The sequence below is a fragment of the Paenibacillus sp. p3-SID867 genome (assembly GCF_025142895.1).
In the GTDB taxonomy this organism is placed as follows: Bacteria; Bacillota; Bacilli; order Paenibacillales; family Paenibacillaceae; genus Paenibacillus_AQ.
On record NZ_JAMBDM010000030.1, the window covers coordinates 1 to 55,968 of the forward strand.

Below are 55,968 nucleotides of genomic sequence, written 5' to 3' on the forward strand. Positions count from 1 at the left end.
ACCCTGTACTTTGAAAAAAGTACAGGGTTTCTCGACACTCTGACACCGCCATAAGACGGTGTCTTCTTTTACGTCCCAGAAGGGATTCGAACCCCTGACCGACGGCTTAGAAGGCCGTTGCTCTATCCAGCTGAGCTACTGGGACATAGAAATTTTTCAAGCAAAAAATATATTATCACATACGTCGGAAAAATTCAATCATTATTTTAAGTTGCAAAGATTATTGGTTCTGTAAGATTATGAGTGCAGCATATCGGGTTATATTGATAAAATATACGCTGGAATATATAAAAACAGTCGTCAACTTGTTGCCGGATGCGGCAACGCACGAGGGACGATTGCCTTTTTTTTAACTTGGCATTACATATGCTATAATCAACATACGAAAAACAGGACTAGAAAGGAGGTGTCCTTATCAAGGACTCTTTCTCCCAAGAACAAGAGGACAAGAACATCATCCTGTTTCCGAAGACGCTGGATTATTACCAGATTCAGCTTACGGTTATGCTCGAGAATGAACGTTACGGTGAAGCGATGGAGGTTCTGCGCTTTCTGCTGAAATGCGGCGGACAGAATGAACGGCATTATGAAGAGTGGAATTCGCTCCTCGACTGGCTTGAAGCTGCATTTCCGGAACAGGCTGTACCCCGTTCAGTTAACGAAGCAGAGCCCGAGGAGGATGATCCGGACGAAGCGGACATGGCGAGGCAGATGGTTAGGGACAAAGTTGCCCAGGATGCCGGATATGCCGACAAGCTGCTGGCTTCGGTCATGAACGGACCGCTGACGGAGCAAACCATTTTGGCGCTGGAACAGCTTGCTTATTTGGACCGTCCGGAGATCGACGCTATTTTGGTTGAGTGGCTGCATGATACGCCGCTTCATCCGCTGCTGCAATTTCGGGTGCTGCAAACGCTGCGGAGAAGAGGGATGGAAGGGCATGTGAGCCTTCATCGCGGGCAGGAGGCCGTCGAGATTGAGATCGATACGGTTCCCCTGGACCCGGGAGGTTTCCCGGATGCCATTACGAGAATTTTGGAGCGCGTTGCCGATCAGACTGAGGTTCATGAACCGACACTGTTTTATTTTGCACAGGAATTATGGTCTCAGTTCATCATGGCGATTTACGGCACCGAAGATTACCATTCCATGCTGGATGAAGAAGAATCCACGCTTGACATATGGGCGGCTGCTCTGCATGACATCGTGTCGGAGAGTCTAAAAGGGTTTCGTAATGAGGAGGAAATCCGCCCGCTCTACGGCATAACGGACACCATGAGGTTCCGCTATGAGGGAGCCTATCGATCTCTCAAGCAATTTGTCGCAGCTGGCGTGGAAGATTAGCCAGAGTTGGAAAACGTTTACGGTATCGTAGCATAAGGGTTCGCCCTTGAAAAAGAATTTAATGTTGTTTATACTATAGTGGTTATTCGGTACGTGATACATTATTGCGTCGACCACGTGAATTATTTTGGAGGGGAAAGCATAAATGAAAGCAACTTGGGAAAAAATAGAGAAGAACCTTGGCGTTCTTGACGTTGAGGTTGATGCGGAGCGCGTTGCATCCGCCCTCGACAAAGCTTTTAATAAAGTAGCTAAAAAAGCAAATGTACCTGGATTTCGTAAAGGTAAAGTACCTCGCTCGATCTTCGAAGCTCGCTTTGGCGTTGAGAGCTTGTACCAGGATGCAATCGACATCCTTCTTCCGGAAGTATACAGCGAAGCTGTAGAACAAGCAGATATTTTCCCTGTGGATCGTCCGGAAGTAGACATCGAGCAATTCGCTAAAGGCGAAACTTTCAAGTTTAAAGCAAGAGTAACTGTGAAACCAGAAGTTAAACTTGGCGAATACAAAGGTATCGAAGTTGCTGCAGTAGCTGCTGAAGTTTCCGACGAGGAACTGAGCGAAGAGCTTGAGCGTCTGCAACAACGTCATGCTGAGCTTACCGTTATTGACGAAGGTGCTTCCCAGTCTGGCGATATCGTTGTGATCGACTTTGATGGTTCCGTTGACGGCGTTCCTTTCGAAGGCGGACAAGCTGAGCGTTATTCCCTTGAGCTTGGAAGCAACACGTTCATTCCAGGCTTTGAAGACCAAGTGATCGGAATGGCTACTGGTGACTTCAAAGACGTGGAAGTGACATTCCCTGAAACTTACCATGCTGAAGAATTGGCTAACAAACAAGCCGTCTTCAAAGTGAAAGTTCACGAAATCAAACGCAAGCAGCTTCCTGAGCTGGATGATGAATTTGCTAAAGACGTAAGTGAATTCGATACGCTTGACGAGTACAAGGAAGATCTGAAGAAACAATTGCTGACTCGCAAAGAGCAAGAAGCACAAGGCGTTCGTGAGAACGAAGCCGTTGAAAAAGCAGCAGCTAACGCTGAAGTTGAAATTCCTGACGCTATGATTCAATCCGAAGTTCAAAACATGATGCGCGATTTCGACAACCGTCTTCGCCAGCAAGGCATGAACCTGGAAATGTTCCTTAGCTTCTCCGGCCAAACGAATGCCGATCTGGAAGGTCAAATGAAAGACGATGCTGAAAAACGCGTTCGCAACAACCTCGTGCTCGAGCAAATCGCAAAAGAAGAAAAACTCGAAGTATCTGAAGAGGAAATCAACAAAGAGCTGGAGAACATGGCTGACACGTACAAACGTCCTGCTGATGAAATCCGCAGCATCCTGGGTGCTAACGGTTCCCTTGACAGCCTTCGTGAAGAACTGCTTCTTCGCAAAACAATCGACTTCTTGTTGGAAAACAGCGTAGAAGGCGCTCCTGTTGAGAAAAAAGAAGCAACTGAAGAATAATAAATAGGCAGCTGCGATAAGCTGCCCTCACATTAGATAAGGCACGTACATTTCATGCGTGCCTTATTTTTAACTAAGAATAGCCAATTTACTACTAATTGTGACATGAATTGGTTATTAATTTCGACATACATAATGAGACAAGTTGGCAGGATATAATTCTTGGCAAGTTCATAGAATGTAAGCAGGGTTAAAAAATGACATCGTGCTTTGAACATGTTAGAATAACTTTTGTAACGCTGTAGTATATTTTTCAAGGAAAAGAGGTTGGTCGCATGAGTCTTGTACCTATGGTTGTGGAACAAACCAGTCGAGGCGAAAGATCTTACGATATCTACTCAAGATTACTGAAGGATCGCATAATATTCCTCAGCAGTGCGATCGATGACGATGTTGCCAATCTTGTCATTGCCCAGCTTCTGTTTCTAGCTGCGGAAGATCCGGAAAAAGACATCTCTTTGTACATCAATTCCCCTGGCGGTTCGGTTACAGCCGGGATGGGTATATATGATACGATGCAGTTGATCAAGCCTGATGTGTCCACGATTTGCGTTGGCATGGCTGCCAGCATGGGATCACTGTTGCTTACTGCGGGAGCGCCAGGCAAACGCTATGCTCTCGAGAACAGTGAAGTGATGATTCATCAGCCGCTCGGCGGTATTCAAGGTCAGGCATCCGATATCCAAATCCATGCAGATTGGATCATCAAGACCAGACATAAGCTGAATCAAATCTATGTGGAGCGCACGGGTCAGCCCCTTGAAAAAATCGAACGCGATACAGACCGCGACTTTTTCATGAGCGCGGAGGAAGCGAAGGCGTACGGTATTATTGATGATGTTCTGTCTTCACCGACCAAATCTTAAGGGGTGGTAATAGCATGTTTAAATTTAACGATGACAAAGGGCAGCTGAAATGCTCCTTCTGCGGTAAATCGCAGGAGCAGGTCCGCAAGCTGGTTGCGGGGCCCGGTGTTTATATATGTGACGAGTGCATTGACTTGTGTTCAGAGATCGTTGAGGAAGAACTCGGCCATGAGGAAGAAGTGGATCTGAAGGATATTCCGAAACCGCGCGACATTCGTGACATTCTGGATCAATATGTAATCGGTCAGGATCAAGCGAAGAAATCCCTTTCCGTTGCTGTTTATAACCACTATAAACGGATCAACACCCAGAGCAAGATTGAGGACGTAGAATTGCAAAAGAGTAATATTTTGCTGCTCGGACCTACAGGTTCCGGTAAAACATTGCTCGCGCAAACCATGGCCAAAATTCTCAACGTGCCGTTTGCTATTGCAGATGCAACTTCACTGACCGAAGCTGGTTATGTGGGTGAGGATGTTGAGAACATTCTGCTGAAGCTGATTCAAGCAGCGGATTATGATGTGGAAAAAGCGGAACGCGGCATTATCTATATTGATGAGATCGATAAAGTGGCTCGTAAATCGGAGAACCCGTCCATTACCCGTGACGTTTCCGGTGAAGGGGTTCAGCAGGCGCTGCTGAAAATTCTTGAGGGCACCGTTGCTTCCGTGCCTCCGCAAGGTGGACGCAAGCATCCGCATCAGGAATTCATTCAGATCGATACGACGAACATCCTGTTCATTTGCGGCGGAGCATTTGACGGATTGGAACAGTACATTAAACGCCGGATCGGTAAAAAGGTTATCGGCTTTAATGCATCCGGAGAAAACCAGAAGGATCTTAAGCCAGGTGAATACCTGACGATGGTTCTGCCGGAAGATCTGCTGAAATTCGGCTTGATTCCGGAGTTCGTTGGTCGTCTGCCAGTTGTGTCTACACTCGAACCGCTGGATGAGGCAACATTGGTACGGATTCTGTCCGAGCCGAAAAACGCGCTGACGAAGCAGTACCAAAAGCTGCTTGAATTTGACAACGTAAACCTCAAATTTGAGCCAGGCGCGCTAGAAGCGATTGCCCGCGAAGCCATTAAGCGCAATACCGGTGCACGCGGACTGCGTTCGATCATTGAAGGCATCATGCTGGACGTGATGTATGAAGTGCCGTCCAGAGATGACATTAAGGATTGCGTCATTACGGAGCAGGTCGTTCGGGATAAAGTGATTCCTGAACTGCAAGCCAAAAGTAACGATGACGACAAGAAACAAGAAGAAAGCGCATAATGTGCTTTAGCGCATTAGACGTGGAATAAATCTACGCTGATTCTCCACTTCCAGTTATACCCAGTTGGGTTTTGCTGGAGTGGAGCTTTGGCGTTATATGGGAGAGATCGTACCATGTTTTTGAGACAAGACACACGGCCCGTCAAGGTGGGGAATCTCACCATTGGGGGAAAGAACGAAGTCATTATTCAAAGCATGTGCACCACCAAAACAGCAGATGTGGAGGCGACCGTTGCTGAGATACTCCGTCTGGAAGAAGCGGGATGTCAGATCGTTCGGGTAACGGTGAACAATGAGGAAGCAGCTGCGGCCATTAAGGAAATCAAGAAACGCATTCATATTCCGCTTGTGGCGGATATTCATTTTAACTACAAGCTTGCCCTGATGGCGATCGAGAACGGTATCGATAAAGTCCGGATCAATCCGGGAAACATCGGTAAGCGTGAAAAGGTCGAAGCTGTCGTGAAAGCATGCAAAGAGAAGGGAATTCCGATTCGGATCGGGGTTAACGCCGGTTCCTTGGAGAATCATCTCCTTGAAAAATACGGGTACCCGACACCGGAAGCCATGGTGGAAAGCGCCCTGTATCATATTGGGATCCTCGAAGAACTGGATTTCCATGATATCATCGTTTCGCTTAAAGCTTCTGATGTACCGATGGCGATTGCAGCTTACACGAAGGCCGCGGAAGTAATACCATACCCGCTTCACCTGGGCATTACCGAGGCAGGCACCCTGTTCTCGGGTACCGTCAAGAGTGCCGCCGGGCTTGGCGCGCTGTTGTCTCTTGGAATCGGCAGCACGATGCGTATATCCTTGAGCGCCGATCCGGTGGAAGAGATCAAGGTGGGCCGAGAACTGCTAAAATCCTTCGGACTGATCTCGGATGCGGCAACCTTGGTATCATGCCCGACCTGCGGACGGCTGGATATCGATTTGTTCTCCATTGCCAATGAAGTGGAGGAGTACATCTCGAAGATCAAAGTGCCAATCAAGGTTTCCGTTCTGGGCTGTGCCGTAAACGGTCCCGGTGAGGCTAGGGAAGCCGACATCGGGATTGCGGGAGCACGTGGTGAAGGTCTACTCTTCCGTTACGGAGAGATGATCCGTAAGGTACCTGAAGCGACCATGGTTGAAGAGCTTAAGAAAGAAATCGATCATATCGTGAAGGTGTACGAGGAAACGGGCGAAATCCCGGGCCGCAAGCACAAATCCACGGTTTAAGCTGGATAACTAAGTTTCCGTATAGGTAGTTTCAATCTCTAATATAAAAACGGCAATCTCTGGACCACAAGAGATTGCCGTTTTGTTGTTTTCTAAGGAAGCACAGGGTCTTAGGTGATGTGTGGTTCAAATTTATATGAATGTATTTTTAAGCGATCTAATATTTTTCTAAAGGCAATTATGCTTTCAGTTGTTGTTCCAAGTATAATCGCTCCTAACCGAGCTTCTGATAAATGAAGCTCAGCTCACTCTATCCTCTCCCCACCCCCACGATGAAGAAGGATGCCATGGGTCGCACCAGCGGAGCGGACGAATCGATTCCGGAGAAGTGAAGCGGTCGGCTGAAAGTTTTCCGCAGGAAAACTCGCATCGGAAGGATAAGCTGTTGCCGAATTTCTACATTACTATTCTCATTCATGAAATTCGGAAACAACAGCGATCGGAAGGAACGATACGTACGCGGAGCGTCTCATTGGAACGTCTCACTTAAGTGTGTATCCATCTACTTTTTGATACTTTTCCGCCTCCAGCGTTTTACCATCCAAGGAATCGGCAATACTACCATGTATTAACGTTTGGATGAAGACATAATGGAGTACAGGAGGAATGACTTGTGAATTTAAGTATTGTGATTATGCTGGTGCAGCTGTTTTTTGCGGTTATCATCGGCATTTATTTTTGGAATTTATTGCGCGGGCAGAAGACAAGCAAAACAGCGGTGGATCGGGAATCGCGCAAGGAGCTCGATAAACTCCGCAAACTCCGGTCGATATCGCTGACGAAACCGCTCGCTGAGAAAACAAGGCCGCAAACGATGGATGACATCGTGGGTCAAAAGGACGGCTTGCGCGCCTTAAAGGCAGCCTTATGCAGCGCAAATCCCCAGCATGTAATTGTATATGGACCGCCGGGAGTCGGGAAGACGGCAGCCGCCCGCGTGGTGATGGAGGAAGCCAAGAAGAACCCGCAATCTCCGTTTAAATATGACGCGAAATTCACAGAGATTGATGCCACGTCGGCTCGTTTCGATGAGCGCGGGATTGCCGACCCGCTCATCGGGTCTGTTCATGATCCGATTTATCAAGGTGCCGGAGCCATGGGGGTTGCAGGCATTCCTCAGCCCAAGCCGGGAGCGGTGACCAAGGCCCATGGCGGGATCCTGTTTATTGATGAAATTGGGGAATTGCATCCGATTCAGATGAATAAGCTTTTAAAAGTGCTGGAGGACCGCAAGGTGCTGCTTGAAAGTGCATATTATAATTCTGAGGATGCCAATACACCTGCCTATATACACGATATCTTTCAAAATGGCCTTCCGGCGGACTTCCGTCTGGTGGGTGCTACGACACGTTCGCCCGAAGAGATTGCTCCTGCGCTTCGTTCACGCTGCATGGAGATTTTTTTCCGTCCGCTTTTGCCTGAAGAGATTGGGAGGATTGCAGAGGATGCCATTCAGAAAATTGGTTTGAATGCTGCGCCGGAAGCGGTTGAAGTTGTGAAGCAGTACTGCTCTAACGGGCGGGAAGCGGTCAATATGATTCAATTGGCTGCCGGTCTTGCGTTGACCGAGAAACGAGATTCGCTGCGGGCCGCGGATGTGGAATGGGTAGCCAGCAGCAGCCAGCTTCAGCCAAGGCCCGACCGGAAAATACCGGAGAAGCCTCAGATCGGCGTAGTCAACGGATTGGCTGTATATGGCCCAAATATGGGGGCACTGCTTGAAATTGAAGTATCTGCGGTACCTGTCGAGAAGGGCCGGGGTACCTACAATATCACTGGAGTTGTGGATGAAGAGGAATTTGGCGGAGGTTCACGCAAGCTGCGCCGCAAGAGTATGGCCAAAGGCTCGATCGAGAATGTCTTGACCGTGCTGGGTTCGATGGGCTTTACGCCGAAAAACTATGACCTGCATATCAATTTCCCTGGAGGAACGCCGATTGACGGCCCTTCCGCGGGTATTGCGATGGCTACTGCGATCGTATCAGCCATGAAAGGGATTGAAGTCGATAATAAAGTCGCCATGACCGGCGAAATGAGCATTCATGGAAAAGTAAAACCGATAGGCGGGGTCATCGCTAAAGTGGAGGCGGCATTCCAAGCAGGCGCGACCCGCGTGATCATCCCTAAGGACAACTGGCAGACGCTGTTCCAGGATTTGAGCGGCGGTTTGCGGGTAATTCCGGTCGAATCGGTGGATGAAGTGTTCGGCCATATTTTTGGCGGAACGTTCGCTCCGGAGGTTGTTCAGCTCCCTGCAAACGAGGTATTTCCATCCTCTTCCGCTTCATTGCTGCAGGCGACGCCTCCGCGTAACGGTAAAATAACGGACGCCGGAGGATGTTAAGCTTCGTATGGTTGGTTTTTTATACGCAGATTTGATAAAATAGGAATAGTGTCAACATTGAGAGCCATTGGAGGTGCGAAAGCGATGGGACCCAGTAGATCCAAAGGTCGTCGTTTTCCTTTACTGCCTTTGAGAGGTCTTTTGGTCTATCCAAGCATGGTGCTTCACTTGGATGTAGGCCGGGAGAAGTCGGTAAAGGCTTTAGAAAAGGCGATGGTTGAAGACAATTTGATTCTCCTATGTTCTCAATCGGAAGTGAACATTGAAGAACCGACGCAGGATGATATTTTTCGGATTGGCACAGTTGCGAATGTACGCCAGATGCTTAAGCTTCCCAACGGTACCATACGTGTGCTAGTGGAGGGTATGGAACGGGCGGAAGTTATTGAATATACGGATCAAGAGGAATACTATGAGGTCATCGCTCGGGAACTTCCCGAAGAAGAGAACCATGACCCCGAAGTTTCCGCATTAATGCGAACCGTACTGTCTCAGTTTGAGAATTATATCAATCTGTCAAAGAAGGTGACACCAGAGACGCTGGCGGCCGTTTCCGATATTGATGAGCCGGGTCGACTGGCAGACGTCATCACGAGTCATTTGTCACTGAAGATTAAGGATAAGCAAGAAATTCTCGAAACAATTGATGTTCGCAAACGGCTCGAGAAACTTCTAGATATACTGAATAACGAGCGCGAAGTGCTGGAGTTGGAGCGCAAGATCAACCAGCGGGTCAAGAAGCAAATGGAGAAGACCCAGAAGGAATACTACTTGCGCGAACAGATGAAGGCCATTCAGAAAGAGCTTGGCGACAAGGAAGGTCGTGCCGGGGAAGTAGAGGAACTCCGAAGTCAGCTTCAGGAGCTTGAATTGCCCGAGCGCGTACACGAGAAGGTAGAGAAGGAAATCGACCGACTCGAGAAAATGCCGGCGAGCTCTGCTGAGGGCGGCGTGATTCGGAACTATGTCGATTGGCTTTTGGCGTTGCCGTGGACCAACATGACCGAGGACGATTTGGACATCGTCAAAGCGGAGCAAGTGCTGGACGAAGACCATTACGGACTCGAGAAGCCGAAGGAGCGCGTGCTGGAATATCTGGCGGTGCAAAAGCTGGTGAAGAAGATGAAAGGGCCTATTCTATGTCTGGTTGGCCCTCCGGGGGTCGGCAAAACATCACTGGCCCGGTCCATCGCCCGCTCTCTGGAGCGCAAGTTCGTTCGCATTTCGTTAGGCGGGGTAAGAGACGAGGCGGAAATCCGCGGCCACCGGCGCACTTATGTAGGGGCCATGCCGGGACGTATCATTCAAGGCATGAAAACGGCGGGGTCAATGAATCCTGTATTCCTGCTGGATGAAATCGATAAGATGGCATCCGACTTCCGGGGCGACCCGTCTTCAGCCCTGCTTGAGGTACTTGATCCTGAGCAAAATAATACGTTCAGCGATCATTTCGTGGAGATTCCTTTTGATCTGTCCAACGTCATGTTTGTCACGACGGCAAACGTGCTGCACAACATTCCAAGACCGCTCCTGGACAGGATGGAAGTGCTGTACATTCCGGGATATACGGAGCTGGAGAAACTGCAGATCGCCAATCGTTATTTGCTGCCCAAGCAGAAGAGTGAGCATGGGCTGACGCCGGAGCAATTGATTCTGGACGAGGAAGCGCTCATGAAGGTGATCCGGGAGTATACCCGTGAATCCGGGGTGCGGAATCTGGAACAGCAAGTGGCTGCGCTGTGCCGCAAAGCCGCCAAACAGATCGTCACCAATCAATCGGAATCCATTGAGATTAAGGCTGACGATATTAAGGAATATCTCGGTATTCCGAAGTTTCGCTATGGCATGGCCGAGCTTGAAGATCAAGTCGGCACGGTAACAGGGCTCGCATGGACGGAAGTGGGCGGCGAGACACTGACCATTGAGGTAACCGTGGTGCCTGGGACCGGCAAGCTGACCTTGACGGGTAAGCTTGGCGACGTGATGAAGGAATCGGCTCAAGCCGCTTTCAGTTTTACCCGCTCCAAAGCGGTAGAACTGGGCATTGATCCGGATTTTCACGAGAAGCTGGATGTCCATATCCATATCCCGGAGGGAGCCATTCCGAAGGATGGCCCTTCAGCCGGCATTACGATTGCGACGGCTCTTATCTCATCTTTAACCAAACGGCATGTAGCCCGTGATGTGGCCATGACGGGGGAAATTACACTTCGGGGACGCGTTCTTCCGATTGGTGGCTTGAAAGAGAAATCCCTGGCAGCCCACCGTGCCGGCTACAAAAAAATATTACTCCCTAAGGATAACGAACGTGACTTGCGTGATATCCCTGACAGCGTGAAGAACGACGTTGAGTTCGTTCCGGTATCCCATATGGATCAGGTTCTGGAGCATGCGCTCGTTGAACAAGCGGGAGTGCACTAGAGAGGAAAGTCTAAATTATGAAAGTTACGAAAGCCGAGTTTGTCATCAGTGCTGTCGTACCTGCTCAATATCCTGAAGACGCCTTGCCGGAAATTGCTCTGGCAGGGCGTTCCAATGTGGGCAAGTCATCACTGATTAACCGTATGATATCCCGTAAGAACCTGGCCCGTACCAGTGCAACACCGGGGAAAACCCAGCAGCTCAACTATTATCGGGTAAACGACGACCTGTATCTGGTCGATTTTCCCGGCTATGGTTATGCGAAGGTATCCAAGACCCAGCGTGCGGCATTTGGCGAAATGATTGAGAGATATTTGCTCAGCCGGGAAGAACTGAAGCTTGTATTATTGATTGTGGACATGCGTCACCCGCCCTCAAAAGACGATATCAGCATGTATGAATGGCTGCAGCATTATAACCGGCCGGTATGCGTGGTCGCGACCAAGGCGGACAAGATTCCGAAAACACGCCGCCAGAAGCATGTAAAGATTGTGAAGGATACTCTTGGCTTCAAACCCTATCATTCTTTTGTCATGTTTTCATCCGAACTCGGTTTGGGTAAAGATGAGTTATGGGCCATCATGGAGTCCCACATGGGGAAAAAGGATGACGAGGAAGAGACATACTTGGATTCGGAAACGGAAGGCAATGAGCAATCCTGATCCGGTTGATTTCGTGATATTTTTTTCGAGGGTAATATAGGGAATCGGTGTATTCTTTATAGGAAAGTGAGCATCTTGCGGGAAATATCGCTCTGATTCCGGCTAATTCCGTTTTTTTATGAAATATGATGGATATTCTCGTTCGAACGGCAGGAAAGACCGCTTGGATCTGCTGTATAATGGTAGTAAGTTAAAAGAATTGAGGGAGATTTTTATGGCTCAGCGGTTAGCCACAGAATATGTTAATGCCACAATGCAAATGACGGATATTCAAATGGATCAATTTCTGCAATATACCCAAGCTTTCCGGGTTACTAACCGGGTAAAAGTCATGGATAGCGGAGAGCAGGAGTTTGTGCTCGAAGATGAAAGCGGGGAAGAAGTTCATTTGCCCTTTGAACGCAAGAATGGCTTGTACGTCTGTGAGCTGTCGTGCCGATTGGTTACTCCCCATCTGACAAATGCCGTACGCAAACTGTTTGCGGCTTTTAAGGGATCAGGTAAAGTGAATCGGATTTATCGCGGCTTTACGATGAGCTACGACTACCATGCGGGAACGGTGCACAGAATTACGCAAGTCGCCGGGAACGACAGCATTGTCATTTATGAGTACAAGAATACGGCAGGAGAACTGCAGCGACTCTTCAACAGCAATGAAGCAGAGAAAGAGATTGAATCCATCCAGCATCATATTAATGTGCTTCTGGACCAGCGGATTGCAGCAGGGAATGATAAACTTATTACGAAGACGATAGATGAGCGACTGCGACAGTTTAATCAACGCCTATTCGTGCTAGAAGCCTAAGGAGGCTGCCCTGTAACAGGGCGGCTTTTTTTTATTATTGGATCCATGACACCAAGTAGTTCAGACGAACATATATTGAGCTGTAAAATATTTATTGGTTATTTTCGAAAAAGGTGTTGCATTTAAGCGTCATAGATGTTATTTTTAATCTCGTTGAAAAGAATATAGGAACCAGGATTCACTCAGGACATGTAATGTTGCGAGAGATTATTCCCTCGGGAAGTGAATGACGTAGGTCCTAGCGGATGAAATTTTCAAACATTTTATTCCTAGGAAGGGGGAACCCGGAAGATGGAATACTCAACTTTCGGAAGACACGTTGCTGTTGATACTTGGGGAGTCGATTTTGAACTATTGAACAGTGCAGAATTTTTACAAGCTCAGATGGTGGAAGCCGCTGAAGCATGTGGAGCAACGGTATTGTCCGTCCAATCCAAGCAGTTTGAACCACAAGGTGCGACTGTGCTGGTGTTGCTGTCGGAAAGCCATCTCTCGATTCACACATACCCTGAGAGAGGTTTTGCTGCGATTGACTGTTATACCTGCGGGGAGACAGTAGATCCGCAGTTGGCTATTGACTATCTGGTATCCGCTTTGAAACCTGAAAAATGCTATGCCAAGAAACTCGTGCGCGGACTCGGCGAAATGACCGTGGAAACGCCTGAGATGAAACAGGCTGAACTCGTTTAATCCAGCCTTCTAAAAAATGCGTATACTGATAACCATGGATTTTTCCATGGTTATTTATTTTGAGAACATGAGAAGATCGGCGGAATTCCAGGCAGACGTTCTCTGAAATGAGATTTCGTAGTAAATAACACGTATATCTAAGCTGTTCTATATCCACAATAGTAAGGTGCGATCTACAGGTAGAAGTCTTCATGAATGGAATGAAGAAGTATGGGGATTTCATAAACATTTCATAAAATAGACAGGGCTGTTCAGCATACTGTGATATAATGAACAAGGTCAAGGAAGTCCGTTGTGAACGGCAAAACTACTCGGAGAAATAGGCAGGTGAACATGCAATGCACATCGTCGTTGTTGGGTTGAACTATCGCACGGCGCCTGTGGAAGTCAGAGAACGCTTTACATTCTCGGAAGAAGACATGCCCAAGGCGTTAGAGCAGCTTAATTCGACCAAGAGCGTATTGGAGGGCGTCATTGTCGCTACCTGCAACCGAACTGAGATTTATGTTGTGGTAGACCGCCTTCATATGTGCGGCTACTTTATCCGCAGTTTTATGGAACAGTGGTTCGGCATTAATCGTGAAGAATTTACACAGCACCTCTATATATATGAAGACGAACAAGCGATTTCCCATCTGTTTAAGGTTACCTGCGGTTTGGATTCCATGGTCATTGGAGAGACGCAGATCCTGGGACAGGTGCGCAATGCTTTTTTGACGTCGCAGCAGCAGAATGCCACGGGTACTTGGTTCAATATGTTGTTTAAGCAAGCCGTTACGCTCGGAAAGCGGGCTCATTCGGAGACATCGATCGGAGAGAGTGCCGTCTCTGTCAGCTATGCAGCGGTGGAACTGGGTAAACGAATTTTCGGGGCATTTAACGATAAAAAAGTGATGATACTTGGTGCAGGCAAGATGAGCGAACTTACCGTGAAGCATCTTTATGCCAACGGTGCCGCTGAAGTAATTGTGGCCAACCGTACGCTTAGCCGTGCTCAGGAACTTGCAAGCAAATTCAAAGGGACGCCATGCACCATTGCCGAAGCCAAACATTTGCTGAATGACGTGGATATCATTATTAGCTCCACGGGTTCGAATGAATATGTTCTGAATGCGGAGCGGGTAAAAGAGAGCATGAAGAAACGCCAGTCCCGCCCGTTGTTCATGATTGATATTGCTGTGCCACGGGACATTGATCCGGCGGTTGGGGAAGTTTCCAACGTGTTCCTGTACGATATTGATGATCTGGAAGGCATTGTAGAGACCAATATGGAAATGCGCCGGGCGGAAGCAGCGAAGATTGAAGTGATGATTCAAGAGGAGATGGATGCATTCCACACATGGCTGAAGACGCTCGGTGTCAGACCGGCGATTCGGGCCTTGCAGGAGAAGTCGAATGCCATTCATGAAGAAACGATGGAAAGCTTGTTTAACAAGCTTCCGGAACTGGATGAACGCCAGCGAAAAGTCATCCGTCGTTTGACCAAGAGCATCGTTAATCAGATGATGCATGATCCCATTAACCGGATTAAGGAAATGACGGGCGGCAAGCAGGGCGGTGAAGCACTGGATTATTTTTCACAAATCTTTGCGCTGGAAAGCTTGATCCATGAGAATGAGCAGGAAGCCCGCAGCCGCAACAAGAAAGCAACTGCACCCGTTAAAGCTGAACGGTCGAAGAATGCTGTAGATCAGCAGGCAGAAGAGAAACCGCTTAAGGTGTCTCTGGCCCCAGCCACCCTTTGAGGAGGGTGAGTACAACCCATGCTGTTAAACTTAATTTATATCACCGGCATTTGTATCTATGCCCTGAGCCTTCTGTTTTATATCTCGGATTGCGTTTCACGCAATTCGGTGGCGAAGCGGATAGGCACAGGGCTTCTTGTTATTACTGCGCTGTTACAATTCACCGGAATCGGCATCAGAGCGATGGAAGGCGGACATTTTCACTTTCCGGTATTTACGCTGTTTGATTTCCTGTTCCTGCTGGCGTTCTGCATATCGATCACTTCGATTGCTCTGGCGTATATGAAGCGGTCGGAATTTGCCGTCCTGCTTATGAACCTTGTCGGGTTTAGCGTCATGCTGGTCAATCGTTTATGGTTCACGACAGGAGACAATGCATTGCACAGCTGGGAGACGGAACATCGTCTCTTGCTTATTCATATTGCCCTGGCGAGTATCAGCTTCGCCGCTTTGACCGTCGGGGCCGTGTTTGCGGCGATTTATATGTTCCTGCACCGGAAACTGAAGCACAAGCAATGGAATGATACGATGCGCAGGCTGCCAAGTCTCGAGAAGCTGGATGTTTACTCCTATAAGGCGCTGATGGCCGGCACGATTATTCTGGTCATGTCGCTCATCTTGGCCGTAATGTCGGTGGCCATGGCTGGACGGTGGACCCTGTTTTTGGACATCAAAGTCATGTCTACCATGACGGCTCTTGCGATGTATTTGGTTTACTTCATCAAACGTCGCTTGTGGAGAAGGTCCGGCAGGGAAGCGGCCATATGGGCTTTAATCGGGTATGGGTTCATTATTCTGAATTTCTTTCTCAATACGTGGTCCGCTTTCCATAGTTGGTCAGGAGTGTGATGGCAAGAATGGCCTGTGATGATCATTATGTACCCGTTATGCTGAATTGCAGGGGACGTTTATGCTTGATTGTCGGCGGCGGCAAGGTGGCGGAACGTAAAGCCGTCACCCTACTGAATGCCGGGGCAGTCGTACATATTGTAAGTCCCTTATTACGAAGCGAGAAACTTCAACGTTTAGAGAGTGAGAAGACTCTTCGATGGACGAAGCGGAAGTATCAATCAGACGATCTGATAGGCGCGTTTATGGTCCATGCGGCAACGGATGACAGCAAGCTGAATCTGCAAATAGCGGAGGATGCCAATCGTCTTGGCGTACTGGTTAACGTGGCCAGCAACGGCGAGGCCGGAACGTTTATCAACCCGACGGTGCTGCGACGGGGAAGGCTTACGCTGGCTGTATCCACATCAGGAGCAGGGCCGATGGCCGCACGCGAGATACGCGACGAGCTCGAAGACCAGTTCGGGCCTGAGTATGAGGACTATTTGGATTTTTTATATAAGATGCGTTCGATGATCAGGGAAGAGGTGGAGTCGGCTGACGCACGCAGGCGGCTTTTGCACAAGGCATACCGCATGGATATGCTCGGAGAGATTCGCCGCGGAGGTTATGTGCCCTGGAGTGAGGACAAGATCAAGCAGTGGATTGCGAATAATCAGGAGGAATGAAAGATGCGTACAATCGTAGTTGGCAGTAGACAAAGTGCTCTGGCACTGACACAGACAGGACAGGTTATTGATGACTTAAAGCGTTTAGCCAAGGAGCACGGTCTGGACTATGACTTTACCGTCAAAAAAATCGTCACGAAGGGCGACCGCATACTGGATGTTACCCTCTCCAAGGTAGGCGGCAAAGGATTGTTTGTCAAAGAAATCGAGCAGGCGATGATGGACGGCGAGATTGATATGGCGGTTCACAGCATGAAGGACATGCCTTCCGTTCTGCCCGAAGGTTTGGTATCCGGCGCGGTGCCGGCAAGAAAGGATCCTCGTGATTGCCTGATCTCCAAAGAAGGAACAACGCTGGATGACCTTCCTACAGGTGCCAAGGTGGGGACAAGCAGTCTGCGCCGGTCCAGTCAGCTTAAGGCGTACCGGCCGGATCTGCAGATCGAATGGATTAGGGGGAATATCGATTCTCGCATTCGCAAAATGGAGGACGGTGAATTTCAGGCCATCATTCTGGCAACCGCCGGTCTTCAGCGTATGGGCTGGGAGGACCGGATCACGTCGTACTTGCCGATTGAAATTAGCCTGCCAGCCGTCGGTCAGGGTGCACTTGGAATTGAATGCCGCGAAAACGATGCTGATCTGCTGCATTTGCTCTCTCTTTATAATGATGAGGTTACTGCACGAACCGTTGCGGCGGAGCGCAAGTTTCTAAGCGAGCTGAATGGAGGATGCCAGGTGCCTATCGGGGCTTACGCCGTCCTGAAGAATGTGGATGCCGGAGATTCCCGCGGAGAACAAAACGTTATACAATTAACAGGAATGGTAGGCTCCCCTGACGGCGAAATCATACTGAAGGAAAGCGCCGAAGGAACCGACCCTGAATCGCTCGGAGTGGAAGTGGCTGAAAAGCTGAAAGCTAAAGGAGCGGAGAAGATACTGGCACAAGTAAGGGGCTGAGGGTATGGCAGGCAAGGTTTATCTGGTGGGAGCAGGACCGGGCGATGCACGCCTGATCACGATTAAAGGCAAGGAATGCATTGAAAAAGCGGATGTCGTGGTGTATGACCGATTGGCTAGTCCTCGGCTGCTAAGATGGATGAAACCCGGAGCGGAGAAGGTCTATGTAGGCAAGCTTCCGGATCGGCATACGATGAAACAGGAGCAGATCAATCAGCTGCTGGTTGATTATGCTCTGGAAGGTAAAATGGTTGTCCGTTTAAAGGGCGGCGATCCGACGATCTTCGGAAGAGTGGGTGAAGAAGCGGAGCTGTTATACCGTCATGGCATCATGTACGAGATTGTGCCGGGGATCACCTCGGCGATCAGTGTTCCGGCTTATGCAGGGATTCCGGTGACGCATCGTGACCATGCTTCGTCTTTATCGATAATTACCGGCCACGAAAGTCCCGAAAAGCTGGACCGAATGATTCAATGGGACAAGGTTACCAATGCAACGGGAACTTTGATTTTTATGATGGGTGTGGCGAAGATCGGTTATATCAGTCGTCAGCTGATCAAGCACGGCCGACCGCCGGAAACCCCGGTGGCACTTATCAGATGGGGAACCCGGGCAGAGCAGGATACGCTGACGGGGACACTGGCGGACATCGAGGACAGAGTCAAAGCAGCGGATTTTCAGCCTCCTGCTGTCATCGTTGTTGGACAGGTGGTGCTTCAGCGGGAGCACCTGAAGTGGGCGGAACGGCTGCCCCTCTTCGGCAAAAGAATACTGGTCACAAGGACGCGAAGCCAGGCCAGTGCATTGGTATCCCAAATCGAAGAGCTGGGCGGAGAGCCTTATGAGTTTCCCGTCATCGAAACCGTCATGCCTTCGAAGAGCGAGAGGCTTGCCGGAATTCAACAAGCACTGGACAAGCTGAGTACGTATGACTGGGTATTTTTCACCAGCGTGAACGGAGTCGAATTCTTTTTCCGCCACCTGAAGGAGAATGGTCGCGATATTCGCGCCTTAGCCTCGGCCCGCATCGTCGCGGTTGGCCCCGCGACAGCCCATGCTCTTGGAAAATACGGTGTCGTGGCTGAAGTTATCAAGGAGCGTTACCAGGCGGAAGGCCTTATCGATGCTTACGGTTCAGAGCTCCAGCCCGGTCAGCGCGTGCTGCTGCCTCGCGGCGATCTGGCACGCAAGTGGCTGCCGGAGAAGCTGACGGAAATGGGATTGCACGTGACGGAAGCCGTGATCTATGAGAACGTGCTGTGCGGCGAGGACGATGATGAGCTGCTGAAGCTGCTTGAAGATGGAGGCATTCACGCCGTTACGTTCACCAGTTCTTCTACGGTTACCAATCTGCTGAAGGTGCTGAAGGGGATGGGCGTGGAAGATCCAGTCGAACTGTTGAAAGGCTCGACGATTGCTTGCATCGGACCATTAACCGCGCAGACGGCTGAAGAAGCCGGACTGCACGTATCCCTCCTTGCTGAGGAAGCGACGGTCGACAGTCTGGTTAAGGCCTTGTGCATTTGGAACGAGAACGATCCACGCCGTGTTGCGCCATAATATCGATAATCTCTTATATACGTGAACGAAATTACATCATTTGGAGGTATACGTCATGAGTTTTCCAATCGTACGCCATCGTCGGCTGCGTCAAAATGCCGGCATTCGCAGCATGGTCCGCGAGACCGTGCTTCATACGGAGGATCTGGTTCAGCCGATCTTCGTGACCTATGGCAGTGGTGTGAAATCGGAGATTTCCTCCATGCCAGGCGTCTATCATTTTTCGCTTGATACCTTACAAGAGGAAGTAGACGAAATCGTAAGTCTAGGCATTCCTGCTGTGCTCCTGTTCGGAATTCCCGAGACGAAAGACAGCGTGGGCACATCCGGTTTTGCGGATGACGGGATAGTCCAAGAGGCTACCCGTCTCATCAAGTCGTGGCATCCCGATCTTTTGGTGATTGCTGATACGTGTCTGTGCGAATTTACCGACCACGGCCACTGCGGTATGGTGCATACCTTTGAGCGTGACGGCCACACCTGCGGCGATGTATTAAACGACGAGTCGCTGGAACTGCTCGTTCGTACAGCGGTTTCCCAGGCCAAAGCTGGAGCCGACATAATTGCACCTTCGAATATGATGGACGGTTTTGTCCAAGCCATTCGCTCTGGTCTTGATGAAGCCGGATTTTATAACGTGCCGATCATGTCTTACTCCGTTAAGTACGCTTCAGCCTTTTACGGACCCTTCCGTGAGGCTGCCGATTCCGCTCCGCAATTCGGCGACCGCAAAACATATCAGATGGATCCGGCTAATGTAAGAGAGGCGCTTCGCGAGGCGGAGACGGACGTGCTGGAAGGCGCCGATATGCTGATGGTGAAACCGGCTATGGCCTACCTTGATGTTGTCCGATTGCTGAGAGACCAGTTTGATCTGCCGATTGTTGCATACAACGTGAGTGGTGAGTATTCCATGATTAAAGCGGCTGCTCAGCAGGGATGGATCAGTGAGCAGGCGATTGTGATGGAGCTGCTGACCGGGATGAAGCGTGCCGGCGCGGACATTATCATTACGTATTTCTCGAAGGACGCAGCACGCTGGATGCGCAGCTAGTAACCATTAACGATGAAAGAGTTAGGAGTGCATACGATGAGCCAAGATTTGCGAAAAGAAGATTTGTCGCGTTCTGCTTTTGAAGAAGCGAAGTTATATATTCCCGGCGGTGTTAACAGCCCGGTACGTGCGTTTAAGTCTGTTGGACTAACTCCGATTTATATCGATCGCGGAGAAGGCAGCCGGGTATATGATATCGATGGCAACAGCTTTATCGATTATGTCGGTTCCTGGGGGCCGCTGATTATGGGTCACGCGCATCCTGAGGTTGTTGAAGCGCTTCAGGAGACAGCTGCCAAGGGGACCAGCTTCGGTGCTCCAACCCTATTAGAAACGAAGATGGCGAAGCTCGTCTGTGAACGCGTGCCGTCGATCGAGGTCGTGCGGATGGTGAATTCCGGTACGGAAGCAACCATGAGTGCTATCCGTCTAGCGCGCGGTTATACAGGACGCAGCAAAATCATTAAATTCGAGGGCTCCTATCATGGCCACGCCGACAGTCTTCTGATCAAAGCGGGATCGGGCATCGCAACGCTTGGACTTCCTGATAGCCCGGGTGTGCCTGAAAGCGTTGCTTCCAACACCATTGCGGTTCCTTATAACGATCTGGAATCGGTACAGCTTGCCTTTGAGCGGTTCGGCGAAGAGATTGCAGCCGTTATTGTTGAGCCCGTGGCAGGCAATATGGGCGTGGTCCCTCCGCAGCCGGGATTCCTGGAAGGTCTTCGCAAGGTCACTTCTGATTATGGCAGCGTGCTTATTTTTGACGAGGTGATGACGGGATTCCGCGTTGATCTGAACTGTGCGCAAGGACGTTATGGCGTTACACCGGATTTGACATGCTTGGGCAAGGTGATTGGCGGCGGTCTGCCAGTCGGTGCCTATGGAGGCAAGCGTGAGCTGATGGATCAGATTGCCCCGGCAGGACCGATCTATCAAGCAGGAACGTTAAGCGGTAATCCGCTCGCCATGGCGGCTGGTTACACGACCCTGAACCTGCTGACGCCTGCCGTCTATGAACAGCTCGAGGAGCGGGGAGCCCGCCTTCAGGCAGGATTTGAGCGTAACGCTCAGGAATTCGGTATCCCGCTTACGATTAACCGGATCGGCTCCATGGTATGTCCTTTCTTCACGAATATGCCGGTCGTCAATTTCGATACGGCCAAGACTAGTGATCTGGATCGTTTCCGCCGTTATTTTGCAGCGATGGTCCAAGAGGGAGTCAGCGTACCTCCTTCCCAGTTCGAGGGCATGTTTATCTCGGGCGCTCATACGGTAGAAGATATCGATGCTACCATTGAAGCCAACTACATCGCCTTCAAAAGCCTATGAGTTACGGGGGGAATTGGAGCAAACGCGGCGAATGGCTGGAGATAACGCCGGGCAAGGCGCTATTGAGTCTGCCGGATCGGAACGAAGCGGCTGCCAAGTGGCTTATGGAAACGGTCGGTATGCCCGAGAAGCTGTATCGTAAGCTTCGTCATGAACAGGGGATACAATGGAGAGGGGATCGGCTTCGGCTGGTCCTTTTTCCTTACCGGGATTACGGCATCGAACCGAGATGGCAGGAGCTTGATGTATTGTATGAGGATGATTTCTGCCTGGTCGCTAACAAACCGGCCGGTATGGCGGTCCATCCGGACAACGAGAGCCGCGAGACGACCCTGAATCATGTGGTTGCCGCATATTACGAAGCCGAAGGCATCCATACGGCAGTCCGGCATATTCATCGGCTGGATAAGGATACAACAGGTCCCGTGCTGTACGCCAAGAATGAATATGCGCAGCTAAAGCTTGACGAGGACATGCGGGAGAAGAAGATCGTCCGGATATACGCGGCTATCGTTCAGGGGAGGGTCTCTCAGGATCTGAAGAGAATCGATCTGCCGATAGGCAAAGACCGCTATCATTCAAGCCGTCGGAGAGTTTCATTAACCGGGCAGGCTGCAATCACGCATATTCGATCATCCGAGGTGTATCCGAAAGCCAGCCTGCTGCAAATTCGACTGGAAACCGGCCGGACGCATCAGATCCGGGTGCATCTAAGTCATATGGGACACCCGCTTCTGGGAGATTCCTTATACGGAGGATCAGGGGCGTTTCCGCGCCAAGCGCTGCATGGCGAACGTCTGCTATTTACTCATCCTTTCTCGGGCGAGGATATTGAGGTGAATGCACCCTGGCCTCTGGATATGTTGGAGTTAAGAGAACGAATCATAGAGACATCGGACCGGTAAGAAAATTTGCAAGATCCTGAATGAACCTGTAAGTTTCAAGCACAATTCGCAAAAAAGTCATGCTCTCCTATTTTCGGCATATAGATAAATTGAGTGGCAAAACTTAGGCTCATGCCGTGATAACAGATCACGGATAGTATATGCCAAAAAGGAGGACATTCCCGTGTTTGACCAGTCCTACGGATTGCGGTTCGATATTTACGAGCGTATTAATTTAACGGAAGATTTGCCGGGAATCGAAGAATTGGAAGAGGCGGAGTTGATCCCGCATATTCAGGTAATCAGTCAGCAGGACCAGGCTACGCTTCGGGGTCATCTGCTTCTTGCAGGCCTGTATAAAGGTGACACCGAAGCAGGAGAGACGGAGCCGCTCGAACACTGGATCCCGGTTGAAATCACGGTACCGATGAACCGGGTATCATCATTGGATGACATCGCGGTCGAGATCGAGAATTTTGACGTGGATTTGTTATCCAAACGCAGCTTGAACATTACAGGGGTTCTGTCGCTCAAAGGAATTCAGGCGGCGGCTCCGGGAGCCCGCGACCAAGTATGGGCCAATGAGGAATTCACAGTGGTACATGCTCCTGAAGCGACTGATTTGTATTCGAACGGGGAGCAGCAGTTCGCAGCCAACCCGTACGACCAGCTTCATGGCAGCGGAACTCATCCAGACGCTAACTCGACTTCGCCTTCTTACTTCAACGAGGCTCAGACCAGAGCTCAAGAGTCCGGGACGGATGCGCGCACACAGCAGTATCTGGCATCCTGGGCGCAGTATGAGAACCAAACACGGGATTCACAGGACTCAGCAGACAGCACCATTAGCATTTCTAAACCGTCTGAAGTCCGGGATACGGTCGAATATGCCTTACATAATGAGACGGAAGCTCAGGCAGCTGAGTCGTCGATTCCAAGTGTATGGCAATTCGAACGGGCTGCGGTCCAGCCCGAGCCGGAGCAAGAAGATTCAGCAGCCAGTTTCCCTGGTGTCATTGAGCGTAAGGGTGAAGAAGTGGATGCCGTTCCGGTACTGGAATCACCGGAAACGGAGGAAGTGCAGCCTGTTTTCGCTGAGGAAGAATTCCCTTCGGAGGATATGGATGATATAACGGAAGAGGTTTCCATTAAAGCCGAAGAGGTTCCGACCAAGCCCGAGTTAAAGGTGGCCTTCAACACGAAGAACAGCAGCACAACCAGCGCATCGGGCGTAGGCTTCTCTTCGTTGCTTCAATCGAGCAGAACGGTTCAGGATCAGGATCAAGCCGCTCGGGACGAGGAAGAAGAGACGGAGGAATTGGTTGACTCCGCAACGGCCGAGGACGTGGAGTGGAAGAGTCTGTTCCTGGGTAACCGCCATGAGGAAACGCCTTTCCGCAAGGTCCGGATGTGCATTGTGCAGCGTGAGGAGACACTCGACGTGATTGCCGAGCGTTATCAACTGACGCCGCGAGAGCTTTTGTTATATAACCGCATGTCCGAGCAGAATGTGGAAGAAGGCCAGGTATTATACATTCCCCAGTAATCAGCGGAGGAAGCGATCGCGTTAGAACAAGCAGGTCAAGGTAGGATATCCTTGGCCTGTTTTTGTGTATGGCCGGGAATAGATTAGAAGAAGAGGGGAATCGGACGAGCCGGGGCTTCTTTATTACAATGTATTAGAATTATTTTGGATCGACAGGTATGATGTCTAAATCGTTCGGAAACACTCAAAATATTGACTATATGCAACAACCACGGTATATTTGAATAGTATATGTACAGGTATTCCTAAAGCTAGAACAACGTTGAACGGGAAGAGTAGGAAGGTATGGCCTTCAGAGAGCGGAATTGCTATCAAGCGCTGTGAGATTCCGCAGGAACCAGCTTGCCGAAGTCGCCCCGGAGTTGCGGACTTGAGATAGAGTAGGGATCGATCGCTACCCTGGTTAGAGTTCGCCGGCCGCAGCCGTTATCTGCGTAAAGTGTCGTGCTTGATCGTTTGCCTTTCACGTTCTTCATGGGAGGATACGATTCATGATTGATTATAAGCACGAAACAAAGGTGGTACCGCGAGAGAACAGTCTTTCGTCCTTTGAGGACGAAAGGCTTTTTTTGTTTCACGCAAACATGGATATCCATGTCCACGCCCAGAGGCTAAAACATTACGGGTTGGCAAAACTGATTAACAGTATCGGAGGTACGAAAATATGGATCAAAAACTAAACCAATCCCAGTTAGACATGCCGACGACGTATGATCCGAAGGCAGCCGAACAAAAATGGTATCCGTACTGGAAGGAAGGCGGCTTCTTTGAAGCTGGCAAACGACCGGACGCGGAGCCGTATACGATTGTTATTCCTCCACCAAACGTTACGGGAATGCTTCACATCGGCCATGCCCTTGATTTTACGCTGCAGGATATCCTGATTCGCGTAAAGCGGATGCAGGGTTTTGATGCGTTGTGGTTGCCGGGCTCTGACCATGCAGGCATCGCCACGCAAACCAAGGTTGAGCAGAAGCTTCGCGAAGAAGGCGTTACCCGCTACGATCTGGGACGTGAAAAATTTCTGGAGAAAGTGTGGGAATGGAAGGATCTGTATGCGAATACGATCCGTGACCAATGGTCCAAGATCGGCCTGTCTCTCGATTACTCCAGAGAGCGTTTCACGCTCGATGAGGGGTTGTCAGAAGCGGTTCGGGAAGTATTCGTCAAGCTCTATGATAAGGGGCTTATATATCGCGGCAAACGCATTATCAACTGGGACCCGGCTGCTCGCACGGCTTTGTCCGATATCGAAGTGGAGTACAAAGAGGTCAACGGCCATTTGTACCACTTGCAATACCCGCTGAAAGACGGCAGCGGCTCCATTACCGTAGCAACCACCCGTCCGGAGACCATGCTGGGTGATACGGCGGTAGCCGTTCATCCGGAAGATGAGCGCTATAAAGACATGATCGGCAAGACATTGGTCCTGCCTATTGTCGGCCGAGAAATTCCGGTTATTGCCGATGAGTACGTGGAGAAGGATTTCGGCAGCGGAGCGGTTAAAATTACGCCGGCCCATGATCCGAATGACTTCGAAATGGGTCTGAGACATGATCTGCCACAAATCACCGTGATGGATGAATCCGGGACGATGAATGAATTTGCCGGCAAGTACCAGGGGCTTGACCGAGCAGAATGCCGCAAGCAGATCGTAAGCGACATGAAGGAATCGGGCGTGCTGCTTCGTATCGAAGATCATGTTCATCAGGTTGGCCATAGCGAAAGATCCGGCGCCGTTGTCGAGCCGTATCTGTCGACGCAGTGGTTCGTTAAGATGCAGCCGCTTGCGGAAGCAGCCGTTACTGCGCAGAAATCCGGCAAGGGCGTAAATTTCGTGCCTGACCGGTTCGAGAGAACCTACCTGCATTGGATGGAGAATGTGCGCGATTGGTGCATCTCCCGTCAATTGTGGTGGGGCCACCGGATTCCGGCCTGGTATTCCGAATCCACGGGCGAAGTGGTTGTTGCCATGAATGAAGAGGAAGCGCGCGCGAAGCTTGGCAAGGACGATCTGAGACAGGATGAGGATGTGCTGGATACCTGGTTCAGCTCGGCATTGTGGCCGTTCTCGACCATGGGCTGGCCGAATCTGGACAGTGAGGATTTCAAACGTTATTATCCGACAAGCGTTCTCGTAACGGGTTATGATATTATTCCGTTCTGGGTTTCGCGGATGATTTTCCAAGGGCTTGAATTTACGGATCAAATGCCGTTCAAAGATACGCTTATCCATGGTCTGGTTCGGGATAGCGAAGGCCGCAAGATGTCCAAGTCGCTCGGCAATGGTATCGATCCGCTCGAGGTTATTGAACAGTATGGCGCAGATGCCATGCGTTATATGATATCGACCGGCAGTACGCCGGGTCAGGATCTTCGATTCCGCTGGGAACGTGTGGAACAAGCGCGTAACTTCGCGAACAAGATCTGGAATGCGTCACGTTTTGCGCTCATGAATCTGGAGGGCTTCACGGCGGCGGATATCGACATTTCCGGAGAGCTGGGAACGGCCGACCGTTGGATTTTGCATCGTCTGAACGAAACTTCCCGAGACATTACGCGTCTAATTGATGCCTACGAATTTGGCGAAACCGGTCGACTGCTCTACAATTTCATCTGGGATGATCTGTGTGACTGGTATATTGAATTTGCTAAGCTGTCCCTGTACGGCGAGGATCAAGCGGCCAAGAAAAAGACGCAGTCGGTGCTTGCCTATGTGCTGGACCGCACGATGCGCTTGATCCACCCGTTCATGCCGTTCATTTCCGAAGAGATCTGGCAGCATTTGCCGCATGAAGGCGAGACGGTGATGTTGGCTTCATGGCCGACCTATGATGAGGCATTTGAGAATGCGGAAGCCGTTACCGAAATGAACCTGCTGATGGATGTCATCCGTGCTGTACGTAACATCCGGGCGGAAGTAAACGTACCGATGAGCAAAAAAGTAGAACTCCAGTTGAAGCCGGTAAGCGAGCAAATTGCTGGCATCATCGATCGCAATGCGGATTATATTCGCCGCTTCTGCAACACGTCGGAGTATCAATCCTCCCTTGCGCTTGAGGCGCCGGATAAGGCGATGACCGCCGTGGTAACAGGTGTTGAAATGTATCTGCCGCTTGCCGGGTTGATCGATATCGCTCAGGAGATCACGCGTCTGGAAAAGGAAATTCAGCACTTGAACAGCGAAGTCGAGCGTGTGGAGAAGAAGCTGAACAATCCTGGTTTCGTATCGAAAGCACCTGAAAAGGTGATTGAAGAAGAACGGGCGAAGCTTGCGGATTACTCGGACAAACGCAATAAAGTGATTGCGCGCATCGAAGAACTGAGAGGCTAAAGGGCAAAATGAATCTGGACCAGAAGGTGAGAACGATGGTTGATCATTCGGCAGCTGCAGTGGCAGCTCCGTTCCATACCTATGAGGAAGCGGTAGCTTGGATCAACGGGCTGATTCCGTTTGGAATCCGCCCGGGCATGGATAGAATTCAGCGATTGATGGAGCTGCTCGGCCATCCGGAGCGGCGGTTAAAATTTATTCACGTGGCCGGAACGAATGGGAAAGGCTCCACATGCGCTTTTTTAACAAAGGTTCTGCTTCAAGGGGGATTCACGGTTGGCACCTACACGTCTCCCTATATTACGAAGTTTACCAATCGGTTTCAGTATAACGGCGAGGACATACCGGAAGAGACGCTGCTTGAACTCGCTAATCGCTTAGAACCGCTTGTAGCCGAAATTGCGGGCTCCGGGCTCGGATCGCCCACCATGTTTGAGGTGTCCACCGCCCTTGCGATACTGTATTACGCCGAGGTATCTTATCCGGACGTGGTGGTATGGGAGACGGGACTTGGCGGTCGCCTTGACGTGACCAATATCGTACATCCCATCATTTCGGTGATCACGAATATCGGAATGGACCATACCGACGTCCTGGGTGATACCATTCAGGAGATCGCCACGGAAAAGGCTGGCATTATCAAGCCTGGAGTTCCTGTGGTGAGCACGGTAACTCAGCCGGAGGCAGTCGATATTCTGAAACAAACGGTAGTCAAAAACCGTACAAGTCTGTATCTCGTAGATGAACAGTTCTCCTATGAGCGGCTGCGTGGGGACGAAGAAAGCCAGACTTTCCGTTTTAAGGGTCCGTTCCGGAACATGGATCTGGACATCTCGATGCAGGGTGAGCACCAATGCGCCAATGCCGCGCTTGCGATGATGACGCTGGAAGTGCTTCGCCAGTATATGGCTTTCATCGTGGATGATGAAGAATTGCGCAGAGGGTTTAAGGATACTTTCTGGGCGGGAAGACTGGAACAAGTGCAGTCCTCCCCGCGGATTGTTCTCGATGGTGCGCACAACCCCGAAGGGGCTGAAACCTTGGCCAAGAGCTTGCCGCAGATTTATAAGTATCGGAAACTGAACTTAATGATGGGAATGCTGGCAAATAAGCATCATGAATCGTATTTGCAGCATATACTGCCAATAGTGGATACGCTTATCCTGACTGAACCGGATTTCCGGAAGAAACTGGACGCCAAGGCGCTTGGTGACATCGTAGAGCAGGTAAGGGAGAAATACGCCAAACATACACTGCAAATCATCATAGAACCAAATTGGAAAAACGCACTTGAAGAGTTGAAGTCACGGACGGAAGCGGAGGATCTTGGGGTGGTGTCGGGCACGTTGTACCTGATTGCCGACGTGCGTTCCAACCTCCTGGGCCTTTCCGATTCTGAAAAAGGTTGGTGATATCTGTTGAATACATCGGAACATGTTCATTTTATAGGAATTGGCGGCTACGGGATGAGCGCCATTGCAAGAGTTATGCTGGAGATGGGTTATAAAGTCACGGGTTCTGACGTGGCATCGCAAGAATTGACAGAAAAGCTGGCGGCCAAAGGCGCCAAAATATACATTGGACATACCGCCGAGCAAGTCCAGGGCGCGGACCTTGTAGTTTACTCGACGGCATTGTCCCAAGACAACGTGGAGCGGGTCGAAGCAGAGAAGCTGAACATTCCTGTCCTTCACCGTGCGCAGATGCTGGCGCGTCTTCTGAACGAACGCAAAGGGGTCGCCGTAGCGGGTGCACATGGTAAGACAACCACTTCATCGATGATTGCGCTCGTAATGGAGGAATGCGGCGTCGATCCGACGTTTATCATCGGCGGGGAAATCATGAACGTTGGCACCAATGCCAAGGCCGGTGAAGGCGAGCACGTGGTGGCCGAAGCGGACGAGAGTGACGGTTCATTCCTTCAGTACCACCCTTGGCTCGGCGTTGTTCTGAATATTGAGGCCGATCACCTGGAGAATTACGAAGGGGATTTCAATCGTCTCAAGGCAGCATATGTACAATTCCTTAGCCAGATCAAGGCAGACGGTACGGCCGTGGTTTGCGCGGACGATAACAACATTCAGGCGATTTTGCCTGACCTAAAATGCAATGTGACGACATACGGCATTCACGCGGATGCAGAGTATACGGCAACGAATCTGGTGCTCGGCGACCGTCACGTCAGCTTCACCATGCTTCATAACGGCATGGAGCTGGGAACCGTGGAATTGTCCGTACCGGGTAAACACAATGTCTACAACGCCATGGCTACGGTGATTTGCTGCTTGAAAGGGGGAATCTCGTTCGAAGCGATTGTAGAGGCCATCGTCAAGTTCAACGGAGCTAAGCGCCGCTTCCAGGTGCTGGGCGAAGCTGAAGGCATTCTCGTGATTGACGACTATGCGCATCATCCGACGGAGATCGAGGCTACGATCAGTGCCGCCAAAGCTACCGGCAAACGGATTATTGCCGTATTTCAGCCGCAGCGGTATTCGAGGACCTTTTTCCTTCTGGATGCGTTTAGCCGCGCATTCGGGGAAGCGGACGAGGTGATCATTACCGATATTTATTCTCCCGCCGGCGAGAAGCAGATCGAGGGTATCAGTTCCGGTAAGCTGGTGGAGCTGATTGTCCAGAACAGCAATGCCGGTGCCCGCTATTTGCCTACCAAAGAAGATGTCCTGAGCGATCTCAAAGGTCGCGTAAAAGAAGGCGATCTGGTTCTGACGATGGGTGCGGGCGATATTTGGAAGGTCGGCGCTGCTTTAGCGGAGTCTATTAAAGGCAAGAAGTAAATGGGCTGCAAGAATGCTTTGCCGCTTCGCTGCAGAGGGGATTGCATGGGCTTTTGTCTGCGAACGGAGGCAAAGCAGCGGATCGATAAGTAGAATACAGGCTGATCAAGACACTTTCTTGATCAGCCTGTTGTTTTGTTTTTCGCACACTCATAAGTTGCCAAGCTTGATCATATAGCTAGGTGTAGAAGGACAAGTGAGGTGTGTGGATATGAATAAAGCACGGATGACGATTCGTTTCGATCACGATCCGCCGAAGGACAGCTACAAGGATCATATGCGTGAGGAACGGGATTCGTATCAAAAAGTTCCAGCAAGACGCAATGATCAAGTTGATGACCGTCATCTCGCATTCGACGAGTTTGACACAACGACTGATCGGTTTACCGATGCGGGCAATTCGTTTGAACATAGGAGCAGCATCCAGCATGATCATCTGCGCGTCGTCCCGCCGCTCCGGGAGGAGGACACTCGGTATGTGAACGGACAAGATTGGAGAACATCGCGTCATACCCGGCCCAGGGGGCGATTAGCTGAGGAAAGAAGACGTATGGATCATGTCGAGGACGGGTCGTTCGGTGACGGGCTTGATCCTGCCGATACATATGACGATATGCGTGAGGTTGAGGATCTCAACGATCTTCATGATGACGCGTATTCCGGAAGAGTAGGCCCAGGCGCAAACGATTCGAATTGGAATCTCGGGCCCGAGAAGGATCTATATGAGTCACCTGCCGATGATTACGGTTATTATCGCTCGCGCAAGCCTACCTCCTTCTGGAAAATGGCCGTATCCGTGACCGCGGCTGTGGTTACGGGTTTGCTGTTTGGGTATATGGTGTTGTCCATGTTTAACGGCGGTAATGCAGGTGAGGATCCTGCAACGGGGCAGCTTGAAAGCAATGATGCAGTTAACCAAGCACCGGCTGATTCATCCGGGGGAACGGGAGCATCACTCGCACCAGAGTTAACTGAATCGACAGCACGCATTCCGGGTCAAATCTTCTATTTGCTTCAGTACGGTGTGTTCAGCACGCCGGAACGGGCAGAGCAGGCGAAAGGGGAGCTGCTGCAGTCCGGTATTGCGGCCGGGGGTGATTTGGATGAGGAGAACCGTGTTTATGCGGGCGTATCACCAGATCGCGAGCAGGCCAAGCTGCTCAGCAATCAGCTTAAAGCCGAAGGAGTCGAATTATACGTGAGGGAAATCGCACTGCCTAATAAAGAGTCGGCTGCCTTTGCGGGCGAGGAGCAGACGCTGACGGACTATTTTACAATAAGCGGGCAGCTGGTATCGGAGTTAAGTACGCTATCGGCATCGCTGCTGGGGCAGCAGGAGGCGGGCGCGGTGGCGTCAGAGAGTATGACTGCAATCACAAATCTGCACCAGCAATGGATCCAATCGATGAAGCTGCTGTCCGCCGGCTTGGGTCCGGAGACCGGGGCAGTGCTGCCAGCGATGGAGCAATCCATGAACAGTTCGATCACAGCGCTCTCCGAATATAATAAAAATCAATCCAAGGGGCATTTGTGGGAGATTCAAACGGGCATGATGAACTATGTCATGGGCCAAAAGAAACTCCTGGATGGCCTATAAATTCAAATTTACGTCAAATCCGGCTCGGAACTGGAAATAGTTCCCCCTGCCGGATTTCTGTTTGTATTGCTTATCGATTCACCGTATAATAATTAGGGTGTCAAAATATGGCGAGGGAAGAGGATGCATGAAGAAAAACAAAGGAATGCTAATCTTGTTTTTGCTGCTGGGGTGGCTGACGGGAACATGGCTGGCCAAGGCGCTTCAACCTGTTAAGGCTTTGTCGTTTTTAACGTCGACTACACCGATTAAGTGGTCGCCTAGCGCTGATTTTGACATTATTCGTTATGACATTAACCTTGAACTTAACTTTTGCCTGCTCAGTCTGCTTGGCATTATAGCAGCGCTTTGGTTATACCGCAGGCTCTAAGACATGACAAAGGAGATTATCCCCCTTGAATGAGAAGAGAAACCGCCGTATCATATTGGCCTCCACCTCTCCTCGGCGTCAGGAATTGATTGCCTCCCTTCGTATCCCATTTGAGATTATGCCTAGTGAAGCTGACGAGGACACCCCGCATGGGTGGTCGCCAGAGCGAATTGTGGAGTCACTGGCACTACGTAAAGCGGAAGCCGTTCTCCGAAAGCTGACGGATGATCCGGGAGATGGTATCATTGTGGGAAGCGACACGATTGTAGTTGTCGATGATCTTGTCCTCGGGAAACCGGAGGATCATGCTGACGCGGCAAGGATGTTGTCCATGCTTCAAGGACGGGCTCACCTCGTGTACACGGGCGTGGCTTGTGTCGACCGGGAATCTGGTCGTACCAAGGTCGCTCATCGTGTGACAACCGTAAAGATGAAATCGTTAAGTGATGACGCGATCGCGGCTTATGTAAAGAGCGGGGAACCTGCTGACAAAGCGGGCTCGTATGCGATTCAAGGCTTGGGTGCAACCATCGTGGAAGGAATCGAAGGCGACTATTTTAACGTTGTCGGCCTGCCGCTTTCTCTGCTGTCGGACATGCTGTCTGAAATGGGGATGGATGTACTCACCGATTCATAGATATAGAACAACGGCATACGAAATGTAGGGGTATCCTGAAGTTTCGGTGACCTGCTGATTTAAATCTTAGAAAAGAGGGGAATATATGGAGTCGCCTACGCTATTGCTGCGCGACATCCCCCATGATGAACGACCAAGAGAGCGCATGATGCAATATGGGGCGAGCGCTTTAAGCCATGCAGAATTGCTGGCGATATTGCTTCGGACCGGAACCCGCCAGGAATCTGCCGTACATATAGCCCAGCGGCTGCTGGGGGAAGCAGGAGGCATCCGGCAGCTCGTTGATCTTAGCATTGAGGAAATTACGCAAATCAAAGGAATTGGAACCGCTAAGGCTGTTCAGCTGAAGGCTGGCATCGAGCTTGGACGGCGCTTGGCCGCATCGAGACATGTAGAGCCGGTTATTATTCGCAGTCCGCATGACGCGGCAGAACTGCTCAGTGAACAGATGCGCTATTTACAGAAAGAGCATTTTGTCTGTGTATTTTTAAATACGAAAAATCATGTCATTGCCCAGGAAACGTTATCGATGGGAAGCCTTAATGCTTCCATCGTTCATCCCCGCGAGGTGTTCAGAGCAGCCATCAAATGCAGCAGTGCATCCCTGGTGTGCGCGCATAACCATCCTAGCGGAGATCCGACGCCCAGCCCGGAAGACATATCGCTGACTGCACGCTTAGTGGAGGCAGGACAGATTGTCGGGATCGACGTACTGGATCATCTGATCATTGGGGACGGATCGTTTGTAAGTTTGAAGGAACGGGGCTTGATGTAATATAATAGTTCAGATTGACGAAGAAAGGGAGATACATCATGTTTGGTGGTTTTACGAAAGATTTGGGAATCGATTTGGGGACGGCAAATACGCTGGTTTATGTTCGTGGGAAAGGAATTGTCGTAAGAGAACCTTCCGTGGTTGCTCTGCGTACAGATACGAAGAGCATTGAAGCCGTCGGAGAATCGGCTAAGAAAATGATTGGACGCACACCAGGCAACATTCGTGCCATTCGTCCGATGAAGGACGGCGTCATCGCTGATTTTGATACAACGGCTACGATGATTAAATACTTTATTCGTCAGGCACAGAAGCAGCGTTCCATATTCCCCCGTCATCCGAACGTGATGGTATGCGTGCCTTCCGGCATTACGGCGGTAGAGCAGCGTGCGGTTGAAGATGCTACCAAGCAAGCGGGAGCACGCGAAGCTTACACGATCGAAGAGCCATTTGCAGCTGCAATCGGTGCCGATTTGCCTGTGTGGGAACCTACGGGCAGCATGGTCGTTGACATCGGCGGAGGCACGACAGAGGTTGCGGTCATTTCGCTTGGCGGCATTGTAACGAGCCGCTCTGTACGCGTTGCAGGCGATGAGATGGATGAGTCTATTATCTCCTATATCAAACGTCAATATAACTTGATGATCGGCGAGCGCACATCCGAGCTGCTTAAGATGGAAGTCGGTTCCGCCATGCCGCTGGAGACCGTGGAAACGATGGAAATTCGCGGCCGTGACTTGGTGACGGGGCTGCCGAAGACGATCACCATTACTTCAGATGAGATTAGCGAAGCGTTGGCAGATACCATTAATGCGATTGTTGAAGCGGTAAAGGTTACGCTTGAGAAATGTCCTCCGGAGCTTGCTGCGGATATTATGGACCGGGGCATCGTGCTTACGGGAGGCGGCGCATTGCTTCGCAACCTGGACAAGCTGCTCGCCGAAGAGACCGGCATGCCGGTAATCGTTGCAGAGAATCCGCTGGATTGCGTGGCCATTGGCACAGGTAAAGCGCTCGAGAACATTCACTTGTTTAAATCCCGGAGCAGCTCTGCCGTCCGTTCCAAACGGTAGAAATCAAAATAGAAGTGTAAACCCCTAATGTTGGGAGAGAAAACAGTAAGTTAGAGGGTGTTGCAACTGTTTAAGCTGCTAGGCAATAAGCGTTTGTTTATTATGCTCATCGGGCTGGTAGCGTTTATCGCTATTATGGGGTTTACGCTCGGTCCGAGAGCTTCTTTATCTTGGCCTGAAAAATTTGTCAAAGATACGGTCGGTTTTGTGCAAAGTGTGTTTTATAAGCCCGCTGCCTATATAGCGGGTTTCTTTGAAGATGTGCGGAACATGAAGGAAATCTATGAAGAGAATGAGGAACTGCGGAGAGCCGTGGCCCAATATTCTCGAGAGAGTGCTAATTACAATAGCATGAAAGCTAATTTCGAAGCGCTGACGGAACAACTTCATTTTACAGAGAACCAGAAAAATCGTGACAAATATGAGTATCGTACTGCTCAGGTGCTTAGCGTCAACTCGGATCCGAATAACAGGACACTGGTCGTCGATCTGGGCGAGCGCGATGGGGTTCGCCCCAACATGTCGGTCACGACAGTGGACGGCATGGTCGGCATCATTAGCAGCGTCAGCAATTTCACCTCCACGGTGAAGCTGTTGACCACGATGGACGCCCAGGATCCGAATCCGCAGCCAATTTCGGTAACGGCCATCGGCAAAGAGGATAAAACGTTTGGCGTGGTCGAGAGCTACGATGAGAAGACCAACACGCTGCTCATGACGCGGATTACGGAAGATGATCCGATCAAGAAAGGCGATAAGATCATTTCATCCGGTGCCGGAGGCGTTATACCACAGGGCTTGATCATTGGTGAGGTGAAAAGTGTTCAGGTAAGCCAATACGGTCAGAGCAGAACGGCTACGATCGAACCTGCGGCCAAGTTTGATGATTGGAAGTATCTGATCATCGTCTTTACGCCTGAGGAGCCAGAATAAGATGGCACGTAAACAAATTCTGGTCCTGCTGCTGTTCGTGCTGTTTATTCTGCAGGGCACGGTGGTTTTCTGGTTAACGCCAAGCTCGCTGCAGCTTCAGATTTACCCTAATTTTGTATTGGTTTGCTTGTTTTTTGTATCGATTTATTATCATCGCCACACGGGGCTGGTGCTCGGACTCATATTCGGCATGCTTCACGATATCGTGTATTACGGCGAGATGATTGGCACTTATTCGTTTGCTATGGGCGTATCCGCATATCTGGTGGGACTTGTATTCAAGTCCCCGCGGGCGCCGCTGCCCATGATGATGACCATTGTCATTTTGGGGAGCCTGTTGTTTGACAGTACGCTTTTTGGCATATATAAGGTGTTTCGACTCAATCCGACTTCTTATAATTGGTCACTGCTTCATCATATGCTACCCAATCTCCTTGTTCATTTTGCCTTTGCTCTGGCGATTTACGTTCCTCTTCGCAAGCAGATTGAGTTGGTTACGAAGAATCAGAGAAGGAAGGCATCCTGAACCCTCCATTATGACATTTTACTAGACTAGCAGGAACTTGAAGGTTTGAGCGCGAAATGTATAGGGATGGGAGGGACAGGCTTATGGCTGTAAAATCCAATCATGTGACGATTAAGGGCATCAAAGATGGCCTGGTATTCCTGCTTGATGACCAATGTGAGCTGGAGGAGCTGCTCGGCGAGCTGCGCTATAAGCTGGAGCACAGTCATCAGAATATTTTGACCGGACCTATCATTCATGTGGATGTGAAGCTGGGTTCCCGGAAAATTTCCGAAGAAGAGAAGCAGACGATTCTTGACATATTGAAGCAAAAGGGCAACCTGTTGATACGTAATGTGGAATCGCCACCGATTGAGTCGGAGCTCATACCAGAGGAGAAGCTTACGCTTAAGACAGGGATGGTGCGTTCCGGACAGGTGCTGCATCATGACGGCGATCTCTTGTTCCTCGGCGATGTGAATCCCGGCGGAACCATAACGTGCACTGGCGATATCTACATATTGGGAGCTCTGCGCGGAACCGCGCATGCCGGTGTAGAGGGCAACGAGGAAGCGATTATAGCGGCTTCGTATTTTGCCCCTACCCAGCTCCGTATCTCCCAGATGATCAGCAGACCGCCGGATGAATGGGAGACGCGGGAAACGGTCATGGAATTTGCGTATTTGAAGGACGGTAGCATGGAGATCGATAAGATCAGCAACATCTCACGTTTGGGTCGGGATTTTAATGTGTTTAAAGGGGTGTAGAACATGGGAGAGGCAATCGTCGTAACTTCAGGTAAAGGCGGAGTCGGTAAAACGACGACATCGGCGAACATCGGCACAGCTTTGGCACTGCTCGGAAAAAAAGTGTGTCTGGTTGATACGGACATCGGTCTTCGTAATTTGGATGTCGTGATGGGCCTGGAAAACCGGATTATATACGATTTGTGCGACGTTGCAGAAGGGCGATGCCGACTTAACCAGGCGCTGATCAAGGACAAGCGCTTCGATGAGCTGTATATGCTTCCTGCAGCCCAGACCAAAGACAAGAATGCCGTTTCTCCGGAGCAGGTGAAAGATATCGTACTTGAATTGAAAAAGGAATTCGAATACGTCATTATCGATTGTCCGGCTGGAATCGAGCAAGGATTTAAGAATGCCATTGCCGGTGCAGATAAAGCGATTGTGGTTACAACGCCCGAGAATGCGGCCGTGCGGGATGCGGATCGGATTATCGGCTTGCTGGAGAGCTCTCATGTAGAGTCTCCGAAGCTTGTTGTAAACCGGATTCGCCCGAACATGGTGAAATCCGGCGACATGCTGGAGATTGAAGATGTGCTGCAGGTGCTGAATATTGATCTGATCGGCATCGTCCCCGATGATGAAATGGTCATTAAAGCGGCCAATATCGGGGAGCCTACGGTGATGAATCCGGATTCTCAGGCAGCCATCGCCTATAGAAACATCGCCCGGCGTATTCTGGGTGATACCGTTCCTTTGATGCAAATCCATCAGAAAAAAGGAATGTTCACCAAATTCAAAAAGTTTTTTGGAATGGGTTAAAGGCTTTAACACGAACCGGTGCCGGGAGGCATCGGTTTTTTTGTTCTGTTCGCCTCTTTAATAGGGCTTGTTCTAAATATCTTTCATCTCCTCATAGGATAGAGTAAGAAAACAAGCCCCAAGGGGGAGAGAACAATGGACATCAAAACTTCAGTTAAGACCCGAAGAGAAGCCCGCATTCGCGAGCTGCTGGAAGGGGAAGCGTCACCGGCGCCGCATGATAAGTCGTCATGGGGGCCCGTTCCCGAGAAACAGCCTGCCCATCCCAATCTTCACAAGACAGGCTTTATACAGGAGCACAGGGCGAACCCATCCCCGCTTCTTGCAGAGAGTGAACCGGATCCCGAGCGGCTTTGGAAGCAAGGGCACCGCGGTTGGTATGGTGCGCTGGATCCCGGTGATCCAGGGGAACCGCCAAGAAAAGCTTCGTTTCTGTCGGGCTTGGTGCGCCGTGTCATCGTCAGTGCGCTGGTGTTTGGATTGGCATGGGGGGTATTTTCGTTTCAGCACCCATGGGCTCTTCGCACGCAAGCTTTTATCGTTGAGGGGCTGAGCCATGAGATGGATTTCCAAGCAGCCCAGGTATGGTACGAGGAGCATTTTGGAAGCGCGCCTTCCTTCATTCCGATTTTTGGACAAACCGACGAGCACTCGACGAAGGTGAATGCCGGGACTTCTTTAGTTCCTCCGCTTTCCGGAAAGGTGGTCCAATCCTTTGCCGTGGATCTGAAAGGCATCGTTTTGGAAGCCGGAGGGGGTTCTTTAGCAGACCGAGCGGTTAAGAGTATAGAGACCGGACGCGTGCTTGAGGTTAAAGAACATCCTGAGAATGGGATCACCATTCTCATACAGCATACAGGAGAGAGAACGGCGATATACAGCAGGCTGGCAGAAACGGGACTTAAGGTAAACGATTGGGTCCAAGGTGGAGATATTGTCGGCACATTGGCGTCTTCAGGCGCAGGCAGCCCGCCCTCCCTTTATTTCGAACTGAAAGAGGGGGATCGAGGTATCGATCCGGCGGAAGTGATTCCGTTTGATTAAGTTTAAGGGAACGGTATTGTCGCTGCATCCTCTCTTTGTTATTGTCATGCTGGCCTCCGTATTCACCGGTCGCTTTTTGGAATTGCTGACCCTGTTTATTATCGTGTTTATACATGAATTGGGACACGCCGCCGCAGCGGCAGCGATGGGGTTCAAGGTACGAGCCATTCAGATGCTGCCGTTCGGCGGCGTTGCTGTCATTGAAGATGACGGCAGGATGACTGCAATGAAGGAAATCATCATTGCGCTTGCGGGTCCGCTGCAAAATGTCATCATGATTGGAATTACTCTGATGTGCAGATGGGCGGGGTGGGGAGATGAGCAGCTGTTGTCTTATATCATTCAGGGGAATCTCATCATCGCGCTGTTTAACCTTCTCCCGATTCTTCCGCTGGACGGGGGCAAAGTGCTGCAAGCCGTCATCAGCTTGCTCGCCCCATATCATGCGACCTTGCTGTGGGCTTCCCGCGCTGGCATATTGTGCAGCCTGATCATGATCGGATATGGCTTGCAGCCGTTATTTTCCGGCGGCGGTATTCGTTTAAATGTGCTGATGATCGGCCTCTTTTTAGCGTATTCCAATTTTGAAGACTATCGGAATGTGCATTACCGGTTTTTAAGATTTTTGGTCAATCGGAGCGAGATTTATGAACGAAATTTGGATGGACTCGGTCCTGCGCAACCAATCGTTGCAGATTCTTCGAAACCTTTGGATGATATTATGCGTCTATTTAAACGAGAGAAGTATCATCTGATTTATGTCATGAGCGGACGAGGCAGCCTGCTTGCCGTTGTTCCGGAGCAGCATGTGATTTCTTCTTATTTTGCATCAAATGGTCCGCCCTGGTATGCGTAAATCGTAAACACCAAGAGGAAGACGCAGGGTGGGCCATGATTCTTTATCCATTCATATCATCTGAGATTGTGTTAGGATAAAAAAATAGAATATCGTCTTCCATTTGAGGGGTGAAGCCATGAGGCAAATGATAGTTCATTGTGAACATGAGACCATTCAGATGGCCCTCATCGAAGATGGGAGGTTAGCAGAATTCGCCGTTGAGCGGAGTCGTGAGCAAAGTGTAGTCGGCAGTTTTTATAAGGGCAGGGTCGTAAATGTGCTGCCGGGGATGCAGGCGGCTTTTGTAGATATCGGGCTGAAAAAGAATGCATTTTTATATATTGATGATGTGCTCCATCCTCATTTAGAGAAGCAGCCCAAACAGAAGCCTTCCATCTCGGAGCTGCTAACGGTAGGCCAGGAATTGATCGTGCAGGTGATGAAGGAACCGAGAGGCGGCAAGGGGGCGCGGGTCACTACCCATTTTTCGCTGCCTGGCAGATGCATGGTGTACATGCCTACTGCGGATTATGTTGCCGTCTCCAAGAAAATTGGACGTGATGCGGAGAGAGCAAGGCTGAAGAGTATCGGCGAGCAGCTTCGTACGGATGAAGAGGGGATCATTATCCGAACGGTATCGGAGGACGAGCCTCTGGAATTCCTTAAGGGAGATCTTGAGTATCTGCGAAAAGAGTGGGCGCGAATTCTCGACAAGGCCGAGCTATCTTCTGCTCCGGCGCTGCTTCATCGCGATTTAGGTCTGCTGCAGCGTTTTCTCCGCGATGCCTTTGACCCGCTTCATGATGAACTTGTGATCGACAGCAAGCTTAAAGGCGAGGAGACCAAAAGCTATCTGAAGGAAACCGTCCCTGGTATGGAGCCTAAGGTTACATATTATTCGGAAGGAAGTCCGATTTTTCAAGCTTACGGGTTGGACGAGCAGATGAGAGCCGGCTTTGCAAGGAAAATCACGCTTCCGGAAGGTGTGACCATCGTTGTTGATCAGACGGAAGCCATGACCATCATGGATGTCAACACAGCCAAATATATCGGTGGCGATAATTTCGAGGAAACGGTGCTGAAGACGAATCTTCTGGCGGCGCAGCAGATTGCAAGAATTTTGCGGCTCTGGGATATCGGAGGCATTATCATCGTTGATTTCATCGATATGGATCGTGAGGAGCACCGGGAGCAGGTTGTTTCTGCCATGGAGGCTGTAATGCGCAAGGACCGCACCAAAAGCTTTGTGGTGGGCTGGACCAAGCTGGGACTGCTGGAAATGACCCGCAAAAAAGCCAGGGAAAGCTCTTCGCTCCCATTTGCCAAGCCTTGCGGCGCTTGCGGGGGCAGAGGTGTTGTTATCGAACAATGATGTTGACGGTGAACATGGATTATGATATTATCATTAGGTATGTGTCTAGTGATGGTTTGCTGCACATGCTGTAACCGCTCCGGTTGGGTTAGCAAGGACGTTCCGGTTGGAACGGACACCTTATACTAGGCGAGTCTGAGACATAGGGAGGTGCAAGCAAATGTACGCTATTATCGAAACAGGTGGTAAACAATACAAAGTTCAAGAGGGCGACGTATTGTTCATCGAGAAGCTGACTGCAGGTGACGGCGAGAGCGTGACTTTCGACCGTGTACTGGCCGTATCCAAAGAGGACGGGTTGGTAGCAGGTACGCCGGTTGTTTCCGGTGCGACTGTAACTGCAAAGGTAGAGAAGCACGGTAAAGGCCGTAAGGTCGTTGTATACAAATACAAGCCGAAGAAGAACTACCACAAGAAGCAAGGTCATCGTCAACCTTACACTAAAGTAACCATCGAGAAAATCCAAGCGTAAGTAGGTGCGGTAATTGATTACTGTACAAGTGCTGCGCGGGGGAGATGGACGGATCCATAGCTTTAAGGTAACGGGGCACGCGGGATATGCCAATCCTGGAGAAGATATTGTATGTGCTGGAGTTTCCAGCATTACAGTGGGAACGGTCAATTCCATTGAAGCGTTAACCGGAACTGTTATGGAGACCCGGATGAAGGGCGGCTTTCTTAGTGCGAATCTTCCGCCGACGGCAAACGACTCCGTCTCGGGACAAGTTCAACTGCTTCTCGAATCCATGGTTGTTATGTTACAGGGAATTGCCGATTCATACGGCAAGTATATAAGAATACAGGAATTGACTACTTGAAGAAGGAGGTAGACAACATGTTGAAATTGGATCTTCAGTTATTCGCATCGAAAAAAGGTGTAGGTTCCACAAAGAACGGTCGCGATAGCCAATCGAAACGTCTTGGTGTGAAACGTGCAGACGGTCAAGCAGTGACTGGCGGCAGCATCTTGGTTCGCCAACGCGGAACGAAAATTCATCCAGGCACGAACGTGGGTATCGGTAAAGACGATACTTTGTTTGCGAAAGTTGACGGCGTTGTGAAATTTGAACGTTGGGGTCGTGATCGCAAGAAAGTGAGCGTCTACCCGGTTGATGTCGCTCCAGTAGCGGCTGCAGTAGAAGCTTAATCGTTTCTTATGCTGCATACAGAAGAAGCCTTTCGGCATCGTTGCCGGGGCTTCTTTTTTTGTGAATAACGCAAAGATTATCATCCAGGGGATGAACCGTCCTGAAGGTCTATGATATACTGGGATTTGGTGAATGTAACCAATTGCTGTTGAAAGACGAGGAGAAGCGATGAAATCCTGGAAATGGATAGCAGCTGGGGCGGGGTTAACCTCCGTAATACCCGTAGCATGGATGGTATGGAAACCGACTTTGGCTGCAGGAGCAGTGTTAACGGTTTGGGCTGTCGCTGCGTCTGCCTGTGGAGCTTGGCTTGTCCGGAAATCGGAGGAGCGCAGGCAGCAAGCCATCATTCGGAATGTGGAGCAGACGGCGATTCAGATGCTGAATCACCATCGTCATGATTGGATGAATGAGCTTCAAATTTTGTACGGCTACATTCAACTTGGAAAGCTTGATAAAACAGTGGGTTCTGTGGAAAGAATAAAGGACAGGATGGCGACGGAAAGCAGAATCTCTAAGCTGGGCATTCCTTCGCTGGTTTTTTATTTACATTCATACCGTACGTACAGCAGCAATCTGCAGCTCGACGTTGAAGTTGTGGACCAGGTACAACTGGAAGACAAAGTATCGCCACAAACGGCGGAGTCTTTTACCGAAGCTATCATTCAAACGGTGAGAGCTTTTCAATTGAGCGGAAAAGCGTCTTGGGGGGATACCCGGCAATTAACATTAACATTTATGCAGCAAGAACAAGAGCTGATGGTATGGGCACAAGGAGAAGGATCCTTTGGAGACCCGGACAGCTTGAAGCTTCAGATTGAACAAACCGTAAAAGGCGAAGGCATTCGGGTAGAACAAACGGAGCCGGGGGAGACCTCGTATCGTTTGTATTTGCCGTTTGTGACTTGAGGAAGGTGATTTCATGTTTGTAGATAAGGCAAAAGTATATGTAAAAGGCGGAGACGGCGGCGATGGTCTCATTGCGTTCCGTCGAGAGAAATACGTTCCTGAAGGCGGACCTGCCGGCGGAGACGGCGGTAAGGGCGGCGACGTGATTTTCCGGGTGGACGAAGGACTGCGCACGTTGATGGATTTCCGTTACCAGAAGCATTTTAAGGCTAAGCGCGGGGAAAAAGGCCGCAATAAAAGTCAGCATGGCGCCAATGCGGATAGCATGATTGTCCGTATCCCGCCGGGTACCATCTTAACGGATGACGATACCGGTGAGGTGATTGGCGATTTGACCCGACACGGTCAACAGGTTGTTGTTGCCAGAGGAGGCCGTGGAGGGCGAGGCAATATCCGCTTTGCTACCCCGAACAATCCGGCGCCTGAGCTTGCCGAGAACGGCGAGGAAGGCGAAGAGCGTTACGTAACCATGGAACTTAAAGTGATGGCTGATGTAGGTCTCGTCGGGTTCCCAAGTGTAGGCAAATCGACCTTGTTGTCCGTTGTATCTGCGGCTCAGCCAAAGATCGGCGCATACCACTTTACGACCATAACGCCGAATTTGGGAGTTGTTGAGGTTGGAGACGGTCGCAATTTTGTTATGGCTGACCTGCCTGGTCTGATTGAGGGTGCTCATGAAGGCGTGGGACTTGGTCACGAATTCCTCCGGCACGTGGAAAGAACACGCGTCATTGTCCATGTCGTGGATATGGCAGGCACGGAAGGAAGGGATCCGTTTGAGGACTGGGAAAAAATCAATGATGAAATCAGGCTCTACAACCCGGTTCTGGTCGAACGGCCGCAAATCGTAGCCGCTAATAAAATGGACATGCCGGAGGCCGAAGAGTATCTAGCGGCCTTCAAAGAGAAGCTGAAAGAGATTCGTCCGGACATCGAGGTCATGCCCATCTCCTCGCTGACCCGTCAGGGTATTCAGGAACTCCTTTACCGCACGATCGATGTGCTGGAGAGCATTCCGGACGAGCCGGCCATTGAAGAAGTATCCGAGGTTTCCGAGCGCAAGGTTTATAAATTCAAAGCGCAGAACGACAACTCCTTCACCGTTACTAGGGATAATGAGATGTATGTGGTGCATAGCGAGCGAATTGAGCGGATGCTGAAACGGATGCAGATGAATTCGCATGATGCCATTCTGAAGCTTGCAAGAACGATGCGTCATATGGGCGTCGATGAAGAACTTCGGAAACGGGGCGCGACAGAAGGCACCATTGTACGAATTGGTGATTTCGAATTTGAATTTGTTGAAGGCAGCAGCTACTATTAATTAGCAAAAAATACGTTTGTGAGAAAATACCGCAAGGTCTGTTTAACAGCAGGCTTGGCGGTATTTTTTTTATGGAGGAAGTTGTGTCTCAGATATCACGTAAACATGCTCTGTGTTTTACGGCAACGGTTAGGAAGTTGTTCAGCGATATCATTTTCCACTTAGGTTTCCAAATTTTGCATCCACATATCGGGTAAATCGTATACAATGGTAGTACAATAGTCCTTATCCATAGACTATCAGGATGGAAGGAACGGTGTATAAAGGAGAATAGAACTATGGCTATTATTGAAGTTGTAAAATACGATGGACCGCCGGATGTGTTTGCCTGGCGTTATCCGAATCAGGAGTTAGGCACTTGGACCCAACTCATTGTTCATGAGACACAGGAGGCAATCCTGTATAAGGGTGGTCAAGCTCTGGATTCCTTCGCGGCTGGACGGCATACACTGAGTACGGCGAATATACCAATATTATCCAATCTAATCAATCTTCCATTCGGCGGGAAGTCTCCCTTTACGGCAGAAGTCTGGTTTGTGAACAAACTTCGTTCACTGGACGTGAAATGGGGGACCAGCTCGCCGATCCAGCTGCAAGATCCAAAATACAATATTATCGTATCGGTCCGGGCTTTTGGCCAATTCGGCGTACGGATCAGCGATCCGCGAAAGTTTCTGGGGACCATGGTTGGCACACTGCCGACTTTTGACCAAAGCACACTGATTAAATATTATCGCGGCGTACTGATGTCCAATATTACAGAAATCATATCCTCCTATATCGTTCGCAAAAAAATCAGCGTTGTGGAGATCAATGCTTACATAGCGGAAATATCGAAGCACATCATGGAAGCGATTGCGCCTTCATTTGAAGAAATGGGGATCACCCTGCTGAATTTCTATGTGGACTCCATCAACATACCGGAGAATGACCCGGCAGCTGTTCGAATCAAGGAAGCGTTGGCAAAGAAAGCGGAGATGGACATCATCGGATATACCTATCATCAAGAAAGAACCTTTAATACGCTGGAGGGGGCGGCAAAGAATCCCGGCAGCCCGGCAGCGGTCATGGGAACCGGACTGGGTATGGGACTTGGGATGGTTGGTCCGATGTACGAGACCGTGGGGAAAATGTTTGAGGGTTCGAAGGATCCAGGAAAGAATGAGCCCCATATCAAACAGAAGGCATGTACCCAGTGCGGAACACTGAGTGCGGAAGAAGCACGATTCTGTTCGGGATGCGGACAATCGCTTCAGGTGCAGGCTGAGGAGGAACTGGCGAGAACCGTTCATTGCAACGATTGCGGGCAGCCACTGCCTCCGAATGCCAAGTTTTGCCTTCACTGCGGTGACCCGTACCATGCATGCCCTAAATGTGGCCATGACCACCCGGCCGGTGCCGTCGAATGTCCGGATTGCGGTGCAGCGCTTCCTATGCCTTGCAGGGCATGCGGTGAACTGGTGGATGCGGAAGCCAAGTTTTGCCCGCACTGCGGGTCAACCCATGCGCTAACATGTCCTGGATGTCATCATGAGATCAAACCGGGCCAGAAGTTTTGCATGGAGTGCGGACATAAATTGATGTGAAGCGAAAGTGAGGGAATAGAGTGAGTACAAGAACCACAAGTCGAAACGGATTATGGCTGGCTGCGGCAGTGCTTCCGGTCTTAACCATCCTTCTGTTCGGATTGATCGGAGGGATCGTTCAGCTGAATGCTTGGATATCGGGCATCGCTCTCGGATGCGCCGAGGCGGCCATTCTCGTCTTTATCGGTTTTGTTGTCCACCGGCGCAAAGCGGTCTCGCCAGGAGCTCCTTTTTATATTGCTTCAGGCGTCATTATAGGAGTCTATGCCATTTCCGTTTTGCTGGAGGTCATTCTGCTGGGGTATTTATTTAAGCTGCCTGAATCTTCTTATTTTATGATTCATCTTTTAACCTTCCTGGGGTTCTCGGTGGTTTTGGGACTGATAGGTCTGGCGGGAAAATATGCAGGAGCTCATGAACAAAAGGAAAGTGATCATCTGGCGGTTAAGAAAGAGACGGTGGCCTGGATCGGGGGAATCCGAAGAAAACTAGGTGAGATGCCAGGAGAGAACATTCATTCGTTAGACCGGCAGATGGCCGAGCTGGAGGAAACGCTTCGTTATAGCGATCCTATCACGCACACCTCTTTATATGAAGTGGAGCATATGATCCAGCAAAAAATCGCATTGTTGGAGGACCAAGTGGCGCTGATCGGAGAGACGCAAGCAGAACAACGCGATGAGCTGGCAGAGCAAACCGTTCACATCATCCGCGATATTCTTAGAACGGTACAGGATCGCAACACCGAACTTCTGAAGGTAAAAGCGGGATCAACCTAATGCAGATGATAGAGGGGATAGAATATGGGAGCGTCTGATCTGAAGCGCTTTAAACAGAAGTTCACGACCATGGATTATTGCATTATCGCGCTGGCGGTTCTGTTTTTTCCGCTGGCCATTGTGATGGCGGCTGTTCGGGTGCTTGTCACCCATCGCCATAATCACTGTAAGGGAAGAAACAACCGGCTCTTCGGGTGGGTTCTGGTCATAACCTATGGAATCATTGAATTGCTTATGATCCTCGCGACGATTGATGATAAAGATGTCGACGGCCTCTATTCGGCTTCCATCGTATGGGGCGTTATTATACTGGTTCCAGCCATCATCATGCTGTTGATTGGCAAGAAAGAAGATAAGAAATTCAACCGTTTGCTGCAATTTTATTCGAATGCCATTATGCAAAGAGGGCTCGTCCAAATTGAACATATCGCTCGAGAGGCAAGGCAAAAGCCGGCCCATGCCGTCCGAGATATCACGTTCATGTTTGAACGGCATATGTTGCCTAATGGAAAGCTGGACAATGGAGTTGTCGTCATCCCCTCCTTGCAGAGGAGATCCCAGTCTTCATTCCAAGGAGAATTTGTTTCGCGCAGCGGGCAGCGAGTGCAGTATTCACTAGGTCAAGTTGCGGTTGAACCAGCGCCAATAACCCGAAACGAAGCGGAGCCCGATCCAGGGCCGAAGTCTGTGGAATGCCCGGGCTGCGGGGCAAGGTCGGTCGTAACGCATTTGGAGAAAAAAGAATGTGAGTATTGCGGTTCGGTGATTGTGGCTTAACATTAGTTATGCGTCCGATTAACAAAATTGAGGAGATCGTGGTATGAGCATTCCAATAAAGCCCTTTAAATCGCAATTTTCAAAATTCGATTATTTTATTATTGGCTTGACGTATGTGTTTTTTCCATTAGCTTTAATCATTGCTGGATTTCGTATTTTGCCTACACAACAACATCACTGTTACAGGGGAAGAAATGCAAGGCTGATGGGATGGGTATTGTTCGGTTCGTACATTATGACTTCTGTGATCTTTTTACTGGCGAGCGAAACGAGTGAGGAGTTCTTAAACGACAATTTAGCAATGGCATTATGCCTATTAGTCCCTGCCATGCTGCTGCTTGTTGCTGCTGACCTGGCAGACAAGAAATTCCGAAAGCTGTTGAGAATTTATGCAGAGGCCGTTTTGCAGCGGCGTCTGATTTACATCAATCATATTGCGATTGCAGCGAATCAAACTCCATCCCATGTGGTCCGTGATTTGAACTTTATGATCAAGGAGCGGATGCTCCCTTACGGGAAGATTGAGAATGGTGTGCTGATGATCACTTCATTGCATAGAGAGTCTGTAAAGCCAGCCGAGATTCAGCAGGATATTGGATCGAAGTCTGTGGAATGTTCAGGCTGTGGTGCAAGAACCGTGATTTCACACCAAGAGGAAAAAGAGTGCGAGTACTGCGGAACGATCATTGTTGCTTAGATTTCACGCGGACCGTTTGAACTCAAATCGAAAGCATGAATGTTATATCGGCAGTCTCCACATACTGGAGACTGCCTTTTCTTACGCATCATTTACAATTTTGACGTGAATATCGATGTGTTCCGGTTTGAATTGCGATATAGTATAGGCTATAGAGTTGACATATAAATATCGGGTTAACCAAAAAAACTGGACACTTATGTATTGCCCTTACATGGTATATCCAGTATAATGTCCACTATACGAATACAGTAGTCTTTGAGGAGAGGACGTTTGTGAAGGAACGCTACTATTTGGTCCGGGAAGACATCCTTCCCGAGGCTGTGGTTAAGACGATGCAAGTAAAAAAATTGCTGGCATCGGGAGACGTTAGAACGGTCCATGAAGCCGTTGAACAGGTTGGGCTTAGTCGAAGCGCTTTTTATAAGTACAAAGATGGAATCCATCCCATCAATCAACTGGAACGTGATGAAATCGTAACGATTTCTATCGATATGGAACATCGCTCTGGGATGCTATCCGAAGTGCTGGGGCTGGTAGCGGGTGAAGGCGGGAATGTGTTAACCATTCATCAGAGTATTCCGCTGCAGGGAATCGCCAATGTAGTGATTTCCGTCGAAGTTTCCCGACTGAATGAGGAGCTGGATGACCTGCTTGACGGATTGAGGCGAATAGCTGGAGTAAGAAGAGTGCAGATGATAGGCCAAGGTTAAGTTATGACGAATTAAATAGATATCTATGTGATGGGATACAGGAGGTTGTGTATTAATGAAACCGGTCAAGGTAGGGCTTTTGGGATTAGGAACCGTAGGAACAGGGGTTGTCCGCATCGTAGAGGGACACCAGGAGGATTTGAGCAGCCAGGTTGGTTCGCCGATTACGATAGAACGTATCGCTGTCAAACATTTGGAGAAGTACCGCAGTGTCAATGTGGATCAGAATAAACTGACGGAAGATCCATGGGCGGTCATCCGCGATCCCGAGATTGATGTCATCGTTGAAGTGATGGGCGGGATCGAGCAGACAAAAACCTATATTCTCGAAGCGCTTGAGCGCGGCAAGCATATCGTTACCGCGAATAAGGATCTGATGGCTCTCCACGGTGCCGAAATATTAGCCAAGGCGCAAGAGAAGCAGTGCGACGTGTTCTACGAGGCGAGTGTTGCTGGCGGTATTCCCATTATCCGCACGCTGATTGAAGGCTTCTCCTCGGATCGTATCATGAAAATTATGGGGATCGTGAACGGTACAACCAACTTTATTCTGACCAAGATGAGTCAAGAAGGCGCATCGTATGAGGATGTCCTGGCCGAAGCTCAGGAACTGGGTTATGCAGAGGCTGATCCGACCTCCGATGTAGAAGGATTGGACGCGGCACGCAAAATGGCGATTCTCGGCACACTTGGCTTCCGCACGAACGTCGAGCTCCAGGATGTAACCGTTAAGGGAATCTCGCAAGTGACCAAAGAAGATATCGCCTATGCGAAGCGTTTGGGCTATGAGATGAAGCTTCTGGGTATAGCGGAGCGTCAGGACGATGAGTTCAGCATCACGGTTCAGCCTACGATGGTTCGAAAAGGACATCCTATCGCAGCCGTGAATGGGGTATTTAACGCGGTTTATGTATATGGAGAAGCTGTAGGCGAAACGATGTTTTACGGAGCCGGCGCAGGTGAGATGCCAACCGCTACATCCGTTGTGGCAGACCTGGTTGCCGTTATCAAGAATCTGAAGCTCGGCGTCAACGGTCTCAAAGCCATCGTTCCTTACAAACCGAAGAAACTGAAAACCGACGAGCAGATCATGTATAAGAACTTCATTTTGCTTCATGTCGACGATAAAGCAGGTGTACTTGCCCAAATTACGCAGGTGTTTGCTGAATATAACGTCAGCCTGGAATCCGTTGTCCAGCAGCCGAACGAGCATAATCCGGACGCAGAGATTATCATCGTCACGCACAATGCGAGCAAAGCCAATATGGATGAAGTGTTGAATCATTTTGAAGGCCTGGAAGTCATTCGCCGGATTAAAAGTGTTTACCGTGTTGAAGGATAAGGGATTAGAACTCATTAAATAACCCTATATAATTTTTTCATAAGAAAAGGAGAACAAGAGAGATGCCGTATGAAGGATTGCTTCAAACCTACAGAGAATATTTGCCGGTGAATGAGCGTACTCCGCTTCTAACGCTTAAGGAAGGGAACACCCCCCTGATCAAAGCTGTGAATCTATCCGAAGAGCTTGGAATTGATCTGCATTTCAAATTTGAAGGGCTAAATCCTACGGGTTCATTTAAAGACCGCGGGATGGTGATGGCTGTAGCGAAAGCGATGGAAGAGGGAAGCCGCACCATCATGTGCGCTTCAACGGGCAATACGTCTGCAGCAGCTGCTGCTTATGCCGCTCGTGGCGGATTAAATTGTATCGTAATCATTCCGAACAACAATATTGCGCTGGGCAAGCTCGCCCAAGCGATGATTTACGGAGCGAAGGTCATTGCGATAGAAGGCAATTTTGACCGCGCGCTGGAAATTGTGCGCGAGATTACGGCGAAGCATCCGATTGCGCTTGTGAACTCCGTGAATCCTTATCGAATCGAAGGCCAGAAGACGGCTGCATTCGAAGTCGTTGACCAGTTAGGGAAAGCTCCGGACGTGCTGGCCATTCCGGTCGGCAATGCGGGGAACATCTCCGCTTACTGGAAAGGATTTAAAGAATACCATGCTGCGGGCAAATCGTCCTCTCTGCCGAGAATGCTTGGATTTGAAGCGGAAGGGGCAATGGCCATCGTGAAGGGAGAGCCTATTGCGAATCCGGAAACGGTAGCGACTGCGATCCGTATCGGGAATCCGGCCAGCTGGAAAACCGCGGTTGCGGCCGCTGAGGAATCCGGCGGACAGATTAACTATGTTACGGACGAAGAGATTTTGGAAGCATACCGCAAAATCGCATCGCGTGAGGGCATTTTTGCCGAGCCAGGATCGGCTGCCTCCATCGCAGGCGTTTATAAAATGAAGCGCGAAGGATATTTTAAAGGTGGAGAGTCCGTGGTCTGTGTGCTGACAGGGCATGGGCTCAAGGACCCGAATATCGCTATTTCTACCGTGAACGCCGAACCGCTCGTTGTATCAGATACGGAATCAGCCGTAATGGATGCGATTGCTAAGCTTGAAGGAGCTGCACGGGTATGAGTTTGTCCCAAGGTGTCCGGGTGAAGGTACCGGCCAGCACGGCTAATTTGGGACCCGGTTTTGATACACTGGGCATGGCATTGTCGCTGTATTCCTGGATCGAGATGAAGGCGTCGGAGCGGACCGTATTCCATCTTCATGGTGATGAGATGGGCGGTCTGCCGACCGATAAGAGCAACCTGATCTACAAGGTGGCTCAGATGGTTTTTGAAGAAGCGGGACAGGCTGTTCCCGATCTCGAAATTTCCATGTATTCCGAAATTCCGCTTACCCGCGGTCTCGGCAGCAGTGCTTCGGCGATTGTAGGGGCGCTGGCGGCTGCCAATGCGCTGATCGGTTCACCGCTGCCGGATTCCAAGCTTTTTGATATGGCGACGAATCTTGAGAAGCACCCGGATAATGTAGGAGCTTCATTATTTGGAGGGATTATTACGGCTGTATGGGACGGAGCTCATGCGGATTATATGCGTATTGAACCTCCAGCAGACCTCGGCACGCTCGTTGTTATTCCCGATTTCGAATTGGCAACATCCAAAGCAAGGGAAGCGCTGCCCGCCCAGGTCAGTTTAGCGGATGCTGTATATAATATTAGTCGGTCCTCCTTGATGACCGCGGCTCTTTCTGCAGGCAGACTGGACTTGATATCTGCCGCAATGCAAGACCGGATTCATCAGCCCTATCGGGTACCGCTTGTGCCAGGGATGAGCAAAATTTTGGCTGAAGCGACAAACCACGGAGCGCTGGGGATTGCGCTAAGCGGAGCGGGCCCGACGATGATTGCGTTGGTGGATCGGAACGATTCGCGGGTAGAAGAATTGAGCGCGTATTTAATGGAGACGATGAAGGCGGAAGGAATCCTGTCTTCATGCTACCAATTGAATCCAGTTGCGGAAGGCGCCCAGCTCTTGGATGATATAAACAATAGATCCTTTTTGGATATGATTAGAGGGGAAGTTACCGCATGAAAAAAATAGCCTTGTTGCCCTCAGGATCGGTATCTCATGAAGCGATACTTTATCTCCTTAACGGTGAGCCGGTGGAGTTTGTCCACCATAAACTGATCTCTGATGTATTTATGTCTACAGTAGAAGGAAAAAGCGATTACAGCGTAATCCCGATTGAGAATACCATCGAAGGTTCCGTGAGCCTTCATATGGATTGGTTGGTCAATGAGGTGGATCTGCCGATGCAGGTGGAGTGGGTCTATCCTTCCATTCAAAACCTGATCGGAAATGCTGCCGAGTTCCGGTCAAATGACGGTACGATGGATTACAGTAAAATCACAAAAATTTGGTCTCACCAAGTAGCAACGGCCCAATGCCGTCAGTTCCTCGCGAAGGCTGCGCCACAGGCTGAGTTGGAGCAAGTCGGCAGCACCTCGGAAGGGGTTAAGATCGTAAAGGAAAATCCCGGCCAGGGATGGGCGGCGATCGGCACTACACTAGGCGCTGCCACTCACGGATTAAACGTGCTTGCCGAGCGTATTACCGACCATGATAACAATTACACCCGGTTTGTATTAATCGGACGCGAGCCGATTTTAGTCAACCGTTCGCCGGAGCATATCAAGACCAGCATTCTCGTGACCCTCCCAGAGGATGTACCGGGGGCACTGCATCAGGTGCTTTCGGCGTTTGCTTGGCGGCGCCTGAATCTGTCGCGGATTGAATCCCGTCCGACGAAGAAGAAGCTTGGTAATTACTACTTTTACATCGATGTCATGGCCGCAGCGGATTCCGTTCTGTTGCTTGCCGCCATGGGAGAGATTGAAGCGTTGGGATGTTTGGTTCGTGTGCTGGGTACTTATCCGGGCTATGCGTACGAGAGTGAGAAAATGGAGGTTAAGTAAATGTCAGAGCAATGGATCTATATGGATGGAGAATTCGTCACAAAAGAGAATGCAAAAGTATCCGTTTTTGATCATGGATTTTTGTACGGAGACGGCATATTCGAAGGGATTCGGATATATAACGGCAACATCTTTAAGTGCAAGGAACACTTGGATCGGCTGTACGATTCCGCCAAGTCCATCGATTTAGTCATCCCATTGGCATACGATGAGCTGCTGGAGGCTATGGCCGAAACGATCCGGCGCAACGATATGCGGAACGGGTACATCCGTATCGTAGTATCCCGAGGTGCAGGCAATCTGGGTCTGGACCCGCGTCGCTGCCCTAAACCAACGGTGTTGATCATTGTGGAACAGCTGGCGATCTACTCTGAAGAAGCTTATCTTAACGGTTTGAAGGCCGTATCCGTAGCCCAGCGGCGCAACATTCCGGATGCGCTCAATCCGAAAATCAAGTCTCTGAACTATTTGAACAACATTCTTGTGAAGATCCAATCCAACTTTGCGGGAGCGGATGAAGCGATCATGATGAACGCACAAGGATATGTGACGGAAGGCTCAGGGGACAATATTTTCATCGTGAAAAACGGCGTGGTCACCACGCCTCCGTGCTACCTTGGTGCGCTTGAAGGCATTACGCGCCAGGCGATTATCGATTTATGCGATAAACTCGGCATCAAATTGAAAGAAGAGCCTTTCAGCATGCATGACGTTTATATAGCAGACGAAGTGTTTTTTACTGGAACCGCAGCTGAGGTCATCGCCGCTCGTGAAATTGACGGACGGATGATCGGAAAAGGGCAGGCTGGTCCAATTACGCTTCAACTGCTCGAGGAATTCCGCAAAATTGTGGATCAAGACGGTTATAAAGTATGGGAATCCTAATGTTGTAGGACAGCTAAATAAACGACTTAAACCATCCTTTCATGTCGATGAAAGGATTTTTTTTGCCCAGAGGGATGTCAATCGCCTATTCCGTGCATAGGATGTAGTAACGAAAGCGGGCGAATAACATGACGCCTAGAAGAGTGTAGGAGGTTTTAGCGGCGTGAAGATACACATCGTCAAGGAAGGCGACACCCTATATGAGCTGTCCAAAAAATACGACGTTCCATTAGCGAAAATCATCGATGCCAATCCACAGCTGGTGGATCCGAATAAGCTCGATGTCGGTGCCAAAATCAAAGTACCGACAGAGCCTGTTCCGGTACCAGGCGGCAGCCAACCCATTATCCATAAGCATACGGTAAAGCAGGGGGACTCCCTCTGGAAACTGTCGAAGGCATGGGGCGTAACCCTGAAGGAAATTATTGATGCCAACCCGCAGCTTAAAAATCCGAATGCCCTGCTGGTTGGAGAGGTCGTGAACATCCCTTCATCAGGCGTATATTCGGAGTCGGGCACAGATGACGGGGTTTCGATGAGCAGTGGCAGTGGTTCGAACCCGGGCAAGAAGAAGCCGGGCAGTAAGGATTACACCGGAGTGAAGGAAGAAATCACAGCGCCGATCGAGCAGCCACCGGTTGTACCGGAAGTTAAGGAGCCTGAGCCGCCGATTTTACCAAAACTGCCTGAGATTTCACCATTCCCCGAGGAGCCTAAAAAATTCGAACCGGAGCCGGAGATTTTACCTGAAATCAAGAAGCCGGTCATCCTGCCGGAGGTCAAGAAACCAGAGATCCTGCCAGAAGTGAAGAAACCGGATGTCCTGCCGGATTTTAAAAAGCCTGTGATCATGCCTGAATTCAAGCCGGAGTTCAAACCTGAATTCAAACCAGAGTACAAACCGGATTACAAACTGCCATATAAACCAATAGAGCCGGAGTTTACGCATCCTGTCAAAACCATGCCGTTACCTTACCCAATCCATCCTATGGCCGAACCATGTCCGCCGTTTGCGGAGATGCCACTTCATATGATGCCGCATCCTTGTCCGGAATTTCCTTTTCAAGAAGCGCCTGCATTTATGATGCCTCCATACGGTGGTTATCATGAAGGACCATGTGGTTGCCATGAAACTAAACATTGGCATGGAGCCGATTACGGCACAGCTGTCCATCCGTATCATCATATACCGCAGGAAGCGATGCCTGTTTCTTATAATGAAGGCTGGGGAAATGTACCTTCAGGATATCCGGGTGTTTCTGAACAGCCCATGAGCTTGGAATATTCCCAGTTCTCGATCACGGAATCATATACAGGAAATGTGGGTTCCGATTATCATCCATATCCTGAGCATCATCATACAGCGGCGACATATGGTTATGTTCCGTCTCCTTGCGGATGCCATGGGGGAGAAGTTAATCCATACCACAATATGCCACATCACGGGTACCCACAACACGGGCATCACCAGTACGCACCCGACATGGCGGTACCGTATCAACCGTGGCAGGGTGGAATGGACTACAATGCTGGGGCATACGGCCATCCGTCCGCACTCATGGGAACTCAAGGAGCATATCCTCCATTTGTAAATCCATATGAACCAAACTGGAATGATCGGCAAAACGACCAGCCGTTCGATTCGGCATTCAATCCGTCGGCTCCATACGAAGCGGAGCAATCCAATTTATCGGTCAGCAGTGAAGTTGGGAATGAAACGGAACCATCCGTATCCAGAGATACTTCCATTGAAGAGAATGCCAAGGAGAGAGCTAAAGTCCATCGTCAGCAAGCCAATAAAACAAGAACAGCAACCAAGAAAACTCGAAAGCCTCAAGGTTCATCAAAAGGCAAGCGCCACAATCCATGGATCAAGGGTTAAGACATTATCAATGAAGGCCAGGTTACAGCTAAACAAAAGGGACCACATCTTGGTCCCTTTTGTATGCTCACCCGACATACTGTCTATGAATCTATTGTAATGTGATACTACTGACCGCCATTTATAAATGAAATGTATTTGGAAGAAATTATGTATTGCTATCGAATCGAAAAATATGATACATTATAAATCCAGTCGCGAACAGCAAGATTGCGATGGGATAGAGGTCAACGAAAGTAAAGAAGAACTTAAAAAACTTTCTAAAAAAACCTCTTGCATTATCGAAACAAACATGATATATTATAAGAGTTGCTGGTGCGAACGAGATTCGCCGGTAACGAAGAAGTTGATCTTTGAAAACTGAACAACGAGTGAGTAAAACGAACCACTTTGGTGGAAC

At 49.9% G+C, this 55,968-nt stretch carries 50 protein-coding genes, 1 tRNA gene and 1 other annotated feature; of the genes, 50 read left to right on the forward strand and 1 reads right to left on the reverse strand.

What is annotated here, in order from left to right; genetic code table 11:
- Window positions 1–71 precede the first annotated feature (71 nt).
- Window positions 72–145, reverse strand: a tRNA-Arg gene (locus M4D81_RS32175).
- A gap of 359 nt (window positions 146–504) precedes the next feature.
- Between M4D81_RS32175 and M4D81_RS32180 the strand changes: the two genes are divergently transcribed.
- From M4D81_RS32180 to M4D81_RS32425, 50 genes are all read left to right on the forward strand, one after another.
- Complete coding sequence (locus M4D81_RS32180; RefSeq protein WP_071223436.1) at window positions 505–1,344, forward strand: hypothetical protein; 840 nt, start codon at window positions 505–507, stop codon at window positions 1,342–1,344.
- A 145-nt stretch (window positions 1,345–1,489) separates the two neighbouring features.
- Window positions 1,490–2,812 (forward strand): trigger factor, encoded by a 1,323-nt coding sequence (gene tig / locus M4D81_RS32185; RefSeq protein WP_071223435.1) that lies wholly within the window; start codon window positions 1,490–1,492, stop codon window positions 2,810–2,812.
- A gap of 275 nt (window positions 2,813–3,087) precedes the next feature.
- Window positions 3,088–3,678 carry an ATP-dependent Clp endopeptidase proteolytic subunit ClpP gene (gene clpP / locus M4D81_RS32190; RefSeq protein ID WP_006208779.1) on the forward strand — a complete coding sequence of 197 codons (591 nt, stop codon included), beginning with the start codon at window positions 3,088–3,090 and terminating at the stop codon, window positions 3,676–3,678.
- A 14-nt stretch (window positions 3,679–3,692) separates the two neighbouring features.
- A complete protein-coding gene (clpX, locus tag M4D81_RS32195; protein WP_071223434.1) occupies window positions 3,693–4,958 on the forward strand; it encodes an ATP-dependent protease ATP-binding subunit ClpX in 1,266 nt (421 codons plus the stop codon).
- A 114-nt stretch (window positions 4,959–5,072) separates the two neighbouring features.
- On the forward strand, window positions 5,073–6,182 hold the full coding sequence (gene ispG, locus M4D81_RS32200) for a flavodoxin-dependent (E)-4-hydroxy-3-methylbut-2-enyl-diphosphate synthase (protein WP_009590416.1): 1,110 nt from the start codon (window positions 5,073–5,075) through the stop codon (window positions 6,180–6,182).
- 634 nt (window positions 6,183–6,816) lie between these two features.
- The gene (lonB, locus tag M4D81_RS32205) at window positions 6,817–8,526 is read left to right on the forward strand and encodes an ATP-dependent protease LonB (RefSeq protein WP_397376798.1); all 1,710 of its coding nucleotides are present in this window, start codon (window positions 6,817–6,819) and stop codon (window positions 8,524–8,526) included.
- A gap of 84 nt (window positions 8,527–8,610) precedes the next feature.
- The gene (gene lon / locus M4D81_RS32210) at window positions 8,611–10,947 is read left to right on the forward strand and encodes an endopeptidase La (protein ID WP_071223431.1); all 2,337 of its coding nucleotides are present in this window, start codon (window positions 8,611–8,613) and stop codon (window positions 10,945–10,947) included.
- Window positions 10,948–10,964: 17 nt separating this feature from the next.
- Window positions 10,965–11,609, forward strand: coding sequence for a ribosome biogenesis GTP-binding protein YihA/YsxC (yihA, locus tag M4D81_RS32215; protein WP_260069369.1), 645 nt, complete (start codon window positions 10,965–10,967; stop codon window positions 11,607–11,609).
- Between the two features lie 214 nt (window positions 11,610–11,823).
- Complete coding sequence (locus tag M4D81_RS32220) at window positions 11,824–12,414, forward strand: non-ribosomal peptide synthetase module (protein WP_071223429.1); 591 nt, start codon at window positions 11,824–11,826, stop codon at window positions 12,412–12,414.
- A 291-nt stretch (window positions 12,415–12,705) separates the two neighbouring features.
- The gene (gene speD / locus M4D81_RS32225) at window positions 12,706–13,104 is read left to right on the forward strand and encodes an adenosylmethionine decarboxylase (RefSeq protein WP_006208786.1); all 399 of its coding nucleotides are present in this window, start codon (window positions 12,706–12,708) and stop codon (window positions 13,102–13,104) included.
- 338 nt (window positions 13,105–13,442) lie between these two features.
- Window positions 13,443–14,849 (forward strand): glutamyl-tRNA reductase, encoded by a 1,407-nt coding sequence (gene hemA / locus M4D81_RS32230; RefSeq protein WP_260069370.1) that lies wholly within the window; start codon window positions 13,443–13,445, stop codon window positions 14,847–14,849.
- An 18-nt stretch (window positions 14,850–14,867) separates the two neighbouring features.
- The gene (ccsA, locus tag M4D81_RS32235; protein ID WP_260069371.1) at window positions 14,868–15,698 is read left to right on the forward strand and encodes a cytochrome c biogenesis protein CcsA; all 831 of its coding nucleotides are present in this window, start codon (window positions 14,868–14,870) and stop codon (window positions 15,696–15,698) included.
- Window positions 15,699–15,706: 8 nt separating this feature from the next.
- Entirely contained in the window at window positions 15,707–16,366 is a 660-nt protein-coding gene (locus M4D81_RS32240; RefSeq protein ID WP_260069372.1) for a precorrin-2 dehydrogenase/sirohydrochlorin ferrochelatase family protein, read from the forward strand.
- 3 nt (window positions 16,367–16,369) lie between these two features.
- Window positions 16,370–17,326: a hydroxymethylbilane synthase gene (gene hemC / locus M4D81_RS32245; RefSeq protein ID WP_220686158.1), complete on the forward strand. Its 957-nt coding sequence runs from the start codon at window positions 16,370–16,372 to the stop codon at window positions 17,324–17,326.
- A 4-nt stretch (window positions 17,327–17,330) separates the two neighbouring features.
- Window positions 17,331–18,887, forward strand: coding sequence for a uroporphyrinogen-III C-methyltransferase (gene cobA / locus M4D81_RS32250; RefSeq protein WP_260069373.1), 1,557 nt, complete (start codon window positions 17,331–17,333; stop codon window positions 18,885–18,887).
- Window positions 18,888–18,942: 55 nt separating this feature from the next.
- Window positions 18,943–19,941, forward strand: coding sequence for a porphobilinogen synthase (gene hemB / locus M4D81_RS32255; RefSeq protein WP_071223423.1), 999 nt, complete (start codon window positions 18,943–18,945; stop codon window positions 19,939–19,941).
- Between the two features lie 36 nt (window positions 19,942–19,977).
- Complete coding sequence (gene hemL, locus M4D81_RS32260; RefSeq protein ID WP_260069374.1) at window positions 19,978–21,273, forward strand: glutamate-1-semialdehyde 2,1-aminomutase; 1,296 nt, start codon at window positions 19,978–19,980, stop codon at window positions 21,271–21,273.
- Window positions 21,270–22,178 (forward strand): RluA family pseudouridine synthase, encoded by a 909-nt coding sequence (locus M4D81_RS32265; RefSeq protein WP_260069375.1) that lies wholly within the window; start codon window positions 21,270–21,272, stop codon window positions 22,176–22,178. The genes hemL and M4D81_RS32265 overlap by 4 nt, the downstream gene beginning before the upstream one ends.
- A gap of 163 nt (window positions 22,179–22,341) precedes the next feature.
- The gene (locus M4D81_RS32270; RefSeq protein ID WP_260069376.1) at window positions 22,342–23,703 is read left to right on the forward strand and encodes a LysM peptidoglycan-binding domain-containing protein; all 1,362 of its coding nucleotides are present in this window, start codon (window positions 22,342–22,344) and stop codon (window positions 23,701–23,703) included.
- Window positions 23,704–23,956: 253 nt separating this feature from the next.
- Window positions 23,957–24,256, forward strand: a binding site (T-box leader).
- Window positions 24,257–24,367: 111 nt separating this feature from the next.
- Window positions 24,368–27,037, forward strand: a complete 2,670-nt coding sequence (locus M4D81_RS32275; protein WP_260069377.1) for a valine--tRNA ligase — start codon at window positions 24,368–24,370, stop codon at window positions 27,035–27,037.
- A gap of 8 nt (window positions 27,038–27,045) precedes the next feature.
- Complete coding sequence (locus tag M4D81_RS32280) at window positions 27,046–28,449, forward strand: bifunctional folylpolyglutamate synthase/dihydrofolate synthase (RefSeq protein ID WP_071223417.1); 1,404 nt, start codon at window positions 27,046–27,048, stop codon at window positions 28,447–28,449.
- 6 nt (window positions 28,450–28,455) lie between these two features.
- Complete coding sequence (gene murC, locus M4D81_RS32285) at window positions 28,456–29,832, forward strand: UDP-N-acetylmuramate--L-alanine ligase (protein WP_071223416.1); 1,377 nt, start codon at window positions 28,456–28,458, stop codon at window positions 29,830–29,832.
- 211 nt (window positions 29,833–30,043) lie between these two features.
- Window positions 30,044–31,429: an SPOR domain-containing protein gene (locus M4D81_RS32290; RefSeq protein WP_260069378.1), complete on the forward strand. Its 1,386-nt coding sequence runs from the start codon at window positions 30,044–30,046 to the stop codon at window positions 31,427–31,429.
- A 127-nt stretch (window positions 31,430–31,556) separates the two neighbouring features.
- Entirely contained in the window at window positions 31,557–31,799 is a 243-nt protein-coding gene (locus M4D81_RS32295) for a DUF4321 domain-containing protein (protein WP_071223415.1), read from the forward strand.
- Between the two features lie 25 nt (window positions 31,800–31,824).
- Window positions 31,825–32,436 (forward strand): Maf family protein, encoded by a 612-nt coding sequence (locus tag M4D81_RS32300; RefSeq protein ID WP_071223414.1) that lies wholly within the window; start codon window positions 31,825–31,827, stop codon window positions 32,434–32,436.
- A gap of 85 nt (window positions 32,437–32,521) precedes the next feature.
- Window positions 32,522–33,211 carry a RadC family protein gene (radC, locus tag M4D81_RS32305; RefSeq protein ID WP_009593994.1) on the forward strand — a complete coding sequence of 230 codons (690 nt, stop codon included), beginning with the start codon at window positions 32,522–32,524 and terminating at the stop codon, window positions 33,209–33,211.
- Between the two features lie 38 nt (window positions 33,212–33,249).
- On the forward strand, window positions 33,250–34,284 hold the full coding sequence (locus tag M4D81_RS32310; protein WP_071223413.1) for a rod shape-determining protein: 1,035 nt from the start codon (window positions 33,250–33,252) through the stop codon (window positions 34,282–34,284).
- A 57-nt stretch (window positions 34,285–34,341) separates the two neighbouring features.
- Entirely contained in the window at window positions 34,342–35,217 is an 876-nt protein-coding gene (gene mreC, locus M4D81_RS32315) for a rod shape-determining protein MreC (protein ID WP_119849473.1), read from the forward strand.
- 1 nt (window position 35,218) lies between these two features.
- Window positions 35,219–35,743: a rod shape-determining protein MreD gene (gene mreD / locus M4D81_RS32320; protein WP_127589515.1), complete on the forward strand. Its 525-nt coding sequence runs from the start codon at window positions 35,219–35,221 to the stop codon at window positions 35,741–35,743.
- 83 nt (window positions 35,744–35,826) lie between these two features.
- Window positions 35,827–36,489 (forward strand): septum site-determining protein MinC, encoded by a 663-nt coding sequence (locus tag M4D81_RS32325; RefSeq protein ID WP_260069379.1) that lies wholly within the window; start codon window positions 35,827–35,829, stop codon window positions 36,487–36,489.
- 3 nt (window positions 36,490–36,492) lie between these two features.
- Window positions 36,493–37,287 (forward strand): septum site-determining protein MinD, encoded by a 795-nt coding sequence (gene minD / locus M4D81_RS32330; protein ID WP_009594006.1) that lies wholly within the window; start codon window positions 36,493–36,495, stop codon window positions 37,285–37,287.
- A 135-nt stretch (window positions 37,288–37,422) separates the two neighbouring features.
- The gene (locus M4D81_RS32335) at window positions 37,423–38,331 is read left to right on the forward strand and encodes a M23 family metallopeptidase (RefSeq protein ID WP_260069380.1); all 909 of its coding nucleotides are present in this window, start codon (window positions 37,423–37,425) and stop codon (window positions 38,329–38,331) included.
- The gene (locus M4D81_RS32340) at window positions 38,324–39,187 is read left to right on the forward strand and encodes a M50 family metallopeptidase (RefSeq protein WP_216535365.1); all 864 of its coding nucleotides are present in this window, start codon (window positions 38,324–38,326) and stop codon (window positions 39,185–39,187) included. Before M4D81_RS32335 ends, M4D81_RS32340 begins: the two co-directional genes overlap by 8 nt.
- A 118-nt stretch (window positions 39,188–39,305) precedes the next feature.
- Window positions 39,306–40,541 (forward strand): Rne/Rng family ribonuclease, encoded by a 1,236-nt coding sequence (locus tag M4D81_RS32345; RefSeq protein WP_260069381.1) that lies wholly within the window; start codon window positions 39,306–39,308, stop codon window positions 40,539–40,541.
- Between the two features lie 160 nt (window positions 40,542–40,701).
- On the forward strand, window positions 40,702–41,013 hold the full coding sequence (rplU, locus tag M4D81_RS32350) for a 50S ribosomal protein L21 (RefSeq protein WP_006208810.1): 312 nt from the start codon (window positions 40,702–40,704) through the stop codon (window positions 41,011–41,013).
- A 13-nt stretch (window positions 41,014–41,026) separates the two neighbouring features.
- Window positions 41,027–41,359 carry a ribosomal-processing cysteine protease Prp gene (locus M4D81_RS32355; protein WP_071223406.1) on the forward strand — a complete coding sequence of 111 codons (333 nt, stop codon included), beginning with the start codon at window positions 41,027–41,029 and terminating at the stop codon, window positions 41,357–41,359.
- 17 nt (window positions 41,360–41,376) lie between these two features.
- Window positions 41,377–41,688, forward strand: a complete 312-nt coding sequence (rpmA, locus tag M4D81_RS32360; protein WP_071223405.1) for a 50S ribosomal protein L27 — start codon at window positions 41,377–41,379, stop codon at window positions 41,686–41,688.
- 169 nt (window positions 41,689–41,857) lie between these two features.
- Window positions 41,858–42,598: a Spo0B domain-containing protein gene (locus M4D81_RS32365; protein ID WP_260069382.1), complete on the forward strand. Its 741-nt coding sequence runs from the start codon at window positions 41,858–41,860 to the stop codon at window positions 42,596–42,598.
- 13 nt (window positions 42,599–42,611) lie between these two features.
- Window positions 42,612–43,922 (forward strand): GTPase ObgE, encoded by a 1,311-nt coding sequence (gene obgE / locus M4D81_RS32370; protein WP_071223403.1) that lies wholly within the window; start codon window positions 42,612–42,614, stop codon window positions 43,920–43,922.
- Window positions 43,923–44,200: 278 nt separating this feature from the next.
- Window positions 44,201–45,508, forward strand: a complete 1,308-nt coding sequence (locus M4D81_RS32375) for an SPFH domain-containing protein (RefSeq protein ID WP_260069383.1) — start codon at window positions 44,201–44,203, stop codon at window positions 45,506–45,508.
- Window positions 45,509–45,528: 20 nt separating this feature from the next.
- Window positions 45,529–46,287 carry a hypothetical protein gene (locus tag M4D81_RS32380; protein ID WP_260069384.1) on the forward strand — a complete coding sequence of 253 codons (759 nt, stop codon included), beginning with the start codon at window positions 45,529–45,531 and terminating at the stop codon, window positions 46,285–46,287.
- A 24-nt stretch (window positions 46,288–46,311) separates the two neighbouring features.
- The gene (locus M4D81_RS32385; protein ID WP_260069385.1) at window positions 46,312–47,064 is read left to right on the forward strand and encodes a hypothetical protein; all 753 of its coding nucleotides are present in this window, start codon (window positions 46,312–46,314) and stop codon (window positions 47,062–47,064) included.
- A gap of 43 nt (window positions 47,065–47,107) precedes the next feature.
- Window positions 47,108–47,761, forward strand: coding sequence for a hypothetical protein (locus M4D81_RS32390; protein WP_260069386.1), 654 nt, complete (start codon window positions 47,108–47,110; stop codon window positions 47,759–47,761).
- 275 nt (window positions 47,762–48,036) lie between these two features.
- Complete coding sequence (locus M4D81_RS32395; RefSeq protein WP_009594028.1) at window positions 48,037–48,474, forward strand: ACT domain-containing protein; 438 nt, start codon at window positions 48,037–48,039, stop codon at window positions 48,472–48,474.
- 55 nt (window positions 48,475–48,529) lie between these two features.
- On the forward strand, window positions 48,530–49,816 hold the full coding sequence (locus M4D81_RS32400; protein ID WP_071223398.1) for a homoserine dehydrogenase: 1,287 nt from the start codon (window positions 48,530–48,532) through the stop codon (window positions 49,814–49,816).
- A gap of 62 nt (window positions 49,817–49,878) precedes the next feature.
- Window positions 49,879–50,952 carry a threonine synthase gene (thrC, locus tag M4D81_RS32405; RefSeq protein WP_220686147.1) on the forward strand — a complete coding sequence of 358 codons (1,074 nt, stop codon included), beginning with the start codon at window positions 49,879–49,881 and terminating at the stop codon, window positions 50,950–50,952.
- Entirely contained in the window at window positions 50,949–51,917 is a 969-nt protein-coding gene (thrB, locus tag M4D81_RS32410; RefSeq protein WP_260069387.1) for a homoserine kinase, read from the forward strand. The genes thrC and thrB overlap by 4 nt, the downstream gene beginning before the upstream one ends.
- Window positions 51,914–52,801 (forward strand): prephenate dehydratase, encoded by an 888-nt coding sequence (pheA, locus tag M4D81_RS32415; RefSeq protein WP_260069388.1) that lies wholly within the window; start codon window positions 51,914–51,916, stop codon window positions 52,799–52,801. Before thrB ends, pheA begins: the two co-directional genes overlap by 4 nt.
- Complete coding sequence (gene ilvE / locus M4D81_RS32420; protein WP_260069389.1) at window positions 52,802–53,686, forward strand: branched-chain-amino-acid transaminase; 885 nt, start codon at window positions 52,802–52,804, stop codon at window positions 53,684–53,686.
- A gap of 163 nt (window positions 53,687–53,849) precedes the next feature.
- A complete protein-coding gene (locus M4D81_RS32425; protein WP_260069390.1) occupies window positions 53,850–55,568 on the forward strand; it encodes a LysM peptidoglycan-binding domain-containing protein in 1,719 nt (572 codons plus the stop codon).
- Window positions 55,569–55,968: the final 400 nt, after the last annotated feature.

Bases quoted from the DNA above. Each gene is read 5' to 3' on its own strand.
- M4D81_RS32180 (WP_071223436.1), top strand. From the start codon at position 505: ATGCTCGAGAATGAACGTTACGGTGAAGCGATGGAGGTTCTGCGCTTT.
- tig (WP_071223435.1), top strand. From the start codon at position 1,490: ATGAAAGCAACTTGGGAAAAAATAGAGAAGAACCTTGGCGTTCTTGAC.
- clpP (WP_006208779.1), top strand. From the start codon at position 3,088: ATGAGTCTTGTACCTATGGTTGTGGAACAAACCAGTCGAGGCGAAAGA.
- clpX (WP_071223434.1), top strand. From the start codon at position 3,693: ATGTTTAAATTTAACGATGACAAAGGGCAGCTGAAATGCTCCTTCTGC.
- ispG (WP_009590416.1), top strand. From the start codon at position 5,073: ATGTTTTTGAGACAAGACACACGGCCCGTCAAGGTGGGGAATCTCACC.
- lonB (WP_397376798.1), top strand. From the start codon at position 6,817: ATGCTGGTGCAGCTGTTTTTTGCGGTTATCATCGGCATTTATTTTTGG.
- lon (WP_071223431.1), top strand. From the start codon at position 8,611: ATGGGACCCAGTAGATCCAAAGGTCGTCGTTTTCCTTTACTGCCTTTG.
- yihA (WP_260069369.1), top strand. From the start codon at position 10,965: ATGAAAGTTACGAAAGCCGAGTTTGTCATCAGTGCTGTCGTACCTGCT.
- M4D81_RS32220 (WP_071223429.1), top strand. From the start codon at position 11,824: ATGGCTCAGCGGTTAGCCACAGAATATGTTAATGCCACAATGCAAATG.
- speD (WP_006208786.1), top strand. From the start codon at position 12,706: ATGGAATACTCAACTTTCGGAAGACACGTTGCTGTTGATACTTGGGGA.
- hemA (WP_260069370.1), top strand. From the start codon at position 13,443: ATGCACATCGTCGTTGTTGGGTTGAACTATCGCACGGCGCCTGTGGAA.
- ccsA (WP_260069371.1), top strand. From the start codon at position 14,868: ATGCTGTTAAACTTAATTTATATCACCGGCATTTGTATCTATGCCCTG.
- M4D81_RS32240 (WP_260069372.1), top strand. From the start codon at position 15,707: ATGGCCTGTGATGATCATTATGTACCCGTTATGCTGAATTGCAGGGGA.
- hemC (WP_220686158.1), top strand. From the start codon at position 16,370: ATGCGTACAATCGTAGTTGGCAGTAGACAAAGTGCTCTGGCACTGACA.
- cobA (WP_260069373.1), top strand. From the start codon at position 17,331: ATGGCAGGCAAGGTTTATCTGGTGGGAGCAGGACCGGGCGATGCACGC.
- hemB (WP_071223423.1), top strand. From the start codon at position 18,943: ATGAGTTTTCCAATCGTACGCCATCGTCGGCTGCGTCAAAATGCCGGC.
- hemL (WP_260069374.1), top strand. From the start codon at position 19,978: ATGAGCCAAGATTTGCGAAAAGAAGATTTGTCGCGTTCTGCTTTTGAA.
- M4D81_RS32265 (WP_260069375.1), top strand. From the start codon at position 21,270: ATGAGTTACGGGGGGAATTGGAGCAAACGCGGCGAATGGCTGGAGATA.
- M4D81_RS32275 (WP_260069377.1), top strand. From the start codon at position 24,368: ATGGATCAAAAACTAAACCAATCCCAGTTAGACATGCCGACGACGTAT.
- M4D81_RS32280 (WP_071223417.1), top strand. From the start codon at position 27,046: ATGAATCTGGACCAGAAGGTGAGAACGATGGTTGATCATTCGGCAGCT.
- M4D81_RS32290 (WP_260069378.1), top strand. From the start codon at position 30,044: ATGAATAAAGCACGGATGACGATTCGTTTCGATCACGATCCGCCGAAG.
- M4D81_RS32295 (WP_071223415.1), top strand. From the start codon at position 31,557: ATGAAGAAAAACAAAGGAATGCTAATCTTGTTTTTGCTGCTGGGGTGG.
- radC (WP_009593994.1), top strand. From the start codon at position 32,522: ATGGAGTCGCCTACGCTATTGCTGCGCGACATCCCCCATGATGAACGA.
- M4D81_RS32310 (WP_071223413.1), top strand. From the start codon at position 33,250: ATGTTTGGTGGTTTTACGAAAGATTTGGGAATCGATTTGGGGACGGCA.
- mreD (WP_127589515.1), top strand. From the start codon at position 35,219: ATGGCACGTAAACAAATTCTGGTCCTGCTGCTGTTCGTGCTGTTTATT.
- M4D81_RS32325 (WP_260069379.1), top strand. From the start codon at position 35,827: ATGGCTGTAAAATCCAATCATGTGACGATTAAGGGCATCAAAGATGGC.
- minD (WP_009594006.1), top strand. From the start codon at position 36,493: ATGGGAGAGGCAATCGTCGTAACTTCAGGTAAAGGCGGAGTCGGTAAA.
- M4D81_RS32335 (WP_260069380.1), top strand. From the start codon at position 37,423: ATGGACATCAAAACTTCAGTTAAGACCCGAAGAGAAGCCCGCATTCGC.
- M4D81_RS32345 (WP_260069381.1), top strand. From the start codon at position 39,306: ATGAGGCAAATGATAGTTCATTGTGAACATGAGACCATTCAGATGGCC.
- rplU (WP_006208810.1), top strand. From the start codon at position 40,702: ATGTACGCTATTATCGAAACAGGTGGTAAACAATACAAAGTTCAAGAG.
- rpmA (WP_071223405.1), top strand. From the start codon at position 41,377: ATGTTGAAATTGGATCTTCAGTTATTCGCATCGAAAAAAGGTGTAGGT.
- M4D81_RS32365 (WP_260069382.1), top strand. From the start codon at position 41,858: ATGAAATCCTGGAAATGGATAGCAGCTGGGGCGGGGTTAACCTCCGTA.
- obgE (WP_071223403.1), top strand. From the start codon at position 42,612: ATGTTTGTAGATAAGGCAAAAGTATATGTAAAAGGCGGAGACGGCGGC.
- M4D81_RS32375 (WP_260069383.1), top strand. From the start codon at position 44,201: ATGGCTATTATTGAAGTTGTAAAATACGATGGACCGCCGGATGTGTTT.
- M4D81_RS32385 (WP_260069385.1), top strand. From the start codon at position 46,312: ATGGGAGCGTCTGATCTGAAGCGCTTTAAACAGAAGTTCACGACCATG.
- M4D81_RS32390 (WP_260069386.1), top strand. From the start codon at position 47,108: ATGAGCATTCCAATAAAGCCCTTTAAATCGCAATTTTCAAAATTCGAT.
- M4D81_RS32400 (WP_071223398.1), top strand. From the start codon at position 48,530: ATGAAACCGGTCAAGGTAGGGCTTTTGGGATTAGGAACCGTAGGAACA.
- thrC (WP_220686147.1), top strand. From the start codon at position 49,879: ATGCCGTATGAAGGATTGCTTCAAACCTACAGAGAATATTTGCCGGTG.
- thrB (WP_260069387.1), top strand. From the start codon at position 50,949: ATGAGTTTGTCCCAAGGTGTCCGGGTGAAGGTACCGGCCAGCACGGCT.
- pheA (WP_260069388.1), top strand. From the start codon at position 51,914: ATGAAAAAAATAGCCTTGTTGCCCTCAGGATCGGTATCTCATGAAGCG.
- ilvE (WP_260069389.1), top strand. From the start codon at position 52,802: ATGTCAGAGCAATGGATCTATATGGATGGAGAATTCGTCACAAAAGAG.